Origin of the sequence: Pseudomonas sp. ICMP 3272 (assembly GCF_001466905.1) — a bacterium.
GTDB classification, from domain to species: Bacteria; Pseudomonadota; Gammaproteobacteria; order Pseudomonadales; family Pseudomonadaceae; genus Aquipseudomonas; species Aquipseudomonas amygdali.
The window spans coordinates 1-57,671 of the sequence record NZ_LKEK01000041.1 but is presented as its reverse complement, the minus strand read 5'-3'; the positions used below and the strand labels follow the sequence as shown (position 1 = coordinate 57,671).

The window sequence follows — 57,671 nt, the reverse complement described above, 5'->3', positions numbered from 1 at the left end:
GGCACCGTTGGGTCATTACTTCGTTGTCGAGCGTGATGGCGATGTTCTGGCTTGCGGGGGATACCTCGTGCTGTCAGACCCGTCAGTGGCCGAGCTTACATGGGGCATGGTCCACAGTGAGCAACACGGTAGCGGCCTGGGCAGGTTTCTGACCCAGGCGAGACTTGATGTCGTAAGGTCATTACCGGGCGTTACCCGTTCCCACATCGATACCAGCCAGCACGTTCAGGGCTTCTACTTGAATCTGGGGTTTGTCGTGACCTCTGTCGAAGTGGACGGGCATGGTCCTGGAATCGACAGTATCAGAATGGAGCTGGCGTTTTCGTGAGTGATGCTCGCGGCTGAACAGAGCCTGACGAAGGCTACAGAATACGAGTAAGGCAGGCCGCTCTGCGTTTAGCATTCAGACTGTTTTCGCGACCCTTCGCGAATGGGACTGGAAGTTCAACAAATGAGGCTTTTGGGTGCTCTTTTGCAATGCGTTTCTGCTGTGTTCCTGATGCTGTCGGGGGCGCAATACCTGGAGGCAGCGGACTTGCCTGAAGGTTTTGCCAAAGGGGTTACGGGGGGCGGAGCCGCCGCGGCAGTACACCCTTCGACACTTGATCAGCTTCGGTCTGCACTGTGCGCGTCTTACGACTCGCGCGGTGCCTGTACCGATGAAACTCCGCGGGTCATTGTGCTGGAGCACCTGTTCGATTTTCGCGGGAGTCTCGTTGCAAAAGGCAGCGCCGAAACCACCGAACCGGGTTGCATGGTCAAACAGTGTCCGCATGGCGGCGAGCAGCTTGCACTCAATGGTCCCAACAACTTCTGCCAATCCAGGCCACCGGTCATGGTGACCTACGACAATGCAGGGCTGAAGCCACTGAAAGTCGGATCGAACAAGACCCTGATAGGCGTGGGCAAAAAGGCTGGTATCCAAGGTGCGGGGCTGTTCATCGGTGACGGCGCACATAACGTGATTGTCCGTAACCTGACGCTCTCAGACATCAACCCGAGTGTCGTATGGGGCGGAGATGCGCTCACTCTGAACAAGGCCGATGGCGTGTGGATTGACCACAACACCTTCGCGCGTATCGGCAGACAAATGATCGTGACAGGCTGGGGCACTGCTTCACACGTCACCATTTCCAGCAATGAATTCGACGGTCGCACGCCTTACTCGTCGACCTGCGATGGTCATCATTACTGGGTCTGGCTGTTCCTCGGCAGTCAGGACACGCTGACGCTGTCGAAAAACTACATACACGACGCTTCGGGAAGAGCGCCGCATTCCGGAGGCATGAATAATGCGCAAGTCCGCGCTCAACTGGTCAATAACGTTTTTCAGCGCATGACCTACCAGGGCGCAATCATGTCGCGGACTTCATCCTCACAGTTGCTGGTGGAAGGGAATGATTTTGAAAACGTAGCTCATCCACTGTTCAACGACACGGATCAGCCGGGTACCGCGTTTGCTTTGTTTGGTCCGGGTCCAGCTGGCGCAAATGATGTATGTATGGGTGTTATTGGAAGAGCGTGTGTGGCGAATCAGCAACAGATGAGTGGCGATGACTATCGTCCTCAGGACACATCTGTGCTGGAGGCTTTCAGGGATTATCGGCAGTTTCTGGTGGTGCCGGTTTCGGCGCAAGAGGCCAGGGCGCGCGTACCGGAAGACGCAGGCGTGGGGAAGGTAGGTGTTGGTTTACGATGATGATTTCAATAGTTGAGTCGTATCGATCATCGAATAAACCGACTCACTGCCGGTCTTCATTTTGTGAAACAGTTTCAGGTCCACCAAACCATTCAGTACAGTTGCCGCTGTATTGTAAGCACACCCCAGCTTGTTTTTGACATCGGTCACGGTGAAAGACTTTATGTCTGATGAGTTGGCCACGTTGAAGATGATTCGTTGTTTGTCGGACAGCTTCGTGTACAGCCCCGACTCGTAAAGGAACGCGTTGAAGCGATCAATTGCAGCCACGTTCGCTTCGTGATTTCTCATAAACTCTTTGATGGCCCGCGCAATGACCTGGCACTGATAGTCGATGAAGTACGTCAGGTCCATGTCATCCGTTTCGGTGTACAGGTAGCTTTTTCCATACTTGATCGGAGCGATTTTCAGAAGCGTGCTGATGGCGATATACCTGAATCCGCCAAAACCACATTTGAACAGGTACCAATAAAATAACGACCTGGCGACTCGACCGTTGCCATCGTGAAACGGGTGCTCATAACCAATCACGAAATGGAGGATGACTGCTTTTATCAGCGGATGAATGTAGGTTGGACTGTCCAGGTCCGAGTGCTCGCTATTCGCCCACGCAATAACCGACAGAAGCCGTTTCTGAATGCCTTGAGCGGGCGGTGGCTGATGAACAATGTTTCCGTTTCCATCCTCGACAACAACGTCATCCACTGACCGTAATTCGCCTGGACAATAACGCTCGTCTTCTATCCCTTCGACACCCACCTGATGCAGGTCGGTTATCAGCTCAAGCGACAGTTCCTGGTCCCGGCATTCCCACGCATGTTGCATCATCCGGAAATTACCGATGATCATCTTTTCGTCGGGAGTCCGGGCGCTACGCTTTCTTTTCAGCAACTCCTTTGCTGCTTTGGTAGTCGTTGCAGCCCCCTCAAGCTGGCTGCTGCTGATCGCCTCGTCTTCGACCAGATCGTTAAGCAGGTACGTCAGTTGCCTGGACTCTCCAATTCTGGAGCACATCCATTCCAGCGCCGCTGTGGTCGTATTCTGGTCACCGGCAGAGACAGCCATTTGCATTGCAGGCGTATAGAGAAAGCCGCAGGGCCGAGATGGTTCACCCAGAGATATGGCCGTGACTAGCTGGCGATTTCTGGCTTGCCTGACGACCGACCAGGCCAGAGCTGCATCCAGCGATTTAGGAAATCTGAAACGCAGTTTATCGAAATGCAGATAACGTCCCTGCGCATCGAAGGGCTGCGCAAGCTCAAGGTAGGCGTCTGCCTGATCGGCGTGATCGCTGATAATCATGGCGAACGGATTCTGGATGAGCGCAGGCGGCGACTTGACCATGATTTCAAATTTCCAGGAATTTGAGATGGAGAGTACGGAGGTTGGGGTTTTATTTCAATTTTTTGCAAAATTGAAATAAGTATCAAAGCGAAACCGGGCACTCTATCTGGAGTGTCTACCCACTATTCGAGCCGCCACCGCCGATCACCTCTATACCGCCCACCCCAGCGTGATCGCTGTCAGCGTCAAATAGCGTAAAGCTTTTGCAAAAGTGACGACGAGAAGAAAGCTCCAAAGCGGTTCGCGCATGACACCGGCGATCATGGTGATCGGGTCACCGATGATGGGCACCCAACTGAGCAGCAATGCCCAGCGTCCATGGTGCCTGTAAATAATTTGCGCTTTGTCGAGGTGTCGCTCGCTGATGGGGAACCAGCGCTTGTGCCGAAAGCGTTCAATCGAGCGCCCTAGATACCAGTTCACGACCGACCCCAGAACATTGCCCGTCGTTGCCGTCACCAAAAGAAGAGTCGTCGCGTAGCGTTCCGAAAGGAGCATACCGGCCAGCATTGCTTCAGACTGCAGCGGCAGAAGCGTTGCGGCACCAAATGCCACGGCAAAGAGGCCCAGATAGCTGGTCAGCTCGAACACGATGTCATCTCACGAATACAATCCGTTCCAGCCGTGGACACCCACGTACACGCCGACGCAAATGATCAACACGCTGGAAAGATACGGAGCTCGTCGGGCAGCTGCATTGAGCCAGGGAAAACGGCTTGATGCTTTGCGAGCGCCGATAGCGGCAGCGGCTCCGACAGTCACCAAAGTGATTGCCAAACCAATGCTGAAACAAAGCACCATCGCGGCCCCCAGCGTGACTTGCTTCACTTGCAGGCACAGCAGCAAAACAGTGATTGCGGCTGGGCAAGGGATGAGCCCGCCGGTCAAACCGAACATCAGAATCTGACCGTTGCTGACCTCTCGGTGGGTGAACCGCTTGCGAATGTCTTCGGCATGGGCCTTCTCATGAGCATCCTGATAGCCCTCGGCAGCCAGCGTGAATCTTTGCGGATTGCCGTGATCATGGCTATGGCCGTGCTGGTGTTCCAGGTCATGGTCATGGCTTTGGTGGTGTATTTCGTGGTCGTGGTGATCGCTGTGGGCACCGTTTTCTTCTTCGAATTTAAACAGCTGCTCGCCACGCCATGTGCGCCACAGCATCCACAGCGCGATGGCGATGATCAGCGCTGAGGACGCAAGTTGAAAGTAGGGCTCGGTCGTTTCGGCATCCAGGCCCTGACCCAAATACATGCCGCCGATGGCGACCAACCAGACAACAGCGGTATGGGAAAGCGTTGCCGCCAGCGCGAGCATGACAGCCTGCTTCACCGATCCCCGAATGGCCACGATGAATGCCGCCATCATGGTTTTGGAGTGCCCCGGCTCCAGGCCGTGCAATGCCCCTAAAAGGACGGCGCTGGGGAAGTACAGCCAGGCGTTGGCACCGCCTCGCTGCAATAAATCGGCAAAGTCGGGCATGTGAGGCCTTACAGGTATTTAGTGATTTGCTTGAAGGCTTCAAGTGGCGCTCGCTCGCCTTTGGCAAGAGCCCCCATGGTGTTTTCAAGGCAGTGATCGATATGATCCTGGATCAGCGTGCGTTTCGCCTGACATATCGCTTTCTCGACGGCATGAAGCTGTTGAGCAATGTTCACGCATTCGCGGCCGTCTTCGATCATGGTGATGATGCTTCGCAAGTGGCCGTCTGCACGCTTGAGACGTTTGATGATCGCCTCGTGTGACTGGTGCGTATGGTCATACGGATGTTCGTGCTCACTCATCGCTTGAGCCTGTTGGGTGAATGATCCAGGCTGACACCTTATCCTCCCCGGGGGGATAAGGTCAAAGGTGTTGCGCCTGACGTTACTATTTGGTTGATTGAGGATGGGACTGGCGGGGTGTTGGTTACCCTCAGGCCCCTCTGAACTTGATGGCTTGGGTGCAACGGATAGTGGCCTGTTAACGCTCGCAGGTCATCTTCAAAAAACTGTCAGGTAGTTGATTTCAGTTTCCAGGGTTCTGACGCTTGAGCTGGCGCGAGCACGTGCTTCCTGCCAAGTCGTTAGCATGTACCCAAGCTTGGTAAGTCGTCATTCCAGACGCTGCGTACTATCGCTTTTTCGGCGGTCAGGTGGCTGGAACGCGTTGATGTATGGATATCAGTCTGACTGAAGATAGAGGCGATACTGAACATGAGCAGCTATGCGAAGAAGCGTAGATCCCGCTCGGACAGCGGTAGAGGTTGTCACGCTACGTGCCATTCGGAGATTTGAGGAGAATTAACGTGTCAGGAGAGAAATGGAGCGGGTAGAGGGAATCGAACCCTCAACTAAAGCTTGGGAAGCTTTCGTTTTACCACTAAACTATACCCGCTCTGGGACCTGCTCTGAGCGGCTGACTTTGTACCAGAACCCTGCCTTTATTTGAAGCGCTAATTTCACCGCGCAGCGATTCCCTCCTGATCACACCCTCGCACACCCCCCGCCAGCTGCACATGCGTGTGGGCTGACGGAGAGGCGTTGACGTGTTTCAGAAGGCGAAAGCATGGTGGCCCTGAACCCGGTTGTAGACGCTGGATGACGCTTGTGCCGGTTGCAGGAAGTTCATGAGCGCCTGTTTCGAGTCGCGGCAGGCGGCCTTGTGTTCCATGTCCAGAAAGTGGCCTGTGGCTTCGATGGTGCTGAAGCTGCAGTTCTGCAGGTATCGGGAGAACTGCGCGGCGTCGTTCGCGGAGGTGTACTCGTCCCAGGCGCCATTGATGAACAGTACCGGTGCCTTGATGCGCTTTCCTGCTGTCAGGTAATTGTCCGGGTCAAGCTCGAGTACCTGACTGAAGTGATAGTGCATCTGGTCATATTCATGACCGTCCAGGCTGCTGACGTGGCGATAGTTGACGCGCTTGAACAGCGACGGCAGGTGTTTGCCGATAGTGTTGTTGATCAGATGCCCCATGTCGTAACGGCTATGTGCGCCGAGGTAGTCAAGGCCTTTGTCCAGGTACTCGCGCATGGCACCGTTGATAACCGGTGAGAACGAGCTGATGACCGCGCTTTCGATGCGTCTTGGTTGATGCGCCAGCGCAACCAGCGTAGCTGCGCCGCCCCAGGAGAAGGACAGAACGTGCTCGGCGTTGAAATGGTCGATCAGTTCCAGCAACAGCTGACCTTCCTCTTCCCGGGTCAGCGGTGCGCCGTGCACGTTGTGTGGCTTGGACCTGCCCGAGTAAGGCTGGTCATAGAGCACCACGTTGAATGTGGGGTAAAGGTTGCGGACGGTCTGAGCAAATGACGCGGTGGTGGCCAGTGAGCCGTTGACCAGAATGATGGTCTTTGCGGCGGCATCGGTGTGATAGAACTCGGTATAAACCCGAAACTGTCCTTGTATGTCCAGCACTGCTTTTTCTGGCGACATAGGTGTAACTCCTGGCGTAAACAGGTAAGCGTGCACATGACGTTGCACGAGTTTCGTGACAGGCAGGCGATAGCCGATTAAAGGCCCATGTCGATCCGATAAGCTGTTCGACAGGTATTGTTATTGGCGGGCAATGTGTCGCGAGCCAGCGGCTCGATACGACAAAGTGTTTCTTGGAATAATGGATTGACTCATCAGTCGCATAAGGACTGACAATCCCAGTCAAGCAGTCGATCCGTTAACCCGCAAGTGTCATTCGTACCTTGTTTGCGTAATCCGCCAAACGGTTGTGACTTTTCAGAACAGGCTGATTTCCGTAGCGTGCAACGCGCGGTAGCTGCCGGGTGCCAAGGCTGAGTCCAGCGCCAGCTCGCCAATATTCTCCCGGTGCAGGCGCAGCACTTTGTTATCGAAGTGACCGAACATCCGTTTCACCTGGTGATAGCGACCTTCCACAATAGTCAGGCGTGCGCTACGTGGCCCCAGCAGGGTTAATTGCGCCGGTTGCGTGGTGATGTTCTCAAATGAAAAATACATTCCAGCAGCGAATGTGGCCGCGTAGCGTTCGTCGATCGGTTGTTCGGTCTCGACGTAATACACTTTGGGCATTTTTGTCTGCGGCTGGGTGAGGCGTCGTGACCATTGACCATCGTTGGTAATCAGCATCAGGCCAGTGGTGTTGAAGTCCAGCCGCCCGGCGATATGCAGCTCGTGTCTGTCAGGCTCGTCCAGCAAGTCGAGGACTGTCGGGTGCTGTGTATCAACTGTCGCGCTGACGCAGCCTTCAGGTTTGTGCAGCATGAAATAGCGGGCAGTTTTGCCGGCTTGCAGTATTTCCCCGTCGAGTGCTACGCAACTGAACTCACGGACTTCGTGGTGCGGGTCGCTGGTTGTTTGCCCGTCTACTTGCACCCGCCCGCTGGCCAGCGCCAGGCGCACGCTTTTGCGATTGAGGCTTGGCAGGTTACTAAGGAAGCGATCAAGACGCATGGCGATAGTGGCTGGCAGGGGATGGGGGGCGCATCTTACTCGTTGATCCGGTCGGCAGGCTGGCCGGATGCGGCCTCCTGGATTCCGGCGCAACGCGGACACAGACACGCCTTGTCGCGAATGTCCGCAGGCAAGGCTTCAAGCAAAGCAGGGTCGATGCTTTCCGAAAAGCACCAGCAGGCCTGGTCTGCCGTACGCGGGTCAGCCAGGCTGCACTGGTTGCTGAAACCGCACAGAGGGCAAAGGCGTGTGTCGTTCATGGCGATTGTCTTGCTCGATGATCGGGGCAGTTGGTTCAGGCGCTTCTGCCAATTGGCTATGTTGCAGGGGGATGATAAACCGGTGCGCGGCGCAACAGTGCAGATATTGCTGCGCATCGGCAGTGCACCAGCAACACCCTGTCGTAATGAATGCCCTGTGTCGACAGGCTGTGGAACAGGTCGCTCAACGAAGGGGGCGCCTTGCCGAAGCGGTTGCGTACCGTCAGTACATCCATTGGCGTTGGCGGTAACCAGCCCTTGAGGGGCGATGCGTTCGAGTTGCCTACCACCCGTGCAATATCGTCATAGGTTTCGTAACTGGCTGTCTGGAACTTGGACAGGCTGTAGTTCTTCAGCCTGCCAGGCAACGACGTGCCCGCGAGTATCTTGTCAGTCATCAACAATGGCTCATGCGCGGCTACTGAATACATCAGGATATTTTCCTTTGTATTGGAAATGGCAAACGGCCGGGCATTCTTGTTGACGATACGGTGCAATTTGGGGTCGACCAATTCATAACCATGCGGCGCATAGGTGCGGATCTCCGTGCCGTTGGGGATCTTCACTGTCGTAGCCCACGGCGTGTAGTACCCGTGGGTGCTGACCACCAGTGTCCGCGCCTGACCTCTGTCCGACGTCCAGAGCAGGAAACGACGGCCCAGCTTCCAGGCATGAACCGGCAACAAAGCGGGCGATACTATGCCAGTGATAGTCCAGCGTTTTAGCAGGGCGTCGGTATGAAAGAATTTTTCCAGTCGTGTCTGGCGCGGTTTTAATGGCCGCGCGCCTAAACGGCTGGAGCCTCGTGAGCCACCGGACAACGCTAAAGACGCCCCCGCTGTATGAGCGGCAGGTTTGACTATTTTGGTCAGTGTGCGCAGTAGTCTCGGTGTCTGCGGCCCAAGCTGTAACAAGCCCAGCGATAATGTTGCCAGCAGCGCCTGATTCTTTTCTGCGTAACGACTGCCCGGCAAATTCGCGGAGGCAACGCTCAGTGCAGTAAGGCCGACATCCGCTGCCAGCGACGCTAAAAACGCCGGTGTCAGCAACAGAGACATGGGCACCAGCAAACGCTGTAAATGGTGTAGACGGTCTGTCCAGTACGCCAGCGAAACCTGTTCGCAGGTCACGATCTGCTCCTGTGCATCAGCCAGCGAATTCTGTTTCATGAGTTGATGCAGATAATCGAACGGCGAGCCCTCCAGTTTTTTTTCACACAATGAGTGGTGCAGGGCTTTTCGAGTGTCAGGGTTGTACAGTGCATCCGTCCACGGGCGCAGTATGGAGACGGGCGGGCCTGGTGCCTGAACGCCGGCCCATAGCTTGAACAGGTAGTGCAGACGTTGGTGGTGGCGCACGGGAACGTAGCGCATCACGGCTTCACGCCAGTCCGGTTGGGCGGTCTTCAGGTTCAGATAGCGTTCAAGTGCATCGTCGTCCGAAAACTCGATAAAGGCTTCGGGATACCCAGGCTGATAGAGCACCTTCGGTTTACCGGGTTGCTCAAGTATCAACAGCCCGGTGTATTGATATTCCATGCCGTCGATCAGCGAGCCTTGAACGAAGAAGCCAAGTACCAGCCAGTGATTGGGCGCAGAAGGGGCGAGCGCTTCAACGACTTGATCGAAACCGCTGCGTTTGAGGCTACCGCGCTTCAGGCTGATCAGCGCCTGATGGATAAAGGCTGATTTGAGTGCCTGTTCGATGGCTTCTTTTTGTTGTCCCCAGAACGCTTGAATACGTGTGGTCATCCAGCTCAGGAAATCGAATGCCTTGATATAGTCTTCAAGTGCCTGCGGCGTGATCGCCAAACTCTGGCCCTGAGCGCGTACGCCCTGGCCGGTGGTGTCGAGAAAGACCTCTGTAATACCGTCGTGATCAATATAGCCCTCGGGATAATCGACCCTGTAGTTGATCACCAGCGCTTCGCTCAGGCTGATCGGTTTTTCATCGGGCGTATGAACATGCGTGGCTGGATTGCGGGCTCCGCCCAGCGGGCTGATCGAGTTACCGGGTAGATAGGCGATGAACACGTGGTCAGGGTTGAGCGTCAGACCGTGATGTTCCAGCAGATAAGTCGCCATGATTTGTGCAGCCATTCTGGAGGCCGAGGGGATGTGTTCCAGAAGAGCAGGGTTGGTCTGCCAGAGGTCTACCGCCCCGGCCAGCTTGAGGCTGCGCGATACCGTCTTGAGCAGGTCGATGTTCTGGCTGTTGAGCTGTGTCTCGGCGAATGATGCCTGGGTCAGTTCGGTAAAAACGTCTTCTGCGAGCAGCGGCGCGCTGGCAACGATGCCTGCGCCCTGATCAAGCGCATGCAAGGCGTAGCCATAGAGCTTTGAGGCATTCAGGGCCGCCAGCAGCCTGTTGGTCATCTGGTCCGGATCATCGCTGATGTATTCGATGACGTTGCCCTTGGCACTCAGTATGTGAATGAAACAATGGGAGGTGGTTTTCGACCTGACCTGAAAAATGCCCGGTACCGTTTCGCCGTTGAGTGACAAGATTCGAACCTCGGATTTCTCACCGCGACCGCTCTGTTCCAGTGTCGCTACGTCAGCAGGGAAATCGCTGAGCCCCAGGGCGTCCAGCGTCAGGAAATAGCCGTCGCGGCTGATGTGCCCGTGGAAGAACCGGTGAGCCAGCGCATCCAGAAAACCCAACCGCGACAAGGTGCGGCAGGTGACTGTATGCCGTGTCCTGAAAGCCTCCAGAGCCATGCTGTAGTCTCGATCCAGCGGTGTCTCGCTGATCCACTTGAGCACCTGCCTTGCGCTCAGTAACGGGGTTTCCTCGGACAAGGGCGTGTCGATGATTTCACTGCGATACAGCGCCACGAACTGTTCCGGATCGAAGATCGCCAACGCCACGTTGGTCAGCGACAGGGCAATGCTGTAACGCTCATGCCCCTCGTCGTTCAGTGCGGGCAGGGTCTGCGTGCTGAACGTTATCCGCAGCGTGTCCGGGTCCAGCGTCTTGCCGGTCTTTTGTTCGAGCAGCATGATGAGTTGTTGGCGGACATAGTGTTTTCGAGTCGGCGGGAAGTCCATATCCAGCTGGCAGGCTTCAAGGAGCAAGGCCGAGTTGGCGATCAGCTCGAAGCCCGGGCTTTTGCGCAGTGCGTCGAGCGTGCGCTCGATGCGTGTGGTCGTATTTCGCGTCGCTTGCGTATCGTGCTTCTCGGCCAGCGGCGGCAGTGGCTGTTCACGGGATGGAAACCGGAGCGCAGGCAGGGTAAAGGGCGCCGAGGCATTGAGCGTATCGTGTCGGTTGTGACTGTACTCTGGCAGCAGAACGCTTGGCTGTTCCAGCAGAAACGATGAGGCGTGAAAGAGGGTGTCCTGGCGAAGCGGACTCCAGATGTGGTTCATGACGGCTGGTCGAAGTGAGTGGATGCGCACTATGTCGGCAAGGCCATCCGAACATGACATAACTATGTAGTAGTGGCAGAGCCTTCTAGGCAACAGAGCCGTTTCAGACAGGGCGGCATGTCAGAGCATGCCGCCTTTTCGCTTACATCTGTTGCAAGTGGGCACGCCAGCCGCCGAGATGGCTGATGTCGCGAGCACCTGTCAGGCCGTAGGCTTCACAGATAAACCCGGTCTCCCAGCGACCATCGGCCAGTTGCACCTTACCCAGGCCCAACGGTGCCGGAATGCCGGTCAGAAACGAACCCAGCTCGACACTGGGCAACTCCCAGACTTCCACCTCAATGGCCACACCGTCTTCGGCCACCCGTACCATGCCTGGACGAAATGGCGGGCCACCGGCCAGCGCGAACAACTTATAGTCGGCTGAGCTGTGTGTGGACTCCAGCAAGCGGGCACCGCGTCGCTTGAGCTGCCAGTTCAACGCCAGTCCGTTCAGATGCGCGCCGCAGACCACCAACCGGGCCATATCGTTACCTGCTGCGGTCTTCGGCGCGGGCAATCGAGATGCTTCACCGCCGATCAAAGGCAAGTCGGTGTGCCGCTGGAAAGCATCGGCCAGGCTGAGCAGGTATTGATCGGTGAATGCCCGTCCGAACAACGTAATGCCCCACGGCAGGCCGTTGCTCATGAATGCGCTGGGCACGGCGATAGCGGCGTAGTCGAGCAGGTTGACGAAGTTCGTGTAATAGCCCAGCTCAGAATTGCGCAGCACCGGCTCCGCAGCCAGTTCTGCTGACGTTACCGGGCGGCCGATGCTCGGCGTTACCACACAATCCAGCCCTTCAAGCGCCCGATCGCAAATCGCCTTGAGCGCCTGCAAACGGTATTGCGCGCGAAACGTATCGACCCCGCTGACCTGGGGTGCTTTGGCCAGCACGTCGCGAATCACTGGTAATACCGCGTCGGGATGCTCTTCCATTAATTGTCCGGCTACGCTGTAGCGCTCTGCCACCCACGGGCCCTCATACAGCAGCCGCGCAGCTTCGAGAAACGGCGACAGGTCTACGGTGACAGCTTCGCCGCCCAGCGCAGTGAGATGGGCGATGGCCGCGCTGAACAGCCTCGGTCCTTCGGTACAACCAAAGAATTCCAGATCTTCAGCGCGCGGTACGCCGAAGCGAAACGGCCGAGGTGCGCCGAAAGCCGAAACGTCATTCCACTGCGGGTTGCGTCGGCTGTATTCATCGTGCGGATCAAGCGTGGCAACCAGCCCCAGCAACTGGCTGGCCTCCCTTGCTGTGGCAGTAAAGATCGACACGCAATCCTGCGTACGGCAAGCAGGTACGACACCAGCGGTGGAAATCAGCCCCTTGCTGGCTTTCAGCCCCACCAGATTGTTCAACGCTGCGGGCACACGGCCCGACCCCGCCGTGTCGGTGCCCAGCGAAAAGCTACTGACCCCCAGCGCGACGGCCAGTGACGAGCCGGAACTTGAGCCGCCGGACGGGTACTCTTTCAAGACACTGTTAGGGCAGGCGCCATAGGGCGAGCGGCTGCCATTCAGGCCGGTGGCGAACTGGTCCAGATTGGTCTTGCCCATGGGCACCGCCCCCAGCGCGATCAATTGCTCGACGATGGTCGCCGAGCGCTCTGGGGTGTAGGCGTACGCCGGGCAGGCAGCGGTGGTCGCAATGGCGGCCAGATCAATGTTGTCCTTGATCGCGAAGGGCACGCCATACAGTGGCAGGCTTTGAACATCGCGATTTTCCAGCGCGGCCAGATAAGGCTCCAGTTCAGCCGGGCTGAGCAGGTGAATGAACAGGTGATAATCCGCGTTGAGCGTTGCGGCTTTTTCCCGTAGCGCCAGAATCAGCTGGCGTGGGGAAATCTGGCCGGACAGGTAGGCAGTGCGTACAGTATCCAGGCGCAGGTCATTGGGCAGTGCTGTGTCGTTCATGACGCGATTCCATTGAAAGTGAAAAATTGATGGGTTCAGTCTGCTGCCAGCACCACCACCCGTTGCCCTGCGCGTACTGCCGAGCCGGGTTGCACCCGGACTTCCTGCACCACTCCTGCGACCGGCGCGAGCAGGGGGATTTCCATTTTCATGGACTCCAGAATCACCAGCACATCACCCGCTTCGACACGCTCGCCGGGTTGCACCTGGACCTGCCAGAGATTGCCTGCGATATGGCTGTCGACGCCTTGCTGACCTGTTTGCAGAGGCAGTTCTTCGGTGTTTGGGGCGACGCCTTCATCGCTCTGGAAGTCGGCCTGGCCGTTGGCGATCCAGCGTTCGCGTTCGGCGTTGAACGCGGACTGTTGCTGAGCACGGAATGCCGTGATGCCTTCGGCTTCGCGGGTCAGGAAGGCCTGGTAGTCAGCCATGTTCAAGGTGCTGTGTTCGATGTTCAGATCGAAGCGGCCCAGCGGGAAATCGCGACGGATGCGTAGCAATTCGTCGGCGCTGACCGGGTAGAAGCGGATCTGGTCGAAAAAGCGCAGCAGCCATGGCTTGCCCTCGAAGGCGGCAACGGCGCGGTAGCGATTCCACATCTGCAGCGTGCGTCCGACGAATTGATAGCCGCCGGGGCCTTCCATGCCGTACACACACATGTAGGCGCCACCGATGCCGACCGAATTCTCGGCGGTCCAGGTGCGCGCCGGGTTGTACTTGGTGGTCACTAATCGATGACGCGGGTCCAGAGGCGTGGCGACCGGTGCGCCGAGGTACACATCGCCCAGCCCCATGACCAGATAACTGGCGTCGAACACCGTACGCTGCACCTCGTCAAGATTGGGCAGGTCGTTGATGCGCCGGATGAACTCCAGGTTGCTCGGGCACCACGGTGCGTCCTTGCGCACGGTGGTCATGTACTTCTCGATGGCCAGCTGACAGGCCGGGTCATCCCAGGACAAGGGCAGATGGACGATGCGCGACGCCACTTGCAGGTCTTTCGCTGCGCACACTGCGTCCCACTCTCCGGCGACGATGTCGAGCAATTGCCGGAGCGGCAGTTGTTCGGGGCGGTAATGGACTTGCAGCGAACGAATACCTGGCGTCAGGTCAATCACGCCCTCCAGTTGCTTGGCCTCCAGCGCCAGCATCAAGGCATGGCCGCGCAGGCGCAGCACCAGATCCAGCTCTGGCGCACCGATTTCCAGCAGCAGATGGGTATCGCCGGACAGGCGTGCGACCAGGCGTTTATCGTCCTGACCGATGTCGAGAATGATCGGGGAGGGCAGATCCTCTATGCGGACAACTTCGCTTTCACAGGAGTTTGCGGTGCCTTGTGGGAGTGAGCTTGCTCGCGAAGAGGTCGGTACAGCCGATGTATTTTCTGCGTGTGGAATATCGCTTTCGCGAGCAAGCTCGCTCCCACGTGGGTCCATCGTTGAATTCATCGCTGCATGACATGCCTCGACACTCACCGGATGAAACCGGACCTTGTCTCCAGCCTTCAACTGCCCCAGCTGCCACAAGTCCGCTTCGATAATGGTTACCGGGCACACGAACCCACCCAGGCTCGGTCCGTCCGGGCCGAGGATCACGGGCATATCGCCGGTGAAATCCACCGCGCCGATCGCATAGGGGTTGTCGTGAATATTGGACGGGTGCAGACCTGCCTCGCCACCGTCAGCGCGGACCCATTCGGGTTTCGGGCCGATCAGGCGCACGCCGGTACGGCTGGAGTTGAAATGCACTTCCCAGTCGGTTGCAAAAAACGTCTCGATGTATGCTTCAGTGAAGTATTCCGGCGCAGCATGAGGGCCGTAAATGACCCTTATCCGGCGAATGTCAGGCAGCGCTTCAAGTGCGTCATCGGCAATCCACTGGCCCGCGCTACGATCCAGCAACGGCGCAATGTGCAGCACATCACCGGCACGCAACGCCCGCCCGCCATGCCCGCCGAACTGACCGAGGGTAAAGGTGCTTTTGCTGCCCAGATAATCCGGCACGTCCAGCCCGCCACGCACGCACAGGTAGCTGCGTACGCCAGCACCGACAATGGTGCCCAGCGCAAGGGTCGAGCCTGCGCGCACCAGCAGCGCGGTGTTCATTGCGCAGGGTTCGCCATCGAGCGCGATCGGGATCTGCGCACCGGTTACTGCGATCACTGCATCGGTATTGAAGCGCAGCAACGGCCCGCTCATGGTGATTTCCAGTGCAGCGCATCCTTCGGCATTGCCCAGCAGGCCATTGCCCTGGCGCAACGCGCGGCTGTCCATCGGACCGGATGGCGGTACACCGACCGCCCAGTAGCCCAGTCGTCCCGGATAATCCTGAACGCTGGTTTGCGTGCCGCCGCTCAACACCTCGAACGTGTCAGCGTGATACACCAGACCTTCCAGGCAGCGGGTCCATGGCTGGCCGCTGGCGAACGGCGTGTCGGCAATAATCTGGCGCAGGTAGTCGCGATTGGTCTCGACCCCGTAAAGGCGCGTCTCGTTCAGCGCATCGATCAGCCCGGCGCTGGCCTGCTCGCGGGTCGGCGCCCAACTGATCAGCTTGGCGATCATCGGGTCAAAGTACGGCGGTATCTCGCAGCCCGCTTCAACCCAGGTGTCGATGCGCAGTGCATGGCCATCGGCAGGCGGAAAATTCACCGCCGTCAGCAGGCCGGGGCAGGGCTGGAAGTCACGGCCCGGATCTTCAGCATACAGCCGTGCCTGAATGGCATGGCCGGACCGTTTCAGGCCGGCTTGCAATTGCTCCAGCGGCGGCAGGTCTCCGGCAGCCAGTTGCACCATCCAGCTGACCAGATCGACACCCCACACCTGCTCGGTGACGCCGTGTTCGACCTGCAGACGTGTATTCACTTCCAGAAAGTAGAAGCGCTGATCCTCGCTGTCGAAGACGAATTCGACGGTGCCTGCGCTGCGGTAATTGACCGCTCTGGCGAGTTTGATGGCTGCCGCGCAAAGTTCCTCGGCCATGCCGTCGGGCAGGTTGGGGGCCGGGGTTTCTTCCAGCACTTTCTGGTTGCGGCGTTGCACCGAGCAGTCACGCACGCCCAGGGCCAGCACCTCGCCCTGACCGTCACCAAACACCTGCACTTCCAGATGGCGGGCACGCTGGATGTATTTCTCGATGAACACACCCGCGTCGCTGAAATTGTTCTGGCCAAGGCGCTTCACCGCCTCGAACGAGTCGGCCAGTTCTTCAGCGCTGCGGCACACTCGCATGCCGATCCCGCCACCGCCTGCCGTGCTCTTGAGCATGACCGGATAGCCGATGGTGCGGGCCGCAGCGATGGCTGATTCAAGGCTGTCGAGCAGTTCGGTGCCTTCGAGCATGGGCACGCCATGCTGTCTGGCCAGTGCGCGAGCAGTGTGCTTGAGGCCGAATACGCGCAGTTGCTCGGGCGTTGGCCCGACGAAGGCGATACCGGCGTCTTCGCAGGCTTGAGCGAACGCGGCGTTTTCGGAGAGGAACCCGTAGCCGGGATGAATGGCTTTGGCGCCGCTGGCTTTGGCAATAGCGAGGATCTTGTCCACCGCCAGATAGGTTCCGGCTGCGCCACCTTCGCCCAGGCTGTGGGCTTCGTCGGCCTGCATCAGGTGCAGGCTGGCAGCGTCGGCTTCGGAATACACCGCCACGCCCTTGACCTGCAAGGTACGCAGGGTCCGCAGGATGCGGCAGGCAATGGCGCCACGGTTGGCGATCAGCAGTTTGTCGAACATGGCATAACCCCGGAAACCCAGTCGCGCTCGGTTTCGTGATGGGAAGCGGGCCGTCCCGCTATTGATCAATCTACGCAACGGTCGTCCGTTGCTGAGGGCAGGTGCCGGGTCAGTCGCGAATCAACAGCTGCGCAGGCGTCGGGTTGTAGCCATTGCAGGGGTTGTTGAGCTGCGGACAGTTGGAAATCAGCACGATCACGTCCATTTCAGCGCGCAGTTCAACGTACTTGCCGGGTGCGGAAATACCGTCTTCGAAGGTCAGGCCGCCTTCGGCTGTCACCGGTACGTTCATGAAGAAATTGATGTTCGGACCGATGTCGGCCTTGGTCAGACGCCCGTCGTGCAGGCAGGCGCGCAGGTAGTTGTCGCGGCAGCTGTGCATGTAGCGTTTTTCCAGGGCGTAGCGCACGGTGTTGCTCTCTTGTGCGCATGCGCCACCGAGCGTGTCGTGGCGTCCGCAGGTGTCATCGACAATGGTCAGCATCGGTTGGCCGAGATTGGAAAACAGCACACTGCCGGTGGTCAGGTACACGCTGTTCTGGCGGCGCAAGGTGCGTTGTACGTCGTAGCGTTCACGCGGGTTGCTCAGGCTGAAAAACAGCGTATCGACCGCCTGGTTGCCTTGCAGATCGAGTATGCGCACGGTCTGCCCGGCCTTGACTTCGGCCAGGAACGGCTCGCCTGCCGGTATGGTTGCGTCGCAGCAAATGTGAGTGTGTGAATTCATGACAGGGCTCCTCAGGCGAACAGGCGGTCGGTGTTGATGAAGCCGCGCTCGTTTTCCGGGCGCGAGGTGCGGCAGTGCTCGGCAACGCTGGCGTCGGCTTTCATCCAGCTGAGCTTCAGCGGTTGCGGGGCATATTCCGGGTTTGGGTCCATAGGGTGTTGCAGCGCGGTCAGCACCACCAGCGTGTCCATTGGTGCGTAGAGTTCGATGTAGTCCCCGGCTTTCGAGTTGTTCGGCGCGAAATGCAGCGCTCCTGCTTCATCGACATCAACACGGCTGAACAGGTTGAGGGTCATCAGCAGGTCGGACAGCCCCAGCCCCCATTTGCCCAGCTCGACCAGCAGGTTATCGACGCCATTGCGAAAGAAGCCGTTGCGCAATTCCTGATAGCGGCCCTGGCCGTATTTTTCAGCGACTTCCTGAGCGTTGAGCACACCGCCAATGCTGTCGCTCCAGCCGCAAGTGTCAGTGACGATGGCCGCCAGCACACGGCCCATGTCCGAATACAGGCAATGGCCGTTGCTCAACCTGGCGGTGTGTTGGCATTTGAGGCTGTCGGGCAGGTTCAGCCGCTCGGTTTTTTCGTGAGCGTTGAGCAGCGTCAGGCTGACGTTGGCGTTGCCGTGCAGGTCGGTCAGGCGCAGCAGTTCGCCGCGCTTGAGGATGAACGAACGATGGCCGCCACCGGGCAGCATCTCTTCGGCGAAAACCGGGTACAGCGTGGTTGAGTCAGTCATTGAACGGGCTCCTCTGAAACGTTGAGCAGCGAATCGATGGCGGCGCGTTCGGCGCGGCGTTCGCTGTTGAGGGGGATGTCGTAAGTGATGCGCGCGCCATACGCGCCGGGTTCGTGCGGGTCGTGGCGGACCTTGTCGAACACCAGCAGGCGGGTGCCGAGGTTGAAACCTTCGGACAGGTCGTGAGTGACCATGAACACGGTCAGCTTCGTTTCGCGCCACAGGTCCAGCAGCAAGTGGTGCATGTCTTTGCGAATGCCGGGGTCGAGCGCGCCGAAGGGCTCGTCCAGCAGCAGCACGCGGGGTTTCATGATCAGTGCCTGAGCAATGGCCAGACGCTGTTGCATGCCGCCGGACAATTGCGTGGGGTGCTTATCCAGCGCATGCCCCAGGCCAACCTTGCCGAGCAGTTGCGCAGCGTGCTCGCGCGCCTCGCTTTTTGCCTGGCCGAACAGTCGGCCCAGCCACGCCGAGCGGGGCAGCTCCAGACCCAGCGCCACGTTGTCCAGCACCGACAGATGCGGGAACACTGAATAGCGCTGAAACACCACGCCACGGCTGGCGTCCGGCTCATTGCGCAGGGCCTGGCCGTCCAGCGTGATCAGACCACGGCTCGGCGTTTCCTGACCCAGCAGCAGGCGCAGAAAAGTCGATTTGCCACAGCCCGATGCGCCGACCAGCGTGCAGAACTCGCCTTCTGCCACGTCCAGATTCAGGCCTTCAAGCACCACCTGATCGTCGTATTGTTGCCAGACATTGCGCACACAGATAAAGCTCATGTCCGCGCTCCTTCGTACCAGGGAAAGGCGCGTCGGGTCAGGGCTTTGAGGCCCCAGTCCATCAGCCAGGCAAGCAGGGTGATCCACACCACATACGGCAGAATCACGTCCATCGCCAGGTAGCGGCGGACCAGAAAGATCCGGTAACCCAGACCGTCAGTAGAGGCGATGGCCTCGGCGGCGATCAGGAACAGCCACGCCGAACCCAGCACCAGCCGCAGGGCAATCAGCAGACGCGGCAGCAACTGCGGCAGGACCACCCGCAGGATCAGTGTCCAGGTCGAGGCACCGAGGGTCTGCGCCTTGATCAGCAGCTCGACCGGAATTTCCCGGGCACGCTGTTCCAGATCACGGGCCAGAATCGGTGTGATACCGATCACGATCAGCATCACCTTCGACAACTCGCCAAGGCCGAACACGATGAACAGAATCGGCAGAATGGCCAGCGGCGGCACCATCGACAGTACCGTCAGCAAGGGCGACAGCGTTGCGCCGCACAACGGCAGGATGCCCGCTGCGATGCCCAGACACAGGCCCAACAGCGCGCTGATCCCCAGGCCGATGGCCAGACGCTGCAGGCTCGATGCCGTGTCCTGCCACAGCAGGTAGTCGCCGCTGCGGGTATCGGCAACAAACGCCATGCGTTTGACCGCATCGGCCATCTGCACCGCGCTGGGCAGCAGCTTATCAGTGGGGTTTTCCGCAAGCCGGGTGGCCGAGCCCATGAAGTAGGCGAACAGCAACAGGGCGAACGGCAGGATCACCAGAATCAGGCGACCGGCACGATCCGGATGGCGGTTTATCAAACGCATGGCAATGACCTTTTTACTGAGCGTGATTTACAGCTTGCCGTCGACGGCCATCTGCACGTAGCTGGGGTCAAAGTGCAGCTTGACGTTGGCCTTGTCGCCGAGGTTCACGCCATTGGCGAACGACATGCCGACGGCATCGGCATTGCGTGCGCCTTCGCCGAGCAAACCATGGGCGAACGAGAAGTCAGCCACCTTGCGCTGGGTGTCCGGCAGCTGTTTGCTGGTCGCGAACTCAAGGGCTTCCTTGGGCGTGGCAAACAGCTTGGTGGTGTCCAGTTGTGCCTGGAAGCCGGCCAGATCGGTGCCCGATGCCTTGGCCATATGCTCCAGCGCCGCCTTGCTCTGGGCGTTTTTGGCGTTCATCAGCGTGACCACTTCAAACCAGGCACCGGTCAGGGCTTTGCCCAGCGCCGGGTTGTCCTTAAGGGTCTGAGTGTTGACGACCATCATGTCCATGATCTCGCCAGGAATCTGACTGGAGTTGAACACTTCGGTCACGCCGGGTTTGGCTTTGATGTCCGACAGCATCGGGTTCCAGGTGGTAACTGCCTGCACATCATCGGTATTGAAGGCTGCCGAGATATCGGCATCCGAGGTGTTGACCACCTTGAGGTCTTTTTCGCTGAGCTTGACGCTGTCCAGCGCCCGTGCCAGCAGGTAGTGAGACACCGACAGCTCGACCAGGTTGACGTCCATGCCTTTCAGGTCGGCGACTTTTTTGCCCTCGCCCTTGAGCACGATGCCGTCGTTGCCATTGGAGAAATCGCTGACGATCAGTGCCGTGCTTTCCACACCGCCCGCAGCCGGAATGGTCAGTGCGTCCATGTTGGTCATGGTGCAGCCATCGAACTGGCCAGCGGTGTACTGGTTGATGGATTCGACGTAGTCATTGAGCTGGGTGACATCGATCTTGATGCCGTATTTTTTCGCCCACTTGTCGACGATGCCCTGGCTACCAGCGTATTCCCACGGCATCCAGCCTGCGTAGATGGTCCAGCAGACATTGAAGTGATCTTTTTGGGCGGCATTCGCCGAGAGGCTCAACGCAGCAAGCAGGCCTGCCGTGAGCAGACCGAAGAGACGAGACTTTTGCATGTTGAGAAATCTCCAGTAGTGAAAAAAGGCGGCCAGGAGCAACGTGACACCACTGGTGTCCCTGTCTCCCGGGCTTTTGTCCCGCCGTGTAACCTCTACTGGAGGTCGCCAACTCTCGGACCAGCCACTTGCCTGTCGGCAAGCCGGAACCCTAGTCGGCTATTGCAAATTGTGGTGCCGCGAACCTGTGTTGACTCCTGCACGCCATTCATCAAGCGAGACTTGTGCCAACTCGCCAAGGCCTTTGTTTTTCAAGGCCTGCCCGGACCATCGCAGGTCAGCCCCGAGTGAAACTGCCTTGTGCTGGTGCGTAACCGCACTGTGTTGATGCATGGTGCTTTGAAATGTTTTGTAGCATCTTTGCAGGAAGTCGAAACATGTCTGCACGCCCCGGCTTTAGAGCCCTTGAGTCAAGGATGGCCATCATCTTTAGTAGGGTTTACACGCTGCGCCAACGCACTAGATTCCCTTTTCGGTGTCTGAACTTCTGTCCGTCAACCGCTTTGGCGGACGCCGATCAGCGTCGCTGATTCGTGCCCAATCGCGGTCCAGGAGGCCGCCATGTATCGAAGACCCTTGCTTATCACGTTGCTGACCCTTTTCCTTGCCGGTTGCTACGCAGGCCCTGGTTACTACGAATCCGATGTGTACACGCAGCCGACGACTGTCGTCGGTGGCGCTTACGCGTACGACAATGGCTACCGCTCCACCTACTATCAGGAGCAGCGCATCTATGTAGCGCCTCAGCCACGCTATTACACCCAACCGCGCTACTACGCCCCGGCACCGCGCTATTACGCGCCGCCGCCAGTGCCACGCTACTACCAGCCGGGACGCCCGCCGGGTTATGGCTGGAGAAACGACGGCTTTCGCGGCAATGGCGGTTTTGGGCGTAATGACGGCTTTCGAGGCAATGGTGGTTTCGGACGCAATGACGGCTTCCGCGGCGACCGAGGCAACCGCGGCTGGGAGGACCATGGCGGTCGAGGCGGACGCGATGGCCGTGATCATGGACGAGGCGGGCGCGGTGATGGTCGGGGCGGGCATCGGTAGCTGAAACCTGCGCTCACTACCATGCCAGCGCTGTGAACTGGCTGCTGCGAACTGACTATCGTGCCGACGCTCCGCGTCGGCACTCAGNCTGTGTCCGATCTTGCAGGCGCATAGCGCAACCGGCATTGACTTTGCTGCCGGGCTTTTCTAGTGTCCGCGCATTGTTTTTACCGGATGTAACCATGACTAGCGACGACCGCATCAAGCTTGAGCCCAGCTGGAAGGAAGCGCTGCGCGATGAATTCGAGCAGCCCTATATGGCGCAGTTGCGCGAGTTTCTGCGCCAGGAGCATGCCGCGGGTAAAGAGATCTATCCGCCTGGGCCGCTGATTTTCAATGCGCTGAATTCGACGCCGCTCAACAATGTGAAAGTGGTGATCCTCGGTCAGGACCCGTATCACGGTCCGAATCAGGCTCACGGCCTGTGTTTCTCGGTGCAGCCAGGCGTGCCGACGCCGCCGTCACTGGTCAATATCTATAAAGAACTCAAACGCGACCTGAATATCGACATTCCCAATCACGGCTGCCTGCAATCATGGGCTGATCAGGGCGTGCTGTTGCTTAACACGACTCTTACCGTCGAGCGCGCTAACGCAGCTTCGCATGCGGGAAAAGGCTGGCAGCACTTCACTGACCGGATCATTCAAGTGGTCAGCGAGCATCAGCCGCACCTGGTGTTCCTGCTGTGGGGCGCTCATGCGCAAAGCAAGCAGAAGCTGGTCGATGCGACCAAGCATCTGGTGCTGACCTCCGTCCATCCTTCGCCGTTGTCAGCCTACAAAGGCTTCCTGGGTAACGGGCATTTCGGGCGGGCCAACAAGTACCTTGAGCAAAACGGCATCGAGCCAATCGACTGGCGACTGCCCGCTCTCTGATCAAAGTGCTTCTGATTGAGCTCAGTCAGCGAGCCGCTTGTTCCAGCGCCTGTACAGCGGCTCGGCAAGAAACAGCACGAACAGCAGGCGCATGACCTGCATGGCCGTCACCAAGGGGACCGACAGTTGCAGCACTTCTGCGGTCAGGCTCATTTCGGCAATGCCACCGGGCATCATGCCCAGCGTCAGCGAGCGCAGGTCCAGGTGGGTGAGGGCGCTCAGCCCCAGCGCAGCCAGTGCGGCAATCAACATGGTCAGCGCAGTGCCCAACAGCGTACGCGCCAGAAACGATGGCGCACGCCGAAAGAATGCCCGATTGAAATGACAACCCAGCCCGCTGCCGATCAGTAGCTGACCCAGCTGGCTGGCACCGTTGGGCAAGCCGATTTTCAGGTCCCAGACCACGCTCACTACGGCACTTAGCAACAGAGGGCCGAACAGCCACGGGTTGGGTTGCTTGAGACGCTGCCACAGCCAGGCCAGTGCTGCGCCGACCGGCAGCAGGAATGCCAGCCAGCGCCAATCGACCGCCGTGGCATGCAGTGAAGGCGTGCCGTCGCCCAGCAGGTATTTGAAGATCGCCGGCACGCATAACACCACGGCCAGCACCCGAAGACTTTGCGCGGCAGCGACGCTGCTGAGCGTCGCACCGTTACGTGCGCCAAGGTTGACCATCTCGCCCGAGCCGCCCGGCATGCTGGAGAAGAAAGCGGTAGGGCGATCTTCTCCGGTACGCAGCATCAGCCAGACGCCAACCAGACACGACAGGCTGGTGACCAGTGCACCGATGAAAATCAGCCCGAAATGCGCCAGCACCTGCTCGATGACCACTGGCGTGAAATGCAGACCGATGCCGATGCCGATGATCAGTTGGCCGCATTTGCGACCGCCCGGAATCTGCGTCAGTTGCCAGGGTGTCAGGCAGCGCACCAGGATGATTGCCAGCAATGAGCCAACCATCCACGGCAGCGGCCAGCCAACCTGACTGGCGAGGTAGCCGCCGAGCAGGCCAACCAGCGGCGTTGCCCACCATTGACGCAGTGACGAATCAGCCATGCGTTACGGCAGCCTGCAGTTTTGCGCGCTTGCGCCAGATACGGATCAGCGGGAACAGCAGCATGAACACGGTCACCACCCAGACCCCGAGGGTGATCGGGCTGGCCCAGAGAATCCCCAGTTCGCCGTTGGAGATCGACAGGGCGCGACGCAGGTTCTGCTCCATCAGACCACCGAGGATGAAACCGAGCAGAATCGGCGACAGCGGGAAATCCAGCTTGCGCAGGATGTAACCGAAGATACCGATACCGACCATCAGGAACAGGTCGAACGTGGTGGCGTGCACTGCATACACACCGATGCCGGTAATGATTGCAATCACCGGCACCAGCGCCCAGTTCGGCACGGCGAGGATGCGCGTGAAGATGCGGATCATCGGGATGTTGAGGATCACCAGCATGATGTTGGCGATGAACAACGAAGCGATCAGGCCCCATACGATGTCCGGTTGTTGTTGGAACAGCATCGGACCGGGGGTGATGTTGTACAGCGACAACGCGCCGATCATCACCGCAGTGGTGCCCGAGCCCGGAACACCCAGCGTCAGCATTGGCACCAACGCGCCGCAGGCGGTTGCCCCGATGGCGGTCTCGGGAGCGGCCAGGCCGCGCATGTCGCCCTGGCCGAACTTGCCGCCAGGGCCGGCGATGCGTTTCTCCGTCATATAAGCCACCGCACTGGCCAGCGTCGCACCGGCACCCGGCAGTACGCCGAGGATGAATCCCAGCAGCCCGCAGCGAATATTCACCACAAACACAGCGGCGGCTTCCTTGACGTTGAACATCATGCGCCCGGTAGCCTTGACCGCCTCCTGACCGCGATGGGTCTTCTCCAGCAGCAACAGGATTTCACTGATTGAAAACAGACCCAGGACCAGCACCACGAACTGAATGCCGTCGGTCAGATGAATGTTGTCGCCGGTAAAACGGTATACCCCGCTGTTGGCATCGATACCTACCGCAGACAGGAACAGCCCGATCAGCGCGGCAATGAACGTCTTCAACGGCCTGTCACCGGCCATCCCGCCCAAGCAGACAATAGCGAACACCATCAGTACGAAATATTCCGCCGGACCGAAGGCAATCGCCCACTTGGCGAGCAACGGCGCGAACAGCACCATGCCGCAGGTGGCGATGAATGCACCGATGAACGAGCTCCATGCTGACAGCGATAGCGCGACGCCGGCCAGCCCCTGGCGTGCCATTGGATAACCGTCCAGCGTGGTCATGACGGTGGACGCTTCGCCCGGAATGTTCAGCAGGATCGAACTGATACGCCCACCGTATTCACAGCCCAGGTACACGGCTGCCAGCAGAATCAGTGCTGATTCGGGCGGCAGGCCCAACGCAAAGGCAATGGGGATCAGCAGCGCCACTCCGTTGATAGGCCCAAGCCCTGGCAGCAGGCCGACAACGGTACCAATCAGTGTGCCGGACAGTGCGGTGATCAGGTTGTAAGGGGTTAGGGCGACGCCGAAGCCTTGGCCCAGGTAGCTGAAAGTATCCATGTCAGTTCTCCAGAACGCTGAGCAGGCCTAAAGGCAAGGGAACGTCCATGGCCTTGTCGAACAACAGGTAAAGGCCGACGCTCATCAGAATCACCACCACCACGCTCGGGAGCCAGCGTCCGCCATACAGGCGGGCCATGGGAATGCCGATCAGGATGCTGCTGAGGATGAAGCCCAGCGGTTCGAACAGCCCGGCGAATATCAGCAGTAGAACGATGCACGCGCCAATCTTGACCAGGGTTTCGCGGTCCAGCGCCGGTTCTTCCTCGGTGTGGACAATGGGGGTAGGCCGAATCAGCAGGTACAGCAGGGCGGCACCCATCAGCCCGAGCATCAGCAGCGGAAAAGCGCGTGGGCCGACCGGTTCATAGGAGAAAGGCGCTTGATAAGGCCAGGCCATTAGAGCCAGGCCTGCGCATGCCAGTAGCAGTACGGCAGCAAAAATGCGTTGTATGACCATGAGAAGCTCCTGAGTCGCGCCCGCTATGCAGGCGCAACTTAACGTCAGTCAATTGAGTTCAATTACTGAATCAGGCCGAATTCCTTGGCCATCAGTTTGTAGTCGGCAACCTGCTTCTTGACGTAGGTGTCCAGCTCCGCGCCGGTCATGGCGAAGGGGAACAGCTCGCGCTGATCACGCAGTTTGGCGAAGTCTTCAGAGGCCAGGATCTTGTCGAACGAGGCTTTCCACCAGTTGTAGTCTTCGTCGCTGACCTTCGGCCCGAGGTAGAAGCCACGCACCACTGGCCAGACGATGTCGTAGCCCTGCTCCTTGGCGGTGGGGATGTCTTTCATTTCGGGTTCGTCGATGCGCTTCTCGGCGAACACGGCGAGCAGGCGCATGTCGCCGCTCAGAATGTGTGGCATGGAGTCGGAGATGTCGGTACTGCCCACCTGAATGTGGCCGCCAAGCAGGGCAGTAGCGATTTCCCCACCGCCCTCCAGCGCGACATAACGCAAGGCGCGCGGGTTGATGCCAGCAGCCTTGGCGATCAGCGCGGTCTGCATCCAGTCCTGGCTGCCTACGGTGCCGCCTGAGCCGATGACTACCTTGCTCGGGTCGGCCTTGAGCGCTTTGACCAGATCGTCGAGGTTCTTGTAAGGCGAGTCGCTCTTCACTGCAATGGCGCCATAGCTTGTGCCCACGGCGGCGAGCCAGCGCACTGCGTTTTCATCGAAGCGGCCGAATTTGCCCTGCGCCAGATTGAGCAGCGAACCGCTGGACCACGCGACCAGCGTGCCAGCATCTGCGGGGCGCTGAGCTACAACTGCGTTGTAGGCCACTGCGCCGACGCCCCCAGGCATGTAGGTCACGCGCATGGGCGAGGTCAGAATCTTTTCGTTGATCAGCGCGCTTTGCACCAGCTTGCAGGTCAAGTCGAATCCGCCACCCGGTGAGGCGGGTGCAATGCATTCCGGACGTTTTGGCTCGGCAGCAAACAATTGGCTGGCAACCAGCATGCAGGCGGCGGTGGCGGCTATCTGACGCAGAGGGAATTTCATGTTCAGTCTCCAGAGATATTTTTGTTTTTGGAAGAGAGAAGCTGTTCAGCAGATGCTTTTGTCTCGCGCACCACGAAGCCTTTTCGCTGACACGCAGGTGCCATCGGTACTGCGGTGGACGCTGATGTTTTGCAGGAGGGTGGAGCTGGGGCGCGACGGGTGCGGGTAAATCCGCGACGGGCTGTGCTCAATGGACGGGCAAGCCTGGGCTGGCGTAGACATGACGTGACTCCGTTTAGCGATTTATTGTTTTTATTGTCCAGACGCATCCGGGCGCCTGTTTTGTACGTACCCTTTTAACGGGTCGTGCGGCGATGCTAGATGACGAACCTTTCGTAAACCTTTCAGCTACCTTTCATGTCGCAATTGAAGGGCCGCGAATCGTTTCTGTCCTTCACAGGCGGCGGCCTGCCTGTAAACTCCACCGCCACAAGCCTCGATGCTCGGATCGATAACAACAGTGACAATCAGGAGACGGCGATGCGTGTTCTTCTTGTGGAAGATCATCTGCAATTGGCTGAAAGTGTCGCGCAGGCGCTCAAAAGCGCGGGTTTGACCGTTGATGTACTGCATGATGGCGTTGCCGCCGACCTGGCGTTGAGCAGCGAGGAATACGCCGTCGCCATTCTCGACGTCGGCTTGCCGCGTATGGACGGCTTTGAAGTGCTGGCGCGTCTGCGGGCGCGCAGCAAAAACCTTCCGGTATTGATGCTGACCGCGCGCAGCGACGTCAAGGATCGCGTTCATGGCCTGAACCTGGGGGCCGACGATTACCTGGCCAAGCCTTTCGAGCTCTCCGAACTGGAGGCCAGGGTCAAGGCATTGCTGCGTCGCAGTGTGCTGGGTGGCGAGCGGCAACAGCGCTGCGGCGTACTGGCCTATGACCTGGACACGCGGCGTTTCACGCTCGGCGAGGAACTGCTGGCCCTGACGTCTCGCGAACAGGCGGTGCTGGAAGCGCTCATTGCCCGGCCAGGTCGGGTGATGAGCAAGGAGCAACTGGCCGCGCAGGTTTTCGGCCTCGACGAGGAGGCCAGCCCTGACGCCATCGAAATCTACGTCCATCGCCTGCGCAAGAAGCTCGACGGGCATTCTGTGGCCATCGTGACCTTTCGGGGTCTGGGGTATCTGCTTGAAAGCCGCGATGATTAACGACAGCCTGCGCTGGCGGCTGTTGTGGAACCTGGCGTTGCTGCTGGTGGTGTTGATGCTGGCCAGCGGCATGAGCGCTTACTGGAATGGCCGCGAAGTGGCCGATACCGCCTACGACCGCACGTTGCTGGCTTCAGCACGGACCATCGCTGCCGGTCTGACGCAGCGTGATGGCACGCTGAGCGCCGATATTCCCTATGTGGCGCTGGATACCTTTGCCTACGACAGCGAAGGACGAATCTATTATCAGGTCAATGACATCCATCAGAAGCTGATTTCCGGTTATGAAAATCTGCCTTCGCCGCCACCGGGCACTTTGCGTACCGACGATTACCCTGCGCTGGCGAAGTTTTATAACGGGATTTATCAAGGGCAGGATGTACGTGTGGTCAGCCTGCTCAAGCCTGTGACTGATCCAGGCATGAACGGCACGGCTGAAATTCGTGTGGCCGAAACCCAGGAGGCGCGCAAGGGCATGGCGCGCAGCCTGATGGCCGACACGTTGCTGCGTCTGGGCATGCTCGGTGGGGGCGCACTGCTGCTGGTCTGGTTCACGGTCAGTGCGGCACTGCGACCGCTGGAACGCTTGCGCACCGCAGTAGAAGAGCGTCAGCCGGATGATCTGCGCTCATTGCCAATGGTTGAGGTGCAGCATGAACTGCGTCCGCTGGTAGGGGCACTGAACCACTTTACCGAGCGGCTGCGCTTGCAGTTCGAGCGCCAGGCGCAGTTCATCGCCGATGCCGCCCATGAGCTGCGCACACCGCTGGCCGCGCTCAAGGCGCGGGTCGAGCTGGGCCTGCGCGAGCGCGACCCGCAACACTGGCGCAGTACGCTGGAATCAGCCGCGCTTGGCACGGATCGGCTGACGCATCTGGCCAATCAGTTGCTGTCGCTGGCGCGGATCGAAAACGGTGCGCGGGCCATTGCCGAAGGTGGTGCGCAACAACTGGACCTCAGCCAGTTGGCAAGAGAACTGGGCATGGCCATGGCGCCGTTGGCTCATTCACGCGGCGTTGCGCTGGCGCTGGAGGCTGACGATCCGGTCTGGCTGCGTGGCGAGCCGACGTTGCTGAACGAACTGCTGAGCAACCTGATCGACAATGCGCTGGCTCACACTTCACCGGGCGGCAACGTGGTTTTACGGGTGTATGCGCCGGGCGTGCTGGAGGTCGAGGATGATGGCCCCGGTATTCCGGCAGATGAGCGTGAGCGGGTTTTCGAGCGTTTCTACCGTCGCAGTCAGCAGGGCAGCGGTGCCGGGCTCGGTCTGGCTATTGTGGGGGAGATCTGCCGTGCGCATCTGGCCAGAATCACCTTGCACGATGGTGCCGAGCGGGGTTTGAAGGTTCGGGTCAGTTTCAGTGCGCCCTGATCCTAGTAAAGCATGCTCTTCGCTTCGTCCATCTGGGCGCTCAGCATGCCTTCAGCTCTGGAAAGCCTCAGTTGGCTGAACGCAGGCAGGTCGACCATCTCGATGAGGCTGAAGGGGTGGTCGGTGTTCCTGTGGATATGCACTGTGGCGATCTGCACCAGATCTGTGTAGTCCGGGCTTTTCGATACGCGCGCGAAGTTCTGGAACTGAATCGGCACGCAGGCCAGCGGCTCGGGAAAGTCCCATGAGCGCAGCAGGCGTTCGCCAATGACCGGGTGAATGCTGTCGATCACGTGGTTGAGGCTGATCGGATCAGCCAGCAGCTCGTAGTGGTCTTCGGCATACGTCAGGATCGGCAGAATCCCGATCAAGTGGATCAGCCCGGCAAGCGTGGCCTGGTCGGGTTTGAGATTCGTGTAGTTCTGACAAAGGGTGTAGCTGATGCCGGCAACCTGCAGGCTTTGCTTCCAGATATCGCGCATCTTCTGCTCGATGACTGGAGACTTGGCGTGGAACATCTGCTCGACCACCAGACCGATGGCCAGGTTGCAGGTGTAATTGACGCCCAGGCGCCGAACCGCGGTGGTGACGTCGCTGACTTCGAAATTCGGGCGCAGCAGGGGGCTGTTCGCGACCTTTATCAGGCGTGCGGAAAGGGCTGTATCGCTACCGATGACCTTGCTCAGGGCCGAAATACTGATTTCGGTGTCTTCGGCGGCAAGGCGAATTCTCAGTGCTACTTCCGGCAGGGTAGGCAGAAACAAGGCATCTCTGTCGATGGCCTTGATCAAGTTTCTCTGCACCTCGTCAGCCATCTTGCTCATGTTGCATCTCGCAGCCGTTGGGGGTGTCCAGAGTTTTCCGCGCGCTCCGCAGAGCGCCAGCATGTGCACTGGAACGCTCTAAAGACACTAGGAACCTGAATGTGTTCGTCTGGCTCAGCGCTGAGTTTCGAGTTTGCTGTCCAGTATGTAGGGCAGATCACTCATTTGCAGCGCTGCGCCTTCTGGCGAGCCAAGATTTATATGGCCATTTTCTGCCGCATCGCCCTGCAATACGGCGAGCAGTTCAACATTCTGGCCGGACTGTGCGGCGATGACCACGTTGCCCACGGCGCTGGCGTGTACCGGCGAAAACAGTGCCGTACCCGGCTCGGGGATTTCTTCGCTGCTCAGGGTGAGGCGGTAAAGCCTGCGTTTGAGTTTGCCCAGGTATTGCATGCGCGCAACGATTTCCTGGCCGGTGTAGCAGCCCTTCTTGAAGCTGACACCGCCGACCGCCTGCAGGTTGATCATCTGCGGGATGAACTCCTCGCGGGTGCGGCCAAATACCTGGCCGATGCCGGCGCGTATCTGACCCAGCAACCAGTCATTGAGCGGGCCTTTGCTCAACTGCGAAGCCAGCTGCGATTTGATGCTGTCTGCCTGCCCGGCGCGTACCCAGAGCTCGGCCCGGCCCGGGGAGACGCGGATTGCGAGGAGCTCATTGGCTCGCACCACCGCATCGGTTTCCTGCGCCAGGTTCAGGCCCAGGCCGACCAGCGCGCTGTCGCCATCCTGCAGGCCGAAGCGCACCCATTCTGCGCTTTCGTCAGTCAGTTTCGATTTGGAGAACACTGCGTATTTACGCAGGTCCAGCAATTGCGGCTCGATCAGCTCGCTGGCCATCGCCAGCAGGCAACCGTCGCCTTCGAAAACGATGCGAAAACTCGACTGCATCCGGCCCTTCTGCGTGCAGCGGGCACCGAGGCTGGACTTGTCTTCATTCAGATAATTGAGGTTGCACGTCAGCTGACCCTGAAGAAACTTGCTGGCATCCACGCCGCGAACGGCGAGAACGCCCTCATGGGATAGCGTGCAGAAAAAAGCTTTTTGGGTCATGGTCATCGCAGATTGGGAAAAAAGTCCGGGGGCACATCATAGTGCCGAGTCGAGGTTATGCATACGGGGTACGTGAAAACTGCTGCGACCATTGCAAGATTCGCGTGCCCGGCTCACGGCTGTATACTTGCCGCCTACTTTGAGGAGCGCTCCATGGTCGAAGACGTCGAACTCAACCGCCTTTACTGGCACAGCCGCCGTGGCATGCTTGAACTGGACGTGCTGCTGGTGCCGTTTGTCCGTGAGGTCTATCCGCATTTGAATGACGTGGACCGCGATCTGTATCGCCGTCTGCTCACTTGTGAAGATCAGGACATGTTCGGCTGGTTCATGCAGCGCGCCGAGTCAGAGGATGCTGAATTGCAACGTATGGTTCGCATGATTCTGGATCGTGTCCAGCCCAAGTGATCGATTTGAATGTCACTGGCAGGCCTCGCGCCTGCTGCTGACGGCGTATCTCGCCGTTCAGTTGCTGGCGCTGGTCGCGCTGTCCTGGCTGAACATCGCTTCGTGGGCGTTGGCACTGGGTGTGCTGTTTTGCTTGATGCATGCTGCCTGGACGTTGCCGCGCTCGATTCTGCTCAGTCATCCGGCAGCCTTCACCGCGCTTAAGCGCGATCATCAAGGCTGGCAATTGTGGAATCAACGCGACGGCTGGCAGCCCGTGCAGTTATGTCCGGACAGCCTTGCGTTACCGTTGGTCGTGATTCTGCGTTTTCGCACGGTTATCGCAGGCCGGCCGGGCCGCCCGATAAAAAGCTGCTGTATCCCGCTTGATGCGCTGACACCGGACATTCACCGGCATCTGCGCGTGCGCCTGAAGTTCAGCCGACGTAACTGGGCGGTACCAGAATAGTGTCCAGCGCCTCCGGCAACATGTCGGGATAGTCCAGTGTGTAATGCAGGCCACGGCTTTCCTTGCGCTGCATGGCCGAGCAGATCATCAGTTCCGCGACCTGCGCCAGATTGCGCAACTCGATCAGGTCACGGCTGACCTTGTAGTTGCTGTAGAACTCGTCGATCTCATCCAGCAACAAACGTACACGGTGCTGAGCGCGTTGCAGGCGCTTGTTGGTACGCACAATGCCGACGTAGTCCCACATGAATCGTCTCAGTTCATCCCAGTTGTGCGCGATGATCACGTCTTCGTCCGAATCAGTGACCTGGCTGGCGTCCCAGGCCGGAAGGTCGGTGGGCATCTGTACGTCGGCCAGTTGCTGCTCGATGTCTGTCGCTGCCGAGCGGGCATACACGAAGCACTCCAGCAGTGAATTGCTGGCCATGCGGTTGGCACCGTGCAGGCCGGTGAAGCTGGTCTCGCCGATGGCGTACAGGCCAGGCACGTCGGTGTGGCCCTTGCTGTCTACCATCACACCACCACAGGTGTAATGCGCCGCCGGGACCACCGGAATCGGCTGGCGAGTGATGTCGATGGAGAACTCCAGGCAGCGCTCGTAGACGGTTGGAAAGTGCGTTTTGATGAAGGCTTCCGGTTTGTGGCTGATGTCCAGATACACACAGTCGATACCCAGTCGCTTCATTTCGTGGTCTATCGCGCGGGCCACGATATCGCGAGGGGCCAGTTCTGCCCGTTCGTCGAACCGTTGCATGAAGCGCTCGCCGTTGGGCAGCTTGAGGTAGGCGCCTTCACCGCGAAGTGCTTCGGTGATCAGAAAGCTCTTGGCCTGGGGGTGATACAGGCAGGTGGGGTGAAACTGGTTGAATTCCAGGTTTGCCACTCGGCAACCGGAACGCCAGGCCATGGCGATGCCATCGCCGCAGGCACCGTCTGGGTTGCTGGTGTACAGGTAGACCTTGGCAGCGCCACCTGACGCGAGGATGGTAAAGCGCGCGCCGTAGGTGTCCACTTCACCGCTGGTGCGATTGAGTACATAAGCGCCCAGGCAGCGCTGGCCCTCCAGCCCGAGACGGCGTTCGGTGATCAGGTCGATGGCGGCGCGCTGCTCGAGCAGTTCGATATTCGGCCGTTTACGGGCCTGTTCAAGCAGGGTGCGAAAGATAGCTGCGCCTGTCGCATCGGCGGCGTGGATGATCCGCCTGTGGCTGTGGCCGCCTTCGCGTGTCAGGTGGAATTCAAAGCCGCTTTCATCGCTATCTGCGTCATCGCCCCGAGTGAAAGGCACGCCCTGATCAATCAGCCACTGAATGGCCTCGCGGCTGTGCTCGACGGTGAAACGCACCGCTTCTTCGTTGCAAAGGCCGCCGCCGGCATTCAGCGTGTCTTCAACATGAGACTGCACGGTATCGGTGTCATCCAGTACCGCTGCCACACCGCCCTGGGCCCAGAATGTCGAGCCATTGGCCAGATCGCCTTTGCTCAGCACTGCGATGCTCAGGTGGCCGGGGAGGGTCAATGCCAGGCTCAGCCCGGCAGCGCCACTGCCAATTACCAGTACGTCATGCTGAAAATGTTGACTCATCTGCGAATTCTGCCCTTGGCGACCACTAGTATAAGTATTGGGGTAACGGCACAATAGCCACGCCTACATGGCAATGTGAGACCACGGCGGGTATGGATTGTGCTCCAGTCCCGGATGTCATGCATATTGTTTTCCCTGTTATCTGTTACTGGAAATGCTCCAGTGCACTGATTTCAAAGAACTTTGTGCAGTGTGCGGCTCACACCTGTGATTGTGTCAATGGAACTTTTTGCCAGGATCCATGCTCAATAGCAGGTTGCCTACACAGGAACAGCGTCGTTTTCGCAGGGTTAGATAAGTGATCATCAACTGCGAGAATGGCGACAAGACTATTCACGCAGCCGACCGTGTCGAGCTGCGTTTTTCGTGCAGGCTTTACGATGGCCCGCAGGAAACTTGCTTGAAGGGGGAGAACTTTTGCGAAAAGCCCGAGTCTATGTTTGCGAGCCTGAACAATGTCAGTTGCAACACTCCTTCATGCTTAACGAGGAGTGTTCATGCTAACCCAGGAAGAGGATCAGCAGCTTGTCGAGCGCGTACAGCGTGGCGATACGCGAGCATTTGATCTGTTGGTGCTGAAGTATCAGCACAAAATTCTAGGGTTGATCGTGCGATTCGTGCACGACACCCATGAGGCTCAGGACGTTGCACAGGAAGCCTTTATCAAGGCTTACCGTGCTCTCGGAAACTTTCGCGGTGACAGTGCTTTCTATACCTGGCTGTATCGCATCGCCATTAACACGGCGAAAAACTATTTGGTGTCGCGAGGTCGGCGTCCACCGGATAGCGATGTAAGGTCTGAAGACGCGGAGTTCTACGACGGCGATCATGGCCTCAAGGACATCGAGTCGCCGGAACGTGCATTGTTGAGAGATGAGATCGAGGGCACCGTCCATCGGACCATCCAGCTTCTCCCGGAAGATTTACGTACGGCACTAACTTTACGTGAATTCGATGGTCTGAGTTATGAAGACATTGCGAGCGTCATGCAGTGTCCTGTTGGTACCGTGCGCTCTCGGATCTTCCGCGCTCGGGAAGCCATCGATAAAGCCCTGCAGCCGTTGTTGCAGGAATCCTGAGACAGCGGCGATAGCCCAAGAGAGGAACCCGCCATGAGTCGTGAAGCCCTGCAGGAATCGCTGTCCGCGGTACTGGATAACGAAGCGGACGAACTGGAATTACGTCGGGTATTGAATGCCATTGACGATGCCGATACTCGTGCTACCTGGTCGCGTTACCAAGTCGCTCGTGCAGCTATGCATAAAGAGTTGCTGATCCCGCATCTGGATATTTCGGCTGCTGTATCTGCCGCAATCGCCGATGAAGTCAGCCCGCTCAAAGCAGCACGCGGACCTTGGCGCACGCTGGGTCGTCTGGCTGTTGCAGCATCGGTTACCGTAGCCGTTCTGGCCGGTGTCCGCATGTACAACAATGACGAGATTGCCGGCGCGCAACTGGCACAGCAGACCCAACAGCCTGCCAACCTGACCGTTCCACAAGTGAAAGGCCCTGCCGTACTGGCTGGCTACACTGAAAGCAACGAGCAGGCACCTGGTCCTATGGCCAACGGTGTGTTGCAGGGTGCTGGTCAAGGTGATCAACGTTTGCCTGGCTATCTGCGTCAGCACGCCCAGGAAGCAGCGTTGAAAGGTACTGAAAGCGCGCTGCCTTACGCACGTGCTGCGAGTCTGGAAAACCGTTAAGGAGGATCATGCGAGCCGTCCCTCTACTGCCATTACTGCTTGGTGGATGGCTTGCCCTCCCGGTACAGGCTGATGATGCGCAAGACGCAATCAATCGTCTTGCCAAGGTTGATCAGCAGCAGAGCTATCAAGGCACCTTTGTATACGAACGCAATGGTAGTTTTTCTACCCATCGAATCTGGCACCGCATAGCGGACGGTCATGTTCAGGAGCGTTTGTTGCAGCTTGATGGCTCTGCTCAGGAAGTGCTGCGTGTTGACGGACTCACACAGTGCGTCAGCGGCACGCTCGAAGCGGGTGTGGCCAATCCGGCCGACTCATCTGCCCGCGCATTCGATGTAAAAAGACTTTCCGCCTGGTACGACATAAAAATTGTCGGAAAATCCAGAGTGGCCGGTCGTCAGGCAACTATCGTTGCGCTGTCCCCCAAGGACCAGCATCGATACGGCCTCGAACTTCACCTGGATAACGAAACCGGTCTTGTGCTCAAGTCGCTTCTGTTGAGCGAGAAGGGGCAGTTGCTCGAACGTTTCCAGTTTACCGATCTCGATACCGCCGGCGTTCTGTCCGAGCAGTTGCTCAAGGCCAGCGCCGACTGCAAACCTGTGTCTGTGGTGAAAACCAAGCCCGAGCCGTCCATAAGTTCTGTGGCCTGGCATTCTGATTGGCTGCCGCCTGGTTTCGAAGTCAGCAGCAGTGGTGTGCGCAAGGACGCCTCCACGCAATCCTCCGTAACCCATCTGATGTATGGCGACGGTCTGGCGCGTTTTTCGGTGTTCATCGAGGCGGTGAAAGGCGGATCTTCCTCGGATATTCGCACCCAGTTAGGCCCGACGGTGGCTGTTTCGCGTCGCCTCACAACTCCGCAGGGTGACATGATGGTGACGGTCGTCGGAGAAATACCGATGGGTACCGCCGAGCGTATAGCCTTGTCGATGCGTAACGACGAATCTCCAGCCAAAAAATAAACATTTGAAGTCACGAATTCCAGGATGTAAAAATTTTCATCCTGGGTTTCAAGAGTCGCCAGGGCGCATTTAACCTGGCCTGGGCGCAGGTACTGAAATGTTTGGTGAGGTTTGCACGTTGCAAAAACTCTGGTTTTTTTCTATAGGTCACAGCCTCGCAGCTTTGGCCTTTTGTCGTTTCCAGAGGCCATGTCGCTGATCCAGGGATGAGCATCGCTGCTTGAGGTCTTTGAGTCAGTTGCTTGTACTGCTTAATTTTTTGCTCGTTACCAACGGGAGCCATATGTCGATACCACGCATGAAATCCTACTTTTCACTGATTGCCGCTGTGCTGATGCTCGGCCAGGTTGCTACGGTTCAAGCCGAGAACCTGCCGGACTTCACCGGGCTGGTCGAGCAGGCCTCGCCTGCAGTGGTGAATATCAGTACGCGCCAGAAGCTGCCGGACCGCGCCATAGCCAATCAGCAGATGCCTGATCTGGAAGGCTTGCCGCCCATGCTCCGCGAGTTTCTTGAGCGCAGCATGCCGCCAGGTTCGCGTCCGCCGGGAGCAGGCAAGGGTGATCGTCAGCGCGAGGCCCAGTCACTGGGCTCGGGCTTTATCATTTCTCCCGATGGCTACATTCTGACCAACAATCATGTGATCGACGGTGCCGACGAGATTCTTGTGCGCCTGTCTGATCGCAGCGAGCTGAAAGCCAAGCTGGTCGGCACCGACTCGCGTACCGACGTTGCGGTCCTGAAAATCGACGGCAAGGACCTTCCTACAGCTAAACTGGGCAACTCAAATACGCTCAAGGTGGGTGAGTGGGTGCTGGCGATCGGTTCGCCGTTCGGCTTCGATCATTCCGTGACCAAAGGCATCGTCAGTGCCAAGGGCCGCAGTCTGCCAAACGACACCTATGTGCCGTTCATTCAGACCGACGTTGCCATCAATCCGGGTAATTCGGGTGGCCCGCTGTTCAACATGGCCGGTGAGGTAGTCGGGATCAACTCGCAGATATTTACCCGCTCCGGTGGTTTCATGGGGCTGTCGTTCGCGATTCCGATTGACGTCGCCATGGACGTGGCCAATCAGCTCAAGGCCAGCGGTAAAGTCAGCCGTGGCTGGCTGGGTGTGGTTATCCAGGAAGTGAACAAGGACCTTGCCGAATCGTTTGGTCTGGACAAGCCTGCCGGTGCGCTGGTTGCCCAGGTGCTTGAAGATGGCCCGGCTGCCAAGGGTGGTCTGCAGGTCGGTGACGTAATTCTGAGTGCCAACGGCCAGCCAATCATCATGTCGGCTGACCTGCCGCACTTGATAGGCAACCTCAAGGACGGCAGCAAGGCCGAACTTGAAGTGATTCGCGACGGCAAACGTCAGAAACTGACGGTCACTGTTGGCGCGCTGCCTGACGAAGGCCAGGAAATGGGCGATGTTGCTGGCACAGGTGCCGAACGCAGCAGTAACCGTCTGGGCGTGTCAGTGATCGAACTGACTGCCGAGCAGAAGAAATCCCTGGACCTCAAGGGCGGTGTGGCCATCAAGGAAGTTACAGGTGGTCCGGCTTCGTTGATTGGCCTGCAGCCGGGTGATGTGATCACTCACCTGAACAATCAGGCGATTACGTCCAGTAAGCAGTTCACTGAGGTGGCGAAAAGCCTGCCCAAGGATCGCTCTGTTTCGATGCGCGTTCTGCGTCAGGGCCGTGCGACCTTCATCACCTTCAAGCTGTCCGAGTAACAGGGCGGTTTGACCGGGAAGGGTGGCTACGGCCACCCTTTTTTGTGCATGTTTGTTTCCCTTGCGTCTATCCAGGTGCCTGTAAGCGTGACGCCTCTTGCTTAGTTCAGGTACAATTCCCGGCTATTTTTCGGCGGGCAATCTGCCTGCAACCTTTTTGAGTGTTGATCCGTGAGTGATTTGAGTCATATCCGCAATTTCTCCATCATCGCCCACATTGACCATGGCAAGTCGACGCTGGCCGACCGCTTCATTCAAATGTGCGGTGGCCTGTCCGAGCGCGAAATGGAAGCCCAGGTGCTCGACTCCATGGATCTTGAGCGCGAGCGCGGGATCACCATCAAGGCCCATAGCGTTACCCTGTATTACAAGGCCAAAGACGGTATCACCTACCAGTTGAACTTCATTGACACCCCGGGGCACGTCGACTTCACCTATGAAGTCAGCCGTTCTCTGGCTGCGTGCGAAGGTGCGTTGCTGGTGGTCGATGCAGGGCAGGGCGTCGAGGCTCAATCGGTCGCCAACTGCTACACCGCCATCGAGCAGGGCCTTGAGGTCATGCCGGTATTGAACAAGATGGACTTGCCGCAGGCCGATCCGGACCGCGTCAAGGAAGAGATCGAGAAGATCATCGGTATCGACGCCACCGATGCCGTGGCGTGCAGCGCCAAGAGCGGTATGGGTGTGGACGAGGTCCTCGAGCGTCTGGTAGCAACCATTCCCGCACCGACCGGCAACATTGAAGATCCGCTGCAAGCGTTGATCATCGACTCCTGGTTCGACAACTACCTGGGCGTCGTGTCTCTGGTGCGCGTGCGCCACGGTCGCGTCAAGAAAGGCGACAAGATCCTCGTCAAGTCCACCGGCAAGCTGCATCTGGTCGACAGCGTTGGGGTGTTCAACCCCAAGCACACGGCAACCGTTGATCTGAAAGCCGGCGAAGTGGGCTTTATCATTGCCGGTATCAAGGACATTCATGGCGCGCCGGTCGGTGACACCCTGACCCTGAGCACCACGCCCGATGTAGACGTGCTGCCCGGCTTCAAGCGTATCCAGCCTCAGGTATACGCCGGCCTGTTCCCGGTCAGCTCGGACGATTTCGAAGACTTCCGTGAAGCCCTGCAAAAGCTGACGCTGAATGACTCTTCGCTGCAATACCTGCCGGAAAGCTCCGATGCACTGGGCTTTGGCTTCCGTTGTGGCTTCCTTGGCATGCTCCACATGGAGATCATCCAGGAGCGTCTTGAGCGTGAATACAATCTCGACCTGATCACCACTGCGCCAACCGTAATCTTCGAGCTGTTGCTGAAGAGCGGCGAAACGATTTATGTCGATAACCCGTCCAAACTGCCTGACCTGTCGGCCATCGAAGACATGCGCGAGCCTATCGTTCGCGCAAATATTCTTGTGCCGCAGGAGCACCTGGGCAACGTCATTACGTTGTGCATCGAAAAACGTGGCGTGCAGCACGACATGCTGTTCCTCGGCACCCAGGTTCAGGTGAGCTACGATTTGCCGATGAACGAAGTGGTTCTGGACTTCTTCGATCGTCTCAAGTCTGTCAGCCGCGGTTATGCTTCGCTGGATTATCATTTTGATCGTTACCAGTCGGCCAACCTGGTCAAGCTCGACGTTCTGATCAACGCCGAGAAGGTCGATGCCCTGGCATTGATCGTTCACCGCGACAACGCTCATTACAAAGGGCGTGCGTTGACCGAGAAGATGAAAGAGCTGATCCCTCGACAAATGTTCGACGTGGCAATTCAGGCCGCCATTGGCGGTCAGATCGTGGCCCGGACAACCGTCAAGGCGCTTAGAAAGAACGTACTGGCCAAATGCTACGGCGGCGACGTCAGCCGCAAGCGTAAATTGCTGGAGAAGCAAAAGGCCGGTAAAAAACGCATGAAGCAGGTCGGCAACGTGGAAATTCCACAGGAAGCCTTCCTCGCAGTGCTCAGGTTGGAATAGTCAGGTCCTATGTCACTAAATTTTCCGCTGTTGTTGGTCATCGCTGTGTTCGTCTGTGGCGTGCTTGCACTGATTGATCTGGTCATCCTGGCGCCTCGTCGCCGGGCTGCCATTTCGAACTATCAGGGAAGCGTCGGCGAGCCTGACATTGCTGTCGTAGAGCGCTTGAACAAAGAGCCTTTGCTGGTCGAGTACGGCAAATCGTTCTTTCCGGTGTTGTTTATCGTGCTGGTGCTTCGTTCGTTTCTGGTAGAGCCGTTCCAGATTCCTTCGGGCTCCATGAAGCCGACGCTGGATGTGGGTGATTTCATTCTGGTCAACAAGTTCGCGTACGGCATCCGCCTGCCGGTACTGGATCAGAAGGTCATCCAGCTCGGTGATCCGCAGCGTGGTGATGTGATGGTGTTCCGCTACCCAAGCGACCCAAGCGTCAACTACATCAAGCGTGTCGTCGGTCTGCCGGGTGATCGCATCCGCTACACCAGCGACAAGCGGTTGTTCATCAACGGTGAGCTGGTTGCCAAGAAACTGATCGGCACCGAGCCCGGTACACTGGGCAGCGCAGAACTGTACGAAGAACAACTGGGCGCAGTCGAACATCAGATCCGCCAGGAAATGAGCCGATACCGCGCGCCGCCTGACAGTGAGTGGACAGTGCCTGCTGCGCACTACTTCATGATGGGCGACAACCGCGACAACTCGAACGACAGCCGTTACTGGGACGATCCCAATATTCCCAAAGACGAACTGGGCATGGTCCCGGACAAGAACATCGTAGGCAAGGCGTTCGCCGTCTGGATGAGCTGGCCGGAACCGAAACTGAGCCACTTCCCTAATTTTGCACGCGTAGGGTTGATCAAGTAATCGATGCGGCGCTGCCTGGAGCAGCGCCGTATGTCATTTGGGCTGACTGGAAACGCCTCTGAACCCTGAGTCGACCCGGTCGGGCAGGCAGTGAACTCTCGAGGTTGAAGTCGAACATGACGTTCTCTACTTCTCAAAAAGGTTTTTCGCTAGTGGGATGGCTGTTGGTGCTGGCGCTTGTCGCGTTTGCGACGAGCACGGCCTTCAAGCTGGTCCCGCATTACCTCGACTACATGACGATGAAGAAAATCATCGAAACGGTCGACACCAATCAGGCCCTGGACATTACCACGGTCGACGATTTCTACGGTTATGTCGGTAAGAACATGCAGGTCAACAGCATTCGGGATATAGATTTGAACAAGGCGTTGAAAGTGACGGTGGAGAACAATGCGTTCAAAGCTCATTTGAACTATGAGCAGCGTGAACCGTGGTTCCAGAACATCGATCTGGTGATGAAGTTCGACAAGCAATTCAGTGTGGGTAAACCGTGAGCGTATCCTTGAGCCGCCTTGAGCGTCAGCTCGGCTATACCTTCAAGGATCAGGAACTGATGGTCCTGGCCCTGACCCATCGCAGTTTTGCCGGTCGCAACAACGAGCGTCTGGAATTTCTCGGTGATGCCATTCTCAACTTCGTGGCGGGTGAGGCGTTGTTCGAACGCTTCCCTCAGGCCCGCGAAGGCCAGTTGTCGCGCTTGCGTGCGCGCCTGGTGAAGGGTGAAACCCTTGCATTGCTGGCCCGTGGTTTCGATCTGGGCGAGTACCTTCGCCTGGGGTCCGGCGAGCTGAAAAGCGGTGGTTTCCGTCGCGAGTCGATTCTCGCCGACGCCCTTGAAGCGCTGATCGGGGCGATCTACCTGGACGCTGGCATGGAGGCTGCGCGCGAGCGCGTTCTGGCCTGGCTGACAACCGAGTTCGACAGCCTGACGCTGGTAGACACCAACAAGGACCCCAAGACCCGCCTGCAGGAATTTCTCCAGTCGCGGGCCTGTGAACTGCCGCGTTACGAGGTGGTGGATATCCAGGGTGAACCGCATTGCCGGACGTTTTTCGTCGAATGCGAGATCAACCTATTGAATGAAAAAAGCCGAGGACAGGGTGTCAGCCGCCGGATTGCCGAACAGGTAGCCGCAGCAGCTGCACTTATTGCCCTGGGCGTGGAGAACGGTCATGAATGATACAACCGCAACACGCTGTGGCTATGTTGCCATTGTCGGCCGTCCCAACGTAGGCAAGTCCACGCTGCTCAACCATATTCTCGGTCAAAAGCTGGCGATCACCTCGCGCAAGCCGCAGACCACGCGTCACAACATGCTCGGGATCAAGACCGAGGGTGCCGTGCAGGCGATTTATGTCGACACCCCCGGCATGCACAAGAATGGCGAGAAAGCGCTCAACCGCTACATGAACAAGACTGCTTCGGCTGCGTTGAAAGACGTCGACGTGGTGATCTTCGTCGTGGATCGCACCCGCTGGACCGACGAAGACCAGATGGTTCTGGAGCGTGTTCAGTACGTGCAAGGCCCGGTCATTCTGGCGATCAACAAAACCGATCGCATTGAAGACAAGAGCGATCTGATGCCGCATCTGGAGTGGCTGCAAGGCCAGCTGCCGAATGCGTCCATCGTGCCGATCTCCGCGCAGCACGGGCACAACCTGGAAGCGCTGGAAAGCCTGATTGCCTCGCACCTGCCCGAGAATGACCACTTCTTCCCGGAAGATCAGATCACTGATCGCAGCAGCCGCTTTCTGGCTGCCGAGCTGGTTCGCGAGAAGATCATGCGTCAGTTGGGTGCCGAGCTTCCGTACCAGATCACCGTCGAGATCGAAGAGTTCAAGCAGCAGGGCCGCACCCTGCATATCCATGCGCTGATTCTCGTCGAGCGTGACGGCCAGAAAAAAATCATCATTGGCGACAAGGGCGACCGTATCAAGCGCATCGGCAGTGATGCGCGTCGCGACATGGAGCTGCTGTTCGACTCCAAAGTCATGCTTAACCTGTGGGTCAAGGTCAAAGGTGGCTGGTCCGATGACGAGCGCGCCCTTCGCTCGCTCGGCTACGGCGACCTCTAAGCTGCCCTTTCGCCTGACCCGTCTGCGGTTGGGCGAACACTTCTCTTTCGAGCCAGCCTGATGAGCGCGCCCACCGGCCAACCTGCTTATGTGCTCCACAGCCGTGCGTATCGCGAAAACAGCGCGCTGGTCGATTTCCTCACGCCCCAAGGGCGGCTACGTGCCGTGCTGCGCAGTGCCAAAGGCAAGGCAGGCTCGCTGGCGCGTCCGTTCGTGCCCCTTGAAGTCGAGTTTCGAGGGCGTGGCGAACTAAAGAATGTCGGGCGCATGGAGAGCGCAGGCGTTGCTACCTGGATGACCGGCGAGGCGCTGTTCAGCGGCATGTACCTCAACGAACTGCTGATTCGCCTGTTGCCTGCCGAAGATCCGCATCCAGCTGTATTCGAACATTACGCCGCCACACTGCTGGCCCTCGCACTGGGCCGTCCGCTGGAACCGTTGCTGCGTTCGTTCGAATGGCGGTTGCTGGATGATCTGGGCTACGGCTTTGCAATGGACGCCGACATCAACGGCGAGCCGCTGGCAATTGATGGCATGTACCGCCTGCAAGTGGATGCCGGGCTTGAGCGTGTTTATCTGCTTCAGCCCGGCCTGTTTCAAGGCGCAGAATTGCTGGCCATGTCCGAAGCGGACTGGAGCGTCCCTGGTGCGTTGTCTGCCGCCAAGCGTCTGATGCGTCAGGCGCTGGCTGTGCATCTGGGCGGCCGCCCACTTGTCAGCCGTGAACTGTTTCGCAAGCCTTGATCAGGCTTTATTCTCTACAGCCTGCTTCGACCAGCTCGCCCATTTTTCTGGAGACAACCGTGACCCAAAGCACTCGCATCCTTCTCGGCGTGAACATCGACCATGTAGCCACCTTGCGTCAGGCCCGTGGCACGCGCTACCCGGACCCGGTCAAGGCTGCCCTGGACGCCGAAGAGGCAGGCGCCGACGGCATCACCGTTCACCTGCGTGAAGACCGTCGGCATATTCAGGAGCGCGACGTCCTGCTGCTCAAGGATGTCTTGCAGACCCGCATGAATTTCGAGATGGGCGTGACCGAGGAAATGCTCGCTTTTGCCGAGCGCATTCGTCCTGCGCATATCTGCCTGGTGCCGGAGACACGCCAGGAGCTGACTACCGAAGGCGGGCTGGACGTCGCGGGCCAGGAAGCGCGGATCAAGGCAGCGGTCGAGCGGCTGGCGAAAATCGGCTGCGAGGTCTCGTTGTTCATCGACGCCGATGAGCGCCAGATCGCTGCTTCAAAGCGCGTCGGAGCGCCAGCCATCGAACTGCACACCGGGCGCTATGCCGATGCTCAGACCCCGACTGAAGTCGCCGAAGAACTGCAGCGGGTCGCCGACGGCGTAGCGTTTGGTCTCGCCCAGGGCCTGATCGTCAATGCCGGTCACGGCCTGCATTATCACAACGTCGAAGCGGTCGCAGCGATCAAGGGCATCAACGAACTGAACATCGGCCACGCGCTGGTGGCTCATGCTCTGTTCGTCGGCTTCAAGGCGGCAGTGGCAGAAATGAAAGCGCTGATTGTGGCGGCTGCAGAACACCGCTAGATCTTACTATCTGACCCGGTGCAAGCCGGGCCATAGTGCTACCGACGATTGGGGAGTTATTCAAATAGACGTTCGGGTGCAAGAACATAACGCGCAGGCCTAGCGTGTTTTTCTATATACCCTTCGTCAACAAGGCGTTTCAGCCAAAGTCGTGTTTGCGTATTTGACACTTCCAGAGCCGTGGCTATTTCGTCTTCTTTCATGGGATGTTTCAAAATGTCTTTCAACACATCATGAACGGTTTTTAATAAAGCGTCTGCCGCGCTAAGTGATGGTTTTTTTGCTGTCTTCTTTCTAGGTTTTCTTTTTTTGACTGCCGGGGCAACAGCTTTGGTGATTGGCTGCCGATAGTCAACAGGGGGCACTTCATTTGTCTCTACCTGTGAAAGCAGATCGTGAGAGAGGCTGATGTCCGGATTGTCATTGACTGAAGAGGTCACGCCTTGCTTTTCGCCCACGCCGTTTGCGGGGTACTCAAACATTTTTTTGAAGTCGGATCTTGTTTTTGGATTAGGCCATGGCAGTGCGCCTTTATTCGTCAGTGCACTTAGAGCCTCTGATGGCGTACCTGTGGATCGCACATAAACTTTAACTAACTTCAGTTTCTCCAGTTGCTCTACAGCACCTGACCATGTGCCGCCCTTGTTAACTTCTGCGTTGACTACCAGCGATGCATCGGAAAGCGCATAAATGAGCTTATTCCGTTGCATCGCATGCCCGACACTGAAAGTAGAGGCTGGATCGTAGGCAGAGACGAGGACGAGCTGACCACTCATGAGGTAGGGTCGGTTATCTCGATCAAGTGCTGCTCTGTCCAAGCGCTCAGCCATTACCTCACACACGTACCCGTTTTCGTGCAACGACCCATTCATCGCTGCCCGATCTACACCTTTTGCGCCTCCGGAAATAATAGGAATTGACGAGTGTGCAGCCAGTTGACCAACCGTCGTCGAGTAGTCTATCAGCTCAGGCGGGACCTGCCTCGAGCCGACGACGGCGAGTCCGCCTGATTCAAATAAATCTATGTTGCCGCAGCCATATAAAATGGCCGGAGCATTTTCTTTTAATCGTGCTTTCAGTCGTCTCGGATAGATACTGTCTGCCCGACTGATTACCCATATGCCACGTGCTTCCCAGTGTTCAATAACCTGGCTTAACAGAAAACCTCTATTAAGTAGCTTTCTAAGCCTTGTTTCATCAACGACTGTCTGACAAGCAGCAATCAATTCGGATCCATTCGCGGCCATCAAATCCGACGGCTGCCGTTGCATGTGTCTCAGGTGCATAGCCAAACGTTTATATTCTGCTGGTGAGAGCAGGTCCCTGGAAGGAGCATTTCCAATAATCAAGGGGGCAGTCAGCAGTAATATAGCTTGAGTATTCGGAGACAGGTCCGGCGTCATTCTTGGTGTCCGCTAAAGGCAAGTGCTAATGGCCATACCTCGCCACCCCCGTTTTTTCGCAGAAGCCAGGCAGCGGTGGTGAAGGTCCAACGTGAGTTGACAATATCATCTATCAGCAATACAGGGCCAGTCGGGAATTTTTCAGTTATCAGCGCCATCGACCCGTCTACGTTCAAGGCCTGCTGAGTGGAGTTGGCCATGGCCTTTTGTTCTTGCCGATGCTCTGTTTTTGTCAGCACCTCATGATATGGCAAACCTAGTTTACAGGCTAAACGGCGGGCAAACGCAGGCACCAGATCAGGGTGACGGAGAGATGGGATCGATGTGACCCATGTGGGCCGTGGCTGAGGATTCCAGTCCGTAAACATTTTTACACAAGCATCCAGAAGCTCATCGCCGAAAGACTTCCTCACGTAGCGCCCGTATTTTACCCGTGCACCCCATCCAGAGTCTCCCCATACGCAGAGCGCTCGTCCCTGTTGCGCTTGATGAGCTGTGGAGATGTTACCGCTTGTTCGGTAGTGAGGCATCACGCCTGCAGGCCACTTTTTTCTGGGATCGATAGGGATACTTGAGCGACTTAAAAAATCATTTGCATCTTGTTCAGCCTGCTGGCTGACGGTGGCTGAGAAAGGTTTGAGTGTGGGGGCTACAACGGATGCTGGGTTACCGTCCAGAGCGCGTATCAGAAACTGCATATGATGGCCAAAGGGAAGCTTACAGTAGCTATTCATTTCCTGGAGTTCTTGTTGACGAAGGGATGTCATATTCTCTGCCCTTGCCCAAAATTCAGGATTCAGTTTTAAATGGTTAAGCTGCCATTTAGGCTTTTCATAAACGATAGGGGTGGGGAGTTCCAGTGCCATCAGGTTTAAAGCTTGTTCAATTCGGCCCTTTCCAAAGTTCAAGAATTTCATAAGTGTCGGCACCGTTAAGCCGTCTCGATGTTCAGTTAATACAGCTATTATCTTTTCCACCAGCGCTGGAGACGGAAACGCATTGTCGATGAAAAAGTTATTGATACTTTTTTCTTCATCACCATAAAGTAGAATGCCGTAGGCGTCAGGTAATGCCCGGCCCGCTCGCCCGACTTGTTGATAATAGGCTACGACGGAACCTGGCATCTGATAGTGTATGACGAATGACAGGTCAGGTTTGTCATAGCCCATTCCTAATGCCGTGGTGGCGACGACAGCTTTCAGCACATTGTCATCAAGGTTTTTTTCAATGGCTGCCCGGTCTTCAGTTTGCCCCGTATACGCCTCAACGGCAAAGCCCTTGTGCTTCAACCATCGGGTAAGTTCTTCCGCATCGCGTACCGTGAGAGCGTATATGATTCCACTGCCTTTCAAACAGTTCAGGTGTTCTGCGATCCAGGCCATGCGTTGTGCTTGGTTCGGTATGTATAGAGTTTGCAGCGTCAGTGAGGCGCGGTTCAAGTCGCCACGTGATACCTCAATATCAGGGCCTAATACATGAGTGAGGTCATTGATTACTCGATCGTTTGCAGTCGCTGTTGTTGCCAGAACTCTCATGTTCGGAGGCAGCTTTTTTATTGTTCTTTCCAGCAGTCTGTAGTGCGGTCTGAAATCGTGCCCCCAGTCGGAAATGCAATGGGCTTCGTCTACAACTAGGAGGGAAATGTTTGAAGCTAATTGTGGTAGTGATTTTTCGCGAAATCGACTATTGGCAAGTCGCTCTGGCGAAATAATTAAAACATCAACGTTGTCTGCTTCGATCAATTGCTCGATGGACACCCACTCGTCTTCATTGTCTGAATTGATGTGTGCGGCTTTTACACCCATTCGAGTCGCGGCCAAGGTCTGATTTCTCATGAGCGACAGCAGAGGCGATATTAATAGAGCCGGCCCTTGCCCTTGCTCGCGAAGAAGTTTAGTAGCGATGAAGTATACGAAGCTTTTTCCCCATCCTGTTTTTTGCACTACAAGCATTCTATTATCGCCATCCACAATACCTTGAATGGCCTCTCTTTGGCCATTGCGAAATTGGGCGGTCGGATTATTCGAACCCGTACGAAGTAATTCCAGGGCGCGCGAGTGGTTATAGTTCACGTTTAAGCTTTCCTTGCTTTGAATTGAGTTTTCTTTCACAGCCTGAGTGAGACTAGACATCCTTGGCTTACATTTCAGTCATGCAACCAAATCAAAATATTTTACGAGTGATGTCTTTGTGCTATCTGTTTTTACTATAGATGCAGCCTTTGTTCAAGGCTTGCGCCCCACAATCACAGCGCGCATCGGCGCAGGCAAGCCTTCGACGGTCTTGCTGTGATCGGCAGGGTCCAGATAGTCGCTCAGTGACTGGAAGCGCATCCATTCGGTGCTGCGCTGTTCCTCGATCGTCGTATGGCTGACGTCGACGCAGCGCACATCGGTGAAGCCTGCGCGGCGCATCCACAGCTCCAGCGCGGGGACCGACGGCAGGAACCAGACGTTGCGCATCTGTGCGTAACGGTCTTCCGGCACCAGCACCTGATGAACATCGCCCGGCACTACCAGCGTTTCCATCACCAGCTCGCCGCCTTTTACCAGGCAGTCTTTCAACGCCAGCAAATGGTCGATGGGCGATTTGCGGTGATACAGCACGCCCATTGAAAACACCGTATCGAAGCCTTCCAGGTTTGCTGGCAAGTCCTCAAGTGCGAAGGGCAGATGCCAGGCGGGCAGGTCAGGCAGGTAGCGCTGCATGGCCTGAAACTGGCAGAAGAACAGCCAGTTGGGGTCAACACCAATCACGCTGTCAGCCCCGGCACCGAGCATGCGCCACTGGTAGTAGCCGTTGCCGCAACCAACATCCAGAACGCGCTTGCCCTTCAGGTCCAGATGCGGCGATACCCGTGACCACTTCCAGTCCGAACGCCATTCGGTGTCGATATGCACGCCGAACACATTGAACGGCCCCTTGCGCCACGGCGACAGGCCTAATAATGCCTTGCGCAGCACAGTGCGGGTTTCGCCGTTGCACTCGGCTTGCAGGGTAAAACTGTCGAGCAGATCGATTCGCTCGGGCTGCAGGTCCGGAAGCGCATCCAGCGCACTTTGCCAGCGCTGCAAGTCACCATGCCCCTTGGCCATTTTTGTATCGAGCTGGGCTTGCAAGCCGTTTGCCCAGTCAGCCAGAGGGGTTCCCGCCAGACGGCGGACAAGAGGAGCGAGATCAATCATGGCAGGGCAATCAACGAGGTGAAGTTAAGGCATTGAAACCAGGGCACCACCTTGGAAAAACCGGCGGCGAGCAGACGTTGGCGATGTTCTTCCAGGCTGTCGGGCTTCATCACGTTTTCGATGGCACTGCGTTTCTGGGCAATTTCCAGATCGCTGTAGCCGTTGGCGCGCTTGAAGGCGATGTGCAGATCCGTCAGCAGCGCATGCTCCTGCTCGTCATCAAAACGCAGTTTCTCCGAAAGGATCAACGCGCCGCCCGGCACCAGTGCGTCACGAATGCGACCGAGCAATGTCAGACGCTGCTCTGGGGCAATGAATTGCAGGGTGAAGTTAAGCGCGACCACCGAGGCAGGTTTGAACTCCAGCGCCAGAATGTCACCCTCGATGACCTGCACCGGCAACAGCTCCTGAAACATGGAATTCTGCGCATTGAGGTATTCACGGCAGCGTTCGACCATCGCACTGGAATTGTCTATCGCAATGACTTCACAGCCTTCGCTGCGTACATGGCGGCGCAAGGCTTGAGTCACGGCACCCAGCGAACTGCCAAGGTCGTAGAGCACGGTTTCCGGCTGGGCGAACTGTGCGGCAAGCACTCCGAGGTTTTCGACAATCGTCGGATAGCCGGGTACCGAGCGTTTGATCATGTCCGGGAAAACCCGCACGACGTCTTCGTTGAAGGCGAAGTCAGGCACCTGGGCCAGTGGCTGGGCGAAAATGCGGTCGGTTTCTTTGCTCACGGCGGTTCCGGCGAAGGCTTTGAAAAGCGGGCATTCTAGCCAAGTTGTCGCCGTGATGCATGGTGCAGCGCGTGCCTTCGGACAAGCCGCGGGCAAACGGTCAGTTCACCGTGACTGCGCATTCGAAGGTCTGCTCCGGCGCCACTTCCGGAGCCCACGGCTGCTGGTAGGTCATCACCAGTCGTCCGGTGCCTGCGTCGGTTGCCTTGTAGCGCCAGACTGACTGCCCGCCGCTGCCGACCATCTCCTTGCTCTCGGCGTTGGCATACACCTCCGGCCCAAGGCTGCGCAGGATGTTCTGCGCCGGGTTCTGGATCAGCCAGCGAAAGCCGGTGGTCGGGTTGCTGGGCAGGGTGAGGATCAGCGTCTGTCCGCTCTGGAGTGTCAGTGGGCAGTCGTTTTCAGCCTCGATGGACACGATGTTTTTCGGTGTTTGCGCACAGGCCGTCAGCAGCGCAAGGCTCAACGGTGCAAGGAAACGGGCAGGGGTCATGGCAAGTTCCGGTTTTGCGAGACGAGGCGCAAGGATAACTGATCGGAGTTTTGTGGGGGAGTACAACAGGTGTCGCTCTGGATAGGACGCAGAGCGTCCAGAACCGCATTCCCACGCTGGAGGGTGCGGAACGAGAGGCACCCGATAGAACACCTCTCGTGCCAGTTCAGCGTGGGACCTGCGCAGTATGAATCTTTAGAACAACACCTTCACCACGTCTGCAAAACGCTTGGCAAAGTGAACGGTGATGCCTTCCTTGAGATAGTCCGGCAGTTCTTCGAAGTTGCCACGGTTAGGCTCCGGAAGGATCAGTTCGTGGATCTTCTGACGCCGCGCGGCAATGACTTTCTCGCGTACCCCACCGATAGGCAGTACGTGCCCGGTCAGGGTCAGCTCGCCGGTCATGGCCACGCCTTTTTTCGGCGGCTGGTTACGCGCCAGGGACAGCAAGGCGCTGGCCATGGTAACGCCCGCGCTAGGGCCATCTTTCGGGGTTGCACCTTCGGGAACGTGTACGTGCACGAACGCTTCATCGAAGAACTTCGCATCGCCGCCAAACTTCGACAGGTTGGCGCTGACGTAGCTGTAGGCAATTTCAGCCGACTCTTTCATCACATCGCCCAGTTGCCCGGTCAGTTTGAAGCCGCGATTCAGGGTGTGAATGCGCGTTGCTTCAATCGGTAGCGTAGCGCCACCCATACTGGTCCAGGCCAGGCCTGTGATCACACCGGTGCCTGACAGCACCTGTTCGCTGCGAAACACCGGCATGCCCAATGACGCTTCAAGGTCTTTTGGGCCGATCTTGATTACCGAGTCGGGCGTATCCAGCAGTTTGACCACCGCTTTGCGCACCAGCTTGCCCAATTGTTTTTCCAGATGCCGCACACCGGCTTCGCGAGCGTAGCCTTCGATGACGGCGCGCAGGGCGCTGTCGCTGATGCTCAGCTTGTTTTTGGCAACACCGGCTTTCTCCAGTTGCTTGGGCCACAGGTGGCGTTTGGCAATCGCAAGCTTCTCTTCAGTGATATAGCCGGACAGGCGGATCACTTCCATGCGGTCAAGGAGCGGGCCGGGGATTGAGTCCAGAGTGTTGGCGGTGCACACGAACAGAACCTTGGAAAGGTCCAGACGCAGGTCCAGGTAGTGATCGAGGAATTCTACGTTCTGTTCCGGATCCAGGGTTTCCAGCAGCGCAGACGCCGGGTCGCCCTGGTAGCTCTGGCCCATCTTGTCGATTTCATCGAGCATGATGACCGGGTTCATGACTTCTACATCTTTCAGGGCCTGCACCAGCTTGCCTGGCTGTGCGCCGATGTAGGTGCGGCGGTGGCCCTTGATTTCGGCCTCATCGCGCATGCCGCCCACGCTCAGGCGATAGAACGGTCGCCCCAGCGACTCGGCAATCGAGCGCCCGACGCTGGTCTTGCCGACCCCTGGTGGACCCACCAGCAGGACAATCGAGCCGCTGATCTCGCCTTTATAGGCACCCACCGCAAGAAACTCGAGAATGCGCGCCTTGATGTCATCCAGGCCGGCATGGTGTTGATCGAGCACTTTACGCGCGTGCTTGAGGTCCAGCTTGTCTTCGCCGTAGACACCCCACGGCAACGAACTGGTCCAGTCCAGATAATTGCGCGTCACGGCGTATTCCGGCGAGCCGGTTTCCAGCACCTTGAGCTTGCCTATTTCTTCGTCGAATTTCTTGCGCGCCTGCGGTGGCAGGGTCTTGCCTTCCAGTCGCTGTTCGAACTGTTCGATGTCTGCACTGCGGTCGTCCTTGCTCAGCCCCAGCTCCTGCTGAATGACCTTGAGCTGCTCCTTGAGGAAGAACTGACGCTGATGCTCGCCGATCTTGCGGTTGACCTCTGCAGAGATTTCCTTCTGCAAGCGGGCGACCTCGACCTCCTTGCGCAGCATCGGCAGGACTTTCTCCATGCGCCTGAGCATCGGCACGCAGTCGAGTACCTCTTGCAGCTCGACGCCGGTGGCCGAGGTGAGAGCGGCAGCGAAGTCGGTAAGCGGCGAAGGATCATTGGGGCTGAAGCGGTTGAGGTAATTCTTCAGTTCTTCGCTGTACAGCGGGTTGAGCGGCAGCAGCTCCTTGATCGCGTTGATCAAGGCCATGCCGTAAGCCTTTACTTCGTCGGTCGGATCGTTGGGTTGTTGCGGGTATTCAACTTCCACCAGATAAGGCGGACGGTGATGCTTGAGCCAGGTACGAATGCGCACACGGCTCAAGCCCTGCGCCACGAACTGCAACCGGCCATTTTCGCGGCTGGCGTGGTGAACCTTGACCAGAGTGCCGTACTCGGGAAGCGCATCGGTCTTGAAGTGGCGCGGGTCTTCCTGAGGAGTGTCCATAAAGAACAACGCCAGCGAATGGTGCTCGGACTTGCTGACCAGTTCCAGCGTCTCAGCCCACGGTTCTTCGTTGACGATAACCGGCAAGACCTGCGCCGGAAAGAACGGACGGTTGTGGATCGGGATGATGTAAACCTTGTCGGGCAGGTTCTGGCCGGGCAAGGCAAGCGAGGTGCTGTCGGAGCTCAGAGACACGTCGTGCTCGTCTGCGTCATCGGGCAAATCTGGCGAGTCTGTCTGCTGGTCGCTCATGGGGCACCTGAGAAGTTGAACATGCTTCTTAGATGGGGCAGCAGCCCTCAGGTTTCAATAGTCTTGGTCGATAGTCTGTAAAGCGGTTGCAAAACCGTCATTTATTAGTTGTTGGTCCAGTCCGTGCTGGCCAGCGCTGGCTTATTTCATTTACGGCGCTGCCGTTATGGGTTGAATCAGGTATGACCAACGTATTTATTTCGGCATTACTGGCTGGACTATGGATGGCATCGGCTGCTAATGCATCGGCTTCTGCCTTTACCGCACAGGTACTCGACAAGCAGGGCAAGCCCCTTGCAGATGCAGTCGTGACGCTCAAAGGCCCGGCTGATCCGTCGCCCGCTGTGCTCAAGGCTGCCATGGACCAGCGCGACCAGGAGTTTGCACCCCATGTGCTGGCTGTACATACCGGCACGCAGGTCAAGTTTCCCAACAGCGACAACATCCGCCATCAGGTTTATTCCTTTTCCCCGGCCAAGCGTTTCGAGTTGCGACTTTACGAAGGCACCCCCTCGGAACCGCTGTTGTTCGACAAGCCTGGTGTGGTAGTGCTGGGCTGCAACATCCATGACTGGATGGTCGGCTACATCTATGTCACGGACGAACCCTGGTTCGGCGTAACGGACAGCAATGGCCTGCTCAAACTGGATCAGGTGCCAGCCGGACATTACGCTGCCACGCTCTGGCATCCGCAAATTGAAGACATGCAGCCCGTATCGGGCGGTGAATTCGATGTGCCCGCATCGGGCCTCACCCAGCGTTTCAACCTCGCGGTCGAAGTGAAAGCCGAGGACAAACCCGGCAAGCCGGCCCCCGGTGGTTTCGGCGACGCTTTTCACAAGGCCGCACATGAATGAAATTTAAAGCCAGCTTTCAGGCGCGCATCGCCGGGGTTCTGATTGCCCTGTTGCTGATTGTCGTGGCCGCAGTTTTTCTCGCGGTCAAGGTTGCGACCGGCGACGCGGTGCGCACCCAGGCTCAGGCGCAACTGGAAGTGGGTAGCCGCGTGTTCGAGCGGTTGATTGATCTGCGTGGCAAGCGCCTGCGTGATGCCGTGCAACTGCTGGCGGCCGACTTCGGGTTTCGTGATGCTGTAGCGAGTGCCGACTCATCGACCATTCGATCGGTACTGCTCAATCATGGCAAACGCATCAATGCCAGCGATATGTTCCTGCTGGGCATGGATGGCGTGGTGGTTGCCAGTACCGAGAAAGAAGTGCCGGAGGGGTCCAGGTTTGTCTATGACCAGGCGCTGCGCAACGCCAAGCGTGCCGGTCAGTCAGTGCTTATTATTCCGGGGGGCGGAATACCTCATTTGCTGGTGGAAAGTACCGTGCTTGCGCCGCTGCCGATAGGCCGCGTGGTGATGGGCTTCACCATCGACAGTGGCATTGCCGAAGAGCTGCGTTCTCTCAGTGGGCTGGAAGTGTCGTTTCTCACGGTGGAAAACGGTCAGTCCGGTGATTTGATCAGTACCCAGCCGCCAGCCATGCACGCGGGGCTGGTCGAGCTGATGCGCAGTTCTTCAGAAGGGCAGATGCTGCTGACCGAGCAAGCGAACCTTAACTTCCTCAGCCAGACGCTGATGCTTGCCAAAAGCAGCAATGGCGACGGCGGACAAGTGATCGCGCTCCTGCAAAGCCCGCTGGACAAGGCCTATCAAGCGTTTGCGCCGCTGGATGAAAAGATTTTCTGGATTTCCATGATCGCATTGCTGGCGTCGCTGCTTGGTACGCTGGCGCTGGCCCGCAGCGTGTCGCTGCCTGTGCAGGAGCTGGCTATTGCGGCCAAACGTATTGGCGATGGCGACTATAAAACGCCGGTAACCCTGGTGCGCAGTGACGAATTGGGCATGCTCGCCGACGCGATCAACACCATGCAACAGGGCATCGCCGTACGCGAAGGGCAGTTGGCTCACAACGCTCTGCACGACAACCTGACCGGCCTGCCCAACCGAGCGTTGGTGATGGAACGTCTTGGCAGTCTGATTGCGGCAAATCGCACGGTCGCCTTGCTGTACCTGGGCATCGAGAACCTGGCCACGATCAACGAAAGTGCGGGTGCCGAAGGCGTTGAGCAACTGTTACGCCAGTTGGGGCAGCGTTTGCAGGGCAATTTGCGGTCTGGCGACACAGTGGCACGGCTGAGTGCCAACGAGTTCTTGCTGTTGCTGGACAACACTGCCAGTGACGGCGCGGTGGGCATGGCCGACGCCGTGCAGCGTTTGCTCAGCGAGCCGCAACGTATCGACAACCATGATCTGATGCTTGAGTGCTGCATAGGCATCACGGTTTATCCGGAACACGGTGACTCCGCCCAGGAACTGGTCAACCGTGCGGCCATTGCCCGCAAGGATGCCTCGTTCATTCCCGGTCGCCTGCAGATCTACCAGGACGGACGTGACCTCGCTCACCAGCGTCAGATATGTCTGATCCGCGACCTGCGCAAGGCTCCGCAGAATGGCGAGCTGATGCTCCATTACCAACCCAAACTGGATATCCGTCAGGGCTATGTTCGTCAGGCGGAAGCCCTGCTGCGCTGGACTCACCCGCGCTTTGGCAATGTTTCGCCTGCTGAATTCATCGTCCTGGCCGAGCGCACCGGTAGCATTAACCTGCTGACCAACTGGGTTATCGAAGAGGCAATGCGTCAGTTGGCCGAATGGCGCCAGCGCGGTCTGGTGCTGCAGGTATCGGTCAACATTTCCGCCGACGACCTGCTGGGCGACGATCTGGCCGGCTATGTCATGAAACTGCTCAAGCAATACGCGGTGCCTGCCGAACAACTGGTATTCGAGATAACCGAGAGCGCGGTCATGAGCGAGCCGGAGAAAGCCCTGGTGGTCCTGCACCGTCTACGCGACTGCGGCATCAGCCTGTCGGTCGATGACTTCGGCACCGGTTACTCGTCACTGGCCCACTTGAAGCGTTTGCCGGTGCAGGAGTTGAAAATCGACCAGTCGTTCGTGCGCAACCTGGATGAAACCAGCGAAGACGCGGTGATCGTGCGGTCGACCATTGAAATGAGCCACAACCTCGGACTCAAGGTGGTGGCAGAGGGTGTCGAGTACCAACACAGTCTGGACCTGCTCCGGCGGTGGCATTGCGATACGGCCCAGGGTTACCTGATCAGTCGGCCGCTGACAGCGTCAGCATTCGAGGCATGGATTGCTACGTATCAGGCATCACCCAGTCTTATGGTGAATTAATCCATGTCCTACAAGACATCATTACTGTTGGGTTATCTGTTGGCGGGCGTGGCAGGGGTTGTCCCGACGCTCGCGCTGGGCGACAACGGCCGGCTGATTGCCACGGGCGGCGCGACCAGCATTGAAGGCAGCGCCGGTGGCGGTATCACTCCATGGGCAGTGATCACCGGTTACAGCGAGCAGGGCGAGTGGGGCGCGACAGCCTTCGCCACGCACGTCAATCTGCCCGACTACAACCTTGATGTGGCAGGCCTCGCCGTCGCCTATGGCAACCGCGTCGAGTTTTCCTATGCTCACCAACGTTTCGATATCAGCAACCTGCAGCACAGGCTCAGTCTGCCGGACGACAACCTCAGTCAGGACGTGTTCGGCGTCAAAGTGCGCCTGTTCGGCGACCTGATCTATGAAAGCCTGCCGCAGGTTTCGCTGGGCGTGCAGTACAAGCATCAGAACGATTTCCTGATCCCGAGTCTGGTGGGTGCCAAGCGTGATTCGGATGTCGAAGGGTATCTGACGGCCAGTCGGCTGTTCATGGGCGCGGCGTTTGGCTACAACGTCGTGGTCAACGGTGGCATGCGTTACAGCCGCGCCAACGAAACCGGCCTGCTCGGGTTTGGCGGGGACCGGCGTGACAGCCGCAGTCTGCTCAAGGAGGGCTCGGTAGCGGTGCTGTTCAATCCGCGCTGGGCGCTGGGCGTCGAATATCGCGAAAAGCCGGATAACCTTTCGTTTGCTGGAGAAAGCGACTGGGCAGATGTGTTTCTCGGTTATTTCCCCAACAAGCACTTGTCCGTTGTATTGGCCTACGCCCGTCTGGGCGAAATCGCCACGCTGGATAACCAGAACGGCACTTATCTGTCTGTGCAGGGGAGTTTCTGATGAGACGCTTGCTGATCTGTCTGATGCTGACGGTACTGGCCGGTTGCGCCCAACAGCAACAGCCCCCCAAGGACGACAGTCTGTATCGAGACCTTGGCCAGCGTGCCGGCATCCAGCGCATCGTCGAAGGCATGCTCATGAACGTGGCCAAGGATGACCGGATTGTCGAGCACTTCAAGAAAGTCGACATCGTGCGTCTGCGCGACAAACTGGTCGAGCAGTTCTGCGTCGAAGCGGGCGGCCCGTGCCGCTACACCGGTGACAGCATGGCCGAGTCGCACAAGGGCCAGAACCTTACTCCGAGCGACTTCAACGCACTGGTTGAAAACCTGATCGCAGCGATGGACACCGAAAACGTTCCGGTTCCGGTCCAGAACCGTTTGATAGCCCGGTTGGCGCCAATGCGTGGCGACGTGGTTGGCAAGTAATTCGTAGCCTTTAAATGCACTCTGACTATCGTGCCAATGCTCCGCGTCCAGGATCGGACGCAGAGCGTCCAGAACGGCGTTCCCACGCTGGAGCGTGCGGAACGATAATCTTCAGGGAG

At 58.0% G+C, this 57,671-nt stretch carries 51 protein-coding genes, 1 tRNA gene and 1 riboswitch (1 of these 53 running past the window's edge); of the genes, 23 read left to right on the top strand and 29 right to left on the bottom strand.

Features of this window, described 5'->3' with window-relative positions:
* Together AO068_RS07945 and AO068_RS07940 are read left to right on the top strand one after the other, a co-directional pair.
* Positions 1 to 328: the 3' portion of a GNAT family N-acetyltransferase gene (locus AO068_RS07945; protein ID WP_058408065.1), read on the top strand. 119 nt of this gene lie to the left of the window's left edge; the window shows 328 of its 447 coding nt (coding positions 120–447); its start codon lies off the left edge, out of view; the stop codon is at positions 326 to 328.
* A 123-nt stretch (positions 329 to 451) separates the two neighbouring features.
* Positions 452 to 1,699, top strand: coding sequence for a polysaccharide lyase family 1 protein (locus tag AO068_RS07940; protein WP_058408064.1), 1,248 nt, complete (start codon positions 452 to 454; stop codon positions 1,697 to 1,699).
* On the opposite strand, the gene AO068_RS07935 is transcribed toward AO068_RS07940, so the two are convergent.
* The 16 genes from AO068_RS07935 to AO068_RS07860 all read right to left on the bottom strand — a co-directional run bounded on the left by AO068_RS07935 (position 1,691) and on the right by AO068_RS07860 (position 20,910).
* Positions 1,691 to 3,043, bottom strand: a complete 1,353-nt coding sequence (locus tag AO068_RS07935; RefSeq protein ID WP_058400794.1) for a Fic family protein — start codon at positions 3,041 to 3,043, stop codon at positions 1,691 to 1,693. The two genes, AO068_RS07940 and AO068_RS07935, sit on opposite strands and share 9 nt — an antisense overlap.
* Before the next feature lie 150 nt (positions 3,044 to 3,193).
* Positions 3,194 to 3,634 (bottom strand): YqaA family protein, encoded by a 441-nt coding sequence (locus AO068_RS07930; protein ID WP_058400795.1) that lies wholly within the window; start codon positions 3,632 to 3,634, stop codon positions 3,194 to 3,196.
* A 9-nt stretch (positions 3,635 to 3,643) separates the two neighbouring features.
* Entirely contained in the window at positions 3,644 to 4,522 is an 879-nt protein-coding gene (locus tag AO068_RS07925; RefSeq protein ID WP_058408063.1) for a nickel/cobalt efflux protein RcnA, read from the bottom strand.
* An 8-nt stretch (positions 4,523 to 4,530) separates the two neighbouring features.
* Positions 4,531 to 4,824 (bottom strand): metal-sensing transcriptional repressor, encoded by a 294-nt coding sequence (locus AO068_RS07920; RefSeq protein WP_058408062.1) that lies wholly within the window; start codon positions 4,822 to 4,824, stop codon positions 4,531 to 4,533.
* 518 nt (positions 4,825 to 5,342) lie between these two features.
* Positions 5,343 to 5,416: transfer RNA gene (locus AO068_RS07915), tRNA-Gly, on the bottom strand.
* A 156-nt stretch (positions 5,417 to 5,572) separates the two neighbouring features.
* Positions 5,573 to 6,454 carry an alpha/beta fold hydrolase gene (locus tag AO068_RS07910; RefSeq protein WP_057402904.1) on the bottom strand — a complete coding sequence of 294 codons (882 nt, stop codon included), beginning with the start codon at positions 6,452 to 6,454 and terminating at the stop codon, positions 5,573 to 5,575.
* Positions 6,455 to 6,751: 297 nt separating this feature from the next.
* Entirely contained in the window at positions 6,752 to 7,444 is a 693-nt protein-coding gene (locus AO068_RS07905; RefSeq protein WP_058400800.1) for a pseudouridine synthase, read from the bottom strand.
* A 35-nt stretch (positions 7,445 to 7,479) separates the two neighbouring features.
* Entirely contained in the window at positions 7,480 to 7,704 is a 225-nt protein-coding gene (locus AO068_RS07900) for a cysteine-rich CWC family protein (protein ID WP_057402902.1), read from the bottom strand.
* Positions 7,705 to 7,760: 56 nt separating this feature from the next.
* The gene (locus AO068_RS07895) at positions 7,761 to 11,075 is read right to left on the bottom strand and encodes a dermonecrotic toxin domain-containing protein (RefSeq protein ID WP_058408061.1); all 3,315 of its coding nucleotides are present in this window, start codon (positions 11,073 to 11,075) and stop codon (positions 7,761 to 7,763) included.
* Between the two features lie 142 nt (positions 11,076 to 11,217).
* Positions 11,218 to 13,032, bottom strand: a complete 1,815-nt coding sequence (gene atzF, locus AO068_RS07890) for an allophanate hydrolase (RefSeq protein ID WP_058408060.1) — start codon at positions 13,030 to 13,032, stop codon at positions 11,218 to 11,220.
* 35 nt (positions 13,033 to 13,067) lie between these two features.
* Positions 13,068 to 16,760 (bottom strand): urea carboxylase, encoded by a 3,693-nt coding sequence (uca, locus tag AO068_RS07885; protein ID WP_058408059.1) that lies wholly within the window; start codon positions 16,758 to 16,760, stop codon positions 13,068 to 13,070.
* 109 nt (positions 16,761 to 16,869) lie between these two features.
* Positions 16,870 to 17,487, bottom strand: coding sequence for an urea amidolyase associated protein UAAP2 (locus AO068_RS07880; protein ID WP_058408058.1), 618 nt, complete (start codon positions 17,485 to 17,487; stop codon positions 16,870 to 16,872).
* Positions 17,488 to 17,498: 11 nt separating this feature from the next.
* The gene (locus AO068_RS07875) at positions 17,499 to 18,224 is read right to left on the bottom strand and encodes an urea amidolyase associated protein UAAP1 (RefSeq protein ID WP_057401535.1); all 726 of its coding nucleotides are present in this window, start codon (positions 18,222 to 18,224) and stop codon (positions 17,499 to 17,501) included.
* Positions 18,221 to 19,003: an ABC transporter ATP-binding protein gene (locus AO068_RS07870; RefSeq protein WP_058408057.1), complete on the bottom strand. Its 783-nt coding sequence runs from the start codon at positions 19,001 to 19,003 to the stop codon at positions 18,221 to 18,223. Before AO068_RS07870 ends, AO068_RS07875 begins: the two co-directional genes overlap by 4 nt.
* Positions 19,000 to 19,815, bottom strand: a complete 816-nt coding sequence (locus AO068_RS07865; RefSeq protein ID WP_058408056.1) for an ABC transporter permease — start codon at positions 19,813 to 19,815, stop codon at positions 19,000 to 19,002. The genes AO068_RS07870 and AO068_RS07865 overlap by 4 nt, the downstream gene beginning before the upstream one ends.
* A gap of 27 nt (positions 19,816 to 19,842) precedes the next feature.
* On the bottom strand, positions 19,843 to 20,910 hold the full coding sequence (locus tag AO068_RS07860) for a putative urea ABC transporter substrate-binding protein (RefSeq protein WP_058408055.1): 1,068 nt from the start codon (positions 20,908 to 20,910) through the stop codon (positions 19,843 to 19,845).
* A 63-nt stretch (positions 20,911 to 20,973) separates the two neighbouring features.
* A riboswitch (guanidine-I (ykkC/yxkD leader) is annotated at positions 20,974 to 21,076 on the bottom strand.
* Between the two features lie 395 nt (positions 21,077 to 21,471).
* Here AO068_RS07860 and AO068_RS07855 point away from each other — a divergent pair.
* Together AO068_RS07855 and ung are read left to right on the top strand one after the other, a co-directional pair.
* Positions 21,472 to 21,963, top strand: a complete 492-nt coding sequence (locus AO068_RS07855; protein ID WP_002554925.1) for a hypothetical protein — start codon at positions 21,472 to 21,474, stop codon at positions 21,961 to 21,963.
* Between the two features lie 182 nt (positions 21,964 to 22,145).
* Positions 22,146 to 22,838 (top strand): uracil-DNA glycosylase, encoded by a 693-nt coding sequence (ung, locus tag AO068_RS07850; RefSeq protein WP_058400810.1) that lies wholly within the window; start codon positions 22,146 to 22,148, stop codon positions 22,836 to 22,838.
* Positions 22,839 to 22,859: 21 nt separating this feature from the next.
* On the opposite strand, the gene AO068_RS07845 is transcribed toward ung, so the two are convergent.
* The 4 genes from AO068_RS07845 to AO068_RS07830 all read right to left on the bottom strand — a co-directional run bounded on the left by AO068_RS07845 (position 22,860) and on the right by AO068_RS07830 (position 26,904).
* Positions 22,860 to 23,894: an AbrB family transcriptional regulator gene (locus tag AO068_RS07845; RefSeq protein WP_058400811.1), complete on the bottom strand. Its 1,035-nt coding sequence runs from the start codon at positions 23,892 to 23,894 to the stop codon at positions 22,860 to 22,862.
* Complete coding sequence (locus AO068_RS07840; RefSeq protein ID WP_058400812.1) at positions 23,887 to 25,401, bottom strand: tripartite tricarboxylate transporter permease; 1,515 nt, start codon at positions 25,399 to 25,401, stop codon at positions 23,887 to 23,889. The genes AO068_RS07845 and AO068_RS07840 overlap by 8 nt, the downstream gene beginning before the upstream one ends.
* A 1-nt stretch (position 25,402) precedes the next feature.
* The gene (locus AO068_RS07835; RefSeq protein ID WP_058400813.1) at positions 25,403 to 25,861 is read right to left on the bottom strand and encodes a tripartite tricarboxylate transporter TctB family protein; all 459 of its coding nucleotides are present in this window, start codon (positions 25,859 to 25,861) and stop codon (positions 25,403 to 25,405) included.
* Positions 25,862 to 25,923: 62 nt separating this feature from the next.
* Entirely contained in the window at positions 25,924 to 26,904 is a 981-nt protein-coding gene (locus tag AO068_RS07830) for a Bug family tripartite tricarboxylate transporter substrate binding protein (protein ID WP_058400814.1), read from the bottom strand.
* A 480-nt stretch (positions 26,905 to 27,384) separates the two neighbouring features.
* On the opposite strand from AO068_RS07830, the gene AO068_RS07825 reads away from it, so the two are divergent.
* Together AO068_RS07825 and AO068_RS07820 are read left to right on the top strand one after the other, a co-directional pair.
* On the top strand, positions 27,385 to 28,056 hold the full coding sequence (locus tag AO068_RS07825; protein WP_002554918.1) for a response regulator: 672 nt from the start codon (positions 27,385 to 27,387) through the stop codon (positions 28,054 to 28,056).
* Positions 28,049 to 29,431, top strand: a complete 1,383-nt coding sequence (locus tag AO068_RS07820; protein ID WP_058408054.1) for a sensor histidine kinase — start codon at positions 28,049 to 28,051, stop codon at positions 29,429 to 29,431. The genes AO068_RS07825 and AO068_RS07820 overlap by 8 nt, the downstream gene beginning before the upstream one ends.
* Positions 29,432 to 29,433: 2 nt before the next feature.
* On the opposite strand, the gene AO068_RS07815 is transcribed toward AO068_RS07820, so the two are convergent.
* Both AO068_RS07815 and ygfZ read right to left on the bottom strand, forming a co-directional pair.
* Positions 29,434 to 30,255: an HDOD domain-containing protein gene (locus tag AO068_RS07815; RefSeq protein ID WP_004658258.1), complete on the bottom strand. Its 822-nt coding sequence runs from the start codon at positions 30,253 to 30,255 to the stop codon at positions 29,434 to 29,436.
* Positions 30,256 to 30,369: 114 nt separating this feature from the next.
* Positions 30,370 to 31,311, bottom strand: coding sequence for a CAF17-like 4Fe-4S cluster assembly/insertion protein YgfZ (ygfZ, locus tag AO068_RS07810; protein WP_058408088.1), 942 nt, complete (start codon positions 31,309 to 31,311; stop codon positions 30,370 to 30,372).
* Between the two features lie 153 nt (positions 31,312 to 31,464).
* Here ygfZ and AO068_RS07805 point away from each other — a divergent pair, with 153 nt between their 5' ends.
* The gene (locus tag AO068_RS07805; protein WP_003378499.1) at positions 31,465 to 31,719 is read left to right on the top strand and encodes an FAD assembly factor SdhE; all 255 of its coding nucleotides are present in this window, start codon (positions 31,465 to 31,467) and stop codon (positions 31,717 to 31,719) included.
* Complete coding sequence (locus AO068_RS07800) at positions 31,703 to 32,167, top strand: protein YgfX (RefSeq protein WP_058408053.1); 465 nt, start codon at positions 31,703 to 31,705, stop codon at positions 32,165 to 32,167. The genes AO068_RS07805 and AO068_RS07800 overlap by 17 nt, the downstream gene beginning before the upstream one ends.
* Here AO068_RS07800 and nadB read toward each other — a convergent pair.
* On the bottom strand, positions 32,136 to 33,752 hold the full coding sequence (gene nadB / locus AO068_RS07795) for an L-aspartate oxidase (protein ID WP_058408052.1): 1,617 nt from the start codon (positions 33,750 to 33,752) through the stop codon (positions 32,136 to 32,138). The two genes, AO068_RS07800 and nadB, sit on opposite strands and share 32 nt — an antisense overlap.
* 497 nt (positions 33,753 to 34,249) lie before the next feature.
* Between nadB and rpoE the strand changes: the two genes are divergently transcribed.
* The 11 genes from rpoE to pdxJ all read left to right on the top strand — a co-directional run bounded on the left by rpoE (position 34,250) and on the right by pdxJ (position 44,603).
* The gene (rpoE, locus tag AO068_RS07790; RefSeq protein ID WP_002554912.1) at positions 34,250 to 34,831 is read left to right on the top strand and encodes an RNA polymerase sigma factor RpoE; all 582 of its coding nucleotides are present in this window, start codon (positions 34,250 to 34,252) and stop codon (positions 34,829 to 34,831) included.
* A gap of 33 nt (positions 34,832 to 34,864) precedes the next feature.
* Positions 34,865 to 35,455, top strand: a complete 591-nt coding sequence (locus AO068_RS07785) for an anti sigma-E factor RseA C-terminal domain-containing protein (RefSeq protein ID WP_058400817.1) — start codon at positions 34,865 to 34,867, stop codon at positions 35,453 to 35,455.
* 8 nt (positions 35,456 to 35,463) lie between these two features.
* A complete protein-coding gene (locus AO068_RS07780) occupies positions 35,464 to 36,423 on the top strand; it encodes a MucB/RseB C-terminal domain-containing protein (RefSeq protein ID WP_058400818.1) in 960 nt (319 codons plus the stop codon).
* A gap of 298 nt (positions 36,424 to 36,721) precedes the next feature.
* On the top strand, positions 36,722 to 38,146 hold the full coding sequence (locus AO068_RS07775; protein ID WP_233424582.1) for a DegQ family serine endoprotease: 1,425 nt from the start codon (positions 36,722 to 36,724) through the stop codon (positions 38,144 to 38,146).
* 171 nt (positions 38,147 to 38,317) lie between these two features.
* Positions 38,318 to 40,114, top strand: coding sequence for a translation elongation factor 4 (lepA, locus tag AO068_RS07770; RefSeq protein WP_058400820.1), 1,797 nt, complete (start codon positions 38,318 to 38,320; stop codon positions 40,112 to 40,114).
* Between the two features lie 9 nt (positions 40,115 to 40,123).
* Positions 40,124 to 40,978: a signal peptidase I gene (gene lepB, locus AO068_RS07765; RefSeq protein WP_002554908.1), complete on the top strand. Its 855-nt coding sequence runs from the start codon at positions 40,124 to 40,126 to the stop codon at positions 40,976 to 40,978.
* Positions 40,979 to 41,094: 116 nt separating this feature from the next.
* Positions 41,095 to 41,472: a DUF4845 domain-containing protein gene (locus AO068_RS07760; protein WP_002554907.1), complete on the top strand. Its 378-nt coding sequence runs from the start codon at positions 41,095 to 41,097 to the stop codon at positions 41,470 to 41,472.
* Positions 41,469 to 42,158, top strand: coding sequence for a ribonuclease III (gene rnc, locus AO068_RS07755; RefSeq protein WP_002554906.1), 690 nt, complete (start codon positions 41,469 to 41,471; stop codon positions 42,156 to 42,158). The genes AO068_RS07760 and rnc overlap by 4 nt, the downstream gene beginning before the upstream one ends.
* Positions 42,151 to 43,053, top strand: coding sequence for a GTPase Era (gene era, locus AO068_RS07750; protein WP_003363707.1), 903 nt, complete (start codon positions 42,151 to 42,153; stop codon positions 43,051 to 43,053). Before rnc ends, era begins: the two co-directional genes overlap by 8 nt.
* A gap of 60 nt (positions 43,054 to 43,113) precedes the next feature.
* The gene (gene recO / locus AO068_RS07745; protein ID WP_002554904.1) at positions 43,114 to 43,797 is read left to right on the top strand and encodes a DNA repair protein RecO; all 684 of its coding nucleotides are present in this window, start codon (positions 43,114 to 43,116) and stop codon (positions 43,795 to 43,797) included.
* Positions 43,798 to 43,856: 59 nt separating this feature from the next.
* Complete coding sequence (gene pdxJ / locus AO068_RS07740; RefSeq protein WP_058408051.1) at positions 43,857 to 44,603, top strand: pyridoxine 5'-phosphate synthase; 747 nt, start codon at positions 43,857 to 43,859, stop codon at positions 44,601 to 44,603.
* A 56-nt stretch (positions 44,604 to 44,659) separates the two neighbouring features.
* On the opposite strand, the gene AO068_RS07735 is transcribed toward pdxJ, so the two are convergent.
* The 6 genes from AO068_RS07735 to lon form a co-directional block, all read right to left on the bottom strand.
* Complete coding sequence (locus AO068_RS07735) at positions 44,660 to 46,006, bottom strand: DNA-processing protein DprA (protein ID WP_058408050.1); 1,347 nt, start codon at positions 46,004 to 46,006, stop codon at positions 44,660 to 44,662.
* A complete protein-coding gene (locus AO068_RS07730) occupies positions 46,003 to 48,078 on the bottom strand; it encodes a RecQ family ATP-dependent DNA helicase (RefSeq protein ID WP_058408087.1) in 2,076 nt (691 codons plus the stop codon). Before AO068_RS07730 ends, AO068_RS07735 begins: the two co-directional genes overlap by 4 nt.
* 153 nt (positions 48,079 to 48,231) lie before the next feature.
* Entirely contained in the window at positions 48,232 to 49,191 is a 960-nt protein-coding gene (gene cmoB / locus AO068_RS07725) for a tRNA 5-methoxyuridine(34)/uridine 5-oxyacetic acid(34) synthase CmoB (RefSeq protein WP_002554902.1), read from the bottom strand.
* Positions 49,188 to 49,931, bottom strand: coding sequence for a carboxy-S-adenosyl-L-methionine synthase CmoA (gene cmoA / locus AO068_RS07720; protein WP_044317872.1), 744 nt, complete (start codon positions 49,929 to 49,931; stop codon positions 49,188 to 49,190). Before cmoA ends, cmoB begins: the two co-directional genes overlap by 4 nt.
* Positions 49,932 to 50,031: 100 nt before the next feature.
* A complete protein-coding gene (locus AO068_RS07715) occupies positions 50,032 to 50,424 on the bottom strand; it encodes a protease inhibitor I42 family protein (protein WP_058408049.1) in 393 nt (130 codons plus the stop codon).
* Between the two features lie 195 nt (positions 50,425 to 50,619).
* Positions 50,620 to 53,037 carry an endopeptidase La gene (lon, locus tag AO068_RS07710; RefSeq protein ID WP_058400823.1) on the bottom strand — a complete coding sequence of 806 codons (2,418 nt, stop codon included), beginning with the start codon at positions 53,035 to 53,037 and terminating at the stop codon, positions 50,620 to 50,622.
* Positions 53,038 to 53,219: 182 nt separating this feature from the next.
* Here lon and AO068_RS07705 point away from each other — a divergent pair, with 182 nt between their 5' ends.
* The 4 genes from AO068_RS07705 to AO068_RS07690 are packed head-to-tail and all read left to right on the top strand — an operon-like array spanning position 53,220 to position 57,552.
* A complete protein-coding gene (locus AO068_RS07705; protein ID WP_057401522.1) occupies positions 53,220 to 53,894 on the top strand; it encodes a methylamine utilization protein in 675 nt (224 codons plus the stop codon).
* On the top strand, positions 53,891 to 56,245 hold the full coding sequence (locus AO068_RS07700) for a bifunctional diguanylate cyclase/phosphodiesterase (RefSeq protein ID WP_058408048.1): 2,355 nt from the start codon (positions 53,891 to 53,893) through the stop codon (positions 56,243 to 56,245). The genes AO068_RS07705 and AO068_RS07700 overlap by 4 nt, the downstream gene beginning before the upstream one ends.
* 3 nt (positions 56,246 to 56,248) lie before the next feature.
* Entirely contained in the window at positions 56,249 to 57,124 is an 876-nt protein-coding gene (locus AO068_RS07695; RefSeq protein WP_058408047.1) for a DUF3034 family protein, read from the top strand.
* Entirely contained in the window at positions 57,124 to 57,552 is a 429-nt protein-coding gene (locus tag AO068_RS07690) for a group I truncated hemoglobin (protein ID WP_058400825.1), read from the top strand. Before AO068_RS07695 ends, AO068_RS07690 begins: the two co-directional genes overlap by 1 nt.
* Positions 57,553 to 57,671 lie beyond the last annotated feature (119 nt).

Coding starts and splice junctions, on each gene's coding strand:
- AO068_RS07940 (WP_058408064.1), top strand. CDS start 452: ATGAGGCTTTTGGGTGCTCTTTTGCAATGCGTTTCTGCTGTGTTCCTG.
- AO068_RS07935 (WP_058400794.1), bottom strand. CDS start 3,043: ATGGTCAAGTCGCCGCCTGCGCTCATCCAGAATCCGTTCGCCATGATT.
- AO068_RS07925 (WP_058408063.1), bottom strand. CDS start 4,522: ATGCCCGACTTTGCCGATTTATTGCAGCGAGGCGGTGCCAACGCCTGG.
- AO068_RS07920 (WP_058408062.1), bottom strand. CDS start 4,824: ATGAGTGAGCACGAACATCCGTATGACCATACGCACCAGTCACACGAG.
- AO068_RS07910 (WP_057402904.1), bottom strand. CDS start 6,454: ATGTCGCCAGAAAAAGCAGTGCTGGACATACAAGGACAGTTTCGGGTT.
- AO068_RS07905 (WP_058400800.1), bottom strand. CDS start 7,444: ATGCGTCTTGATCGCTTCCTTAGTAACCTGCCAAGCCTCAATCGCAAA.
- AO068_RS07900 (WP_057402902.1), bottom strand. CDS start 7,704: ATGAACGACACACGCCTTTGCCCTCTGTGCGGTTTCAGCAACCAGTGC.
- AO068_RS07895 (WP_058408061.1), bottom strand. CDS start 11,075: ATGAACCACATCTGGAGTCCGCTTCGCCAGGACACCCTCTTTCACGCC.
- atzF (WP_058408060.1), bottom strand. CDS start 13,032: ATGAACGACACAGCACTGCCCAATGACCTGCGCCTGGATACTGTACGC.
- uca (WP_058408059.1), bottom strand. CDS start 16,760: ATGTTCGACAAACTGCTGATCGCCAACCGTGGCGCCATTGCCTGCCGC.
- AO068_RS07880 (WP_058408058.1), bottom strand. CDS start 17,487: ATGAATTCACACACTCACATTTGCTGCGACGCAACCATACCGGCAGGC.
- AO068_RS07875 (WP_057401535.1), bottom strand. CDS start 18,224: ATGACTGACTCAACCACGCTGTACCCGGTTTTCGCCGAAGAGATGCTG.
- AO068_RS07870 (WP_058408057.1), bottom strand. CDS start 19,003: ATGAGCTTTATCTGTGTGCGCAATGTCTGGCAACAATACGACGATCAG.
- AO068_RS07865 (WP_058408056.1), bottom strand. CDS start 19,815: ATGCGTTTGATAAACCGCCATCCGGATCGTGCCGGTCGCCTGATTCTG.
- AO068_RS07860 (WP_058408055.1), bottom strand. CDS start 20,910: ATGCAAAAGTCTCGTCTCTTCGGTCTGCTCACGGCAGGCCTGCTTGCT.
- AO068_RS07855 (WP_002554925.1), top strand. CDS start 21,472: ATGTATCGAAGACCCTTGCTTATCACGTTGCTGACCCTTTTCCTTGCC.
- ung (WP_058400810.1), top strand. CDS start 22,146: ATGACTAGCGACGACCGCATCAAGCTTGAGCCCAGCTGGAAGGAAGCG.
- AO068_RS07845 (WP_058400811.1), bottom strand. CDS start 23,894: ATGGCTGATTCGTCACTGCGTCAATGGTGGGCAACGCCGCTGGTTGGC.
- AO068_RS07840 (WP_058400812.1), bottom strand. CDS start 25,401: ATGGATACTTTCAGCTACCTGGGCCAAGGCTTCGGCGTCGCCCTAACC.
- AO068_RS07835 (WP_058400813.1), bottom strand. CDS start 25,861: ATGGTCATACAACGCATTTTTGCTGCCGTACTGCTACTGGCATGCGCA.
- AO068_RS07830 (WP_058400814.1), bottom strand. CDS start 26,904: ATGAAATTCCCTCTGCGTCAGATAGCCGCCACCGCCGCCTGCATGCTG.
- AO068_RS07825 (WP_002554918.1), top strand. CDS start 27,385: ATGCGTGTTCTTCTTGTGGAAGATCATCTGCAATTGGCTGAAAGTGTC.
- AO068_RS07820 (WP_058408054.1), top strand. CDS start 28,049: ATGATTAACGACAGCCTGCGCTGGCGGCTGTTGTGGAACCTGGCGTTG.
- AO068_RS07815 (WP_004658258.1), bottom strand. CDS start 30,255: ATGAGCAAGATGGCTGACGAGGTGCAGAGAAACTTGATCAAGGCCATC.
- ygfZ (WP_058408088.1), bottom strand. CDS start 31,311: ATGACCCAAAAAGCTTTTTTCTGCACGCTATCCCATGAGGGCGTTCTC.
- AO068_RS07805 (WP_003378499.1), top strand. CDS start 31,465: ATGGTCGAAGACGTCGAACTCAACCGCCTTTACTGGCACAGCCGCCGT.
- nadB (WP_058408052.1), bottom strand. CDS start 33,752: ATGAGTCAACATTTTCAGCATGACGTACTGGTAATTGGCAGTGGCGCT.
- rpoE (WP_002554912.1), top strand. CDS start 34,250: ATGCTAACCCAGGAAGAGGATCAGCAGCTTGTCGAGCGCGTACAGCGT.
- AO068_RS07785 (WP_058400817.1), top strand. CDS start 34,865: ATGAGTCGTGAAGCCCTGCAGGAATCGCTGTCCGCGGTACTGGATAAC.
- AO068_RS07780 (WP_058400818.1), top strand. CDS start 35,464: ATGCGAGCCGTCCCTCTACTGCCATTACTGCTTGGTGGATGGCTTGCC.
- AO068_RS07775 (WP_233424582.1), top strand. CDS start 36,722: ATGAAATCCTACTTTTCACTGATTGCCGCTGTGCTGATGCTCGGCCAG.
- lepB (WP_002554908.1), top strand. CDS start 40,124: ATGTCACTAAATTTTCCGCTGTTGTTGGTCATCGCTGTGTTCGTCTGT.
- AO068_RS07760 (WP_002554907.1), top strand. CDS start 41,095: ATGACGTTCTCTACTTCTCAAAAAGGTTTTTCGCTAGTGGGATGGCTG.
- era (WP_003363707.1), top strand. CDS start 42,151: ATGAATGATACAACCGCAACACGCTGTGGCTATGTTGCCATTGTCGGC.
- recO (WP_002554904.1), top strand. CDS start 43,114: ATGAGCGCGCCCACCGGCCAACCTGCTTATGTGCTCCACAGCCGTGCG.
- AO068_RS07735 (WP_058408050.1), bottom strand. CDS start 46,006: ATGACGCCGGACCTGTCTCCGAATACTCAAGCTATATTACTGCTGACT.
- cmoB (WP_002554902.1), bottom strand. CDS start 49,191: ATGATTGATCTCGCTCCTCTTGTCCGCCGTCTGGCGGGAACCCCTCTG.
- AO068_RS07715 (WP_058408049.1), bottom strand. CDS start 50,424: ATGACCCCTGCCCGTTTCCTTGCACCGTTGAGCCTTGCGCTGCTGACG.
- lon (WP_058400823.1), bottom strand. CDS start 53,037: ATGAGCGACCAGCAGACAGACTCGCCAGATTTGCCCGATGACGCAGAC.
- AO068_RS07705 (WP_057401522.1), top strand. CDS start 53,220: ATGACCAACGTATTTATTTCGGCATTACTGGCTGGACTATGGATGGCA.
- AO068_RS07700 (WP_058408048.1), top strand. CDS start 53,891: ATGAAATTTAAAGCCAGCTTTCAGGCGCGCATCGCCGGGGTTCTGATT.
- AO068_RS07695 (WP_058408047.1), top strand. CDS start 56,249: ATGTCCTACAAGACATCATTACTGTTGGGTTATCTGTTGGCGGGCGTG.
- AO068_RS07690 (WP_058400825.1), top strand. CDS start 57,124: ATGAGACGCTTGCTGATCTGTCTGATGCTGACGGTACTGGCCGGTTGC.